This is a genomic window from Devosia sp. P3_B2 (genome assembly GCF_056402875.1).
Genome location: NZ_JBFUGO010000011.1, coordinates 1 through 55,475, shown reverse-complemented (window position 1 = coordinate 55,475; position 55,475 = coordinate 1). Strand labels below are relative to the sequence as shown.

Genomic DNA, 55,475 nt, shown 5'->3' with positions numbered 1-55,475 from the left:
AAGCCGCCCTACGCCGGCAAGCCGTCCGGTGGCCGTCCGTCCGGCGGGCGCCCGTCAGGCGGTGCTGGTCGCCCCCAAGGCGGCGCTGGCCGTCCTTCGGGTGACCGTCCCCGTGGACCCAAGAAGCCGCGCGAGTAGGCGATGCGCATCGTCGCCGGCAAGTTTCGCGGCAAGGCGCTGCTGTCGCCGTCTGACGACAGCATCCGCCCCACTTCGGACCGGGCCCGCGAATCGGTGTTCAACATCCTCGCGAGCCGCATCGGCGTGCACCTCGACGGCCTTAAGGTCCTCGACCTCTTCGCCGGCACCGGCGCGCTGGGCCTCGAAGCCCTCTCCCGCGGCGCCTCGGGCGCGGTATTCGTCGACACCGGTGCCGAGTCGCGCGGCCTGATCCGCGACCACATCGAAGCCTTCGGCATCGCCGGCATCGCCAAGCTCCTCCGCCGCGACGCCACCGCGCTTGGCCCCGCTGGCACCATGGGCCCCTTCGACCTGGTCTTCCTGGACCCGCCCTACGCCAAGGGGCTGGGCGAGCAGGCGCTGATTTCACTGCGCGACGGCAACTGGCTCGCCAAGGACGTGACGATCGTGCTGGAGGAGAGCTCCGAGGTCGAACTCGCGCTGCCCGAGGGCTTCACCATCGAGGATCGCCGCGAGTATGGTGCGGCCGCGGTGCATTTCATCCGCGCGCACTGAGGCGAGCCATGCAGTTCCGCGCCGTCGTCATCCCCTCTGGCAACGCCACCGCCGTCGAAATCCCCGACGCGGTGATGCAGTCGCTCGGCCCCGAGGCGCGCCCGCCGGTGGTGATCACCATCAACGGCTACAGCTGGCGCAGCCGGGTGGCGATCAAGAACGGCCAGCGCCTCGTCGGCATCAGCGCCGCCCACCGCGAGGCCGCCGGCATCGCCGAGGGCCAGGCGATCGACCTCGACATCAGCCTCGATACCGCCCCGCGCGAAGTCGAGGAGCCCGACGACCTCAAGTCCGCCCTCGACGCCAACCCATCCGCCCGCGCCGCCTTCGACAAGCTGCCGTTCGGCCTCAAGGCCAAGCATGTCCGCGATATCGAAGCGGCGACGAAGCCGGAAGTCCGTGCCCGCCGCGTCGCCAAGCTGGTCGAAACGCTGGGTGCCTGACGCTACCGCGTCCGCCCGAACAACCGCTCGATATCCGCCTTCTTCAGCTCAACATAAGTCGGCCGCCCGTGGATGCACTGGCCCGAATGCGGCGTCGCCTCCATCTCGCGCAGCAGAGCGTTCATTTCCTCGACCCTGAGCCGCCGCCCCGACCGCACCGAGCCGTGGCAGGCCATCCGCCCGATGATCGCTTCCAGCCGGTCCGCCAGCGCCGCCGAGCTGTCCCATTCCGCGAGGCCATCCGCGAGATCCCGCACCAGCCCGTCGGTATCGGCCTGCCCGAGCAGCGCCGGCGTCTCGCGCACCGCCACCGCCCGCGGGCCGAACCGCTCGAGGTACAGGCCCAGCCGCTCCAGCGTCGGCGCCGCTTCCTCGAGCCGCCCGCAATCGTCCTCGCTGAGCTCGATCACCACCGGGATCAGCTGCATCTGGCTCGCCACCGGCCCGGCCGCCATCTGCGCCTTGAACCGCTCGTAGACCAGCCGCTCATGCGCCGCATGCTGGTCCACCAGCAGCAGGCCGTCGCCGTTCTGCGCCACGATGAAATTGTCAAACATCTGCGCCCGCGCCGACCCCAGCGGATACTCCACCGGCTCCGCAACAGGTGCGGGTTCATCGTACCGCGCACTCGGCTCCGCAAAATCCGCAAACCGCACCGACGGCGCGGTCAGTGATCCTCCCCCGCGTGGCGGGGGAGGGGGACCGCCATAGGCGGTGGCGGGGGCGGCCCAACGCTCCGTCGGGCGGACTGTCTCATACTCCGGCACCCGGAACGCCCCCGCGACGTCGTCCGCTACCGTGCTCGCCGCCCGATGCCCCGCCGCCTCCAGCGCTTCACTGATCGCCCGGATCACCGCCCCGCGCACCGCGCCCGGATCCCGGAACCGCAGCTCCGCCTTGGTCGGATGCACGTTTACATCCACATCTGCCGGATCGACCGCGAGAAAGATCGCCACCACCGGAAACCGGTCGCGGAACACGAAGTCCGCGTAAGCGGCGCGGATCGCCCCCACCAGCACCTTGTCGCGCACCGAGCGGCCGTTGACGAAGAAATACTGGCTCAGCGAATTGGCCCGCGTGTAGGTCGGCAGCCCGGCTAGCCCGGTCACCACCATGCCGTGCCGCATCGTCGCCAGCGTCACCGCGTTGTCGCCGAAATCCCCTCCCATCACGTCGCCGAGCCGCGCCCTGAGCGCCCCGTCGCCCTCGCGCCCCGGCCAGTTCGACGTGGTCCTATCAACCCCCTCGAGCACGAACTGCACATGCGGGTTGGCCATCGCCAGCCGCTTCACCATGTCGGTGATCGCCCCGGCCTCGGCCCGCTCTGACTTCAGGAATTTCCGCCGCGCCGGCACATTGCCGAACAGCTCGCGCACCTCGACGACAGTGCCCCGGTTCATCGCCACCGGCACCGGTCGCGACTTCACCCCGTGCCTGACCGCGATCCGCAACCCGCTCGCATCCTCGGCCCGCCGCGACGCGATACCCAGCTCCGCCACCGCCCCGATCGACGCCAGTGCCTCCCCGCGAAACCCCAGCGTCCGGATATCCTCGAGCCCATCATCGGCCAGCTTCGAGGTCGCGTGCCGCTCCACCGAGAGCACCAGGTCTGCCTCGTCCATGCCGACGCCGTCATCCTCGATCCGGATCAGGCTCTGCCCACCGCCCGCCGTGGTGATGCTGACGCGGCTGGCGCCCGCATCGATGGCGTTCTCCACCAGCTCCTTCACCACGCTCGCCGGCCGCTCCACCACCTCGCCCGCGGCGATGCGGTTGATCAGATCCTCGGGCAGCTGACGAATGGGCAAAGGCGATTCTCCTGAGCGGAGAATGTAGCGGTCCAGCCCCGATGGTGCCACCACGCCTCTCCCCCTTGGCGGGGGAGAAAGCGAAACTTGGGCTTAGCGCAGCTAAGTCCTTAGTTTTCGCAAGAGAGGGGGCAATGGAGGGCACTGTGGCTCCGCACCCCTCTCTTGGAATTTCTAAGGCTTAGCGAAGGGCTAAGCCCAAGAAGTTTCATTCTCCCCCGCCAGGGGAGATGGCGCGTGTGGCACGGTCTGTGTCCCAATGCTAAACACCGCCCATGCCCACCCCCATGGATCAAGCTCTCGCCCTCGCCGAAGCCGCCGCTGCCGCCGGCGAGGCCCCGGTCGGCGCCGTCATCGTCGAGGGTGATCGCGTCCTCGCCGCCGAGCGCAACCGCATGCGCGAGCTGAACGACCCCACCGCCCACGCCGAATTCCTCGCCATCCGCACGGCGCTCGCCGCGCGCGGTACCGGCCGCCTCGATGGCTGCGATCTCTATGTGACGCTCGAACCGTGCGCCATGTGCGCCGGCGCCGTCGCCCACACCCGCCTGCGCCGCGTCTACTACGGCGCCGAGGACCTGAAAGCCGGCGCGGTCGACAACGGCGTCCGCCTGTTCGAAAGCCCCAACTGCCACCATAGGCCGGAGGTTATCGGTGGGCTGGGCGCGAAGCGATCAGCGGAGCTGATGCGGGCGTTCTTCCAAGGTTTGCGGTAGCAACGTTCGGGCACCGGACTAGCGTTGACCTACCGCGCCTCGGCCCGCATCGATTCCTGCTGTTTGGTCAGGAACGACTCGATCCGCCCGTCCAGCGCGCGCTTGAAGTTGTCCTTGTCCTTCTCGACATGGGCAACGATCTCGCGCACCCGCCAGAACTCCAGCGCGCCGAAGCTGCTGAGGTGCGGGCGCACATAGACGTCGGGCGGATAGGCGGCCATCATGTGCGCGGTCAGCGAGTGCATCATGATCTGCGCCGCGCCGAACCACACGTCGAGCGCCTTGTGGTTGATCTTGTTGAGCTGCTCCGACGGGTCGCCATTGACGTCGATGCCGACGAGGATGTCGGTGTCGGCCGCTGCCTGATCGAGCGGCAGCGGGTTCACCACGCCCCCATCGACAAGCAGGTGATTGGCGAACGGCACCGGCTTGAACAGGCTCGGGATGGCGATCGAACCGGCAATCGCCTCGCGCACCGGCCCTTCCGAGAACACCGCCTGGTGCCACGACTGGAAGTCCGTTGCCACGACGTAGAACTTGGTCCGCAAGTCCTTGAACTCGAGCGGGAAGTTGTCGGGCAGGAAGGCGTCCACCACTTGCACCGCGTCGAGTTGCACGTTGAAGCCGGATTGAAAGAAGTTGCCGAGGTTGCGCACCTGCGCGCCCCATAGCCGCCCGGCGATGATCCGCATCGTGCCCAGCACCGAGAACGAATGCTCGCGCAGCTCCGCGCCGCTCATGCCGCTGGCCCAGCCCGCGCCGATCAGCGCACCGATCGAGGTGCCCGAGATCACATGGGGCCGTAAGCCCATCTCGTCCATCGCTTCGATATAGGGGATGTGGGTCAGCCCACGTGCCGAACCGCCACCCAGCGCCACGCCGATGCGGGGCTCGATTGTCGAGAGGGCGTGGCCATGGGCGTTTTCGCGGAACTCACCGCGCAGGCGGTCGACAATTTCCTGCCCCCGCCGCTGCAGCGGCGTCGGATCGACCGGCGCTGTCATCTCATGGGTCACGATAAGGACGTAGGATACGCTCTGCCGGTTTATAAGATGTTCAGGCCGGTTTGAGTTCCCTTTCGACGGCACGCCAGCCGATGTCGCGCCGGCAGAAGCCTTCCGGCCAGTCGATCAGGTCCACCGCGGCGTAGGCGCGGTCGCGCGCTTCGCCCACCGTCCGCCCGAGCGCCGTCACGTTCAGTACCCGTCCGCCATTGGCTAGCAGCTTGCCATCGCGGCGGAGCGTGCCGGCGTGGAACACCATCAGCCCGTCACCTTCGAGGCCGTCGACGCCCCTGATCTCGCTGCCCTTTTCGGGGTTCACCGGGTAGCCCTTTGCGGCCAGCACCACGGTCAGCGCCACGTCATCGCTGAACAGCGGCTTCGCCGTCTTCAACGTGCCGCGCGCCGTCGCTTCCAACAGGTCCAGCACGTCCGACTGCAGCCGCAGCATCAGCACCTGGCACTCGGGGTCGCCGAACCGCACGTTGTACTCGATCAGCTTGGGCCCCTTGGCCGTCACCATGATCCCGGCAAACAGCACCCCGCAGAACGGCGTGCCGCGCTCCGCCATACGGCGCACCGATGGCAGGATGATCTCGTTCTCCACCCGTGCGGTCATTTCCGGCGTCATCACCGGGGCAGGGGAGTAGGCGCCCATTCCGCCGGTGTTCGGGCCGCGATCGCCGTCCCATACCCGTTTGTGGTCCTGCGCGCTGGGCAGCATCACCACGCTCTCGCCGTCGCAGAGGGCGAAGATGCTTGCCTCCTCTCCCTCGAGATATTCCTCGATCACCACGGTAGAGCCGGATTCCCCGAACGCGCCCGAGAAGCAGTCGCGCACCGCGTCCACCGCCTCTTCCATGGTCATCGCCACGGTCACGCCCTTGCCCGCCGCCAGTCCGTCCGCCTTGATCACGATCGGCGCGCCTTGGTCATGCACATAGGCCAGCGCATCGCTCTCGTTGTCGAACCGGCCGTAAGCCGCCGTCGGCACGCCCGCTTCATCGCAGATCAGCTTGGTGAAAGCCTTTGACCCCTCGAGCTGCGCCGCGGCCTTCGATGGCCCGAAGCACAGCAGCCCCGCCGCCCGCACATCGTCGCCCAGCCCCGCCACCGCCGGCGCGTCCGGCCCGATAACCACGAAGTCCACCTTGCTGCCGAGCGCGAACCCAACCACCGCCGCATGGTCGGTAATGTCGATGGCGACGTTCTCGGCGATTTCGCCGGTCCCGCCATTGCCCGGCATCACGAACAGCTTCTCGCACCGCGGCGACTTGGCGATCGCCCACGCCAACGCATGCTCACGCCCACCCGACCCAATCACCAGAATGCGCATCAGCCGTAAGCTCCCGATGTTGCCGTTGATCCTCCCCCGCGTGGCGGGGAAGGGGGACCACCCGCAGGGTGGTGGAGGGGGCAGCCAAGCGCGCGGCGCGTGGCCATTCGGCGCCCATCTAGCATCTGCTCGATTATGCCGCCACCCTTGACGGACTCGTCCCTTTCCCGCACCTCTCACCCATGTCCGCCCCGCTAACCAACGCTGCCGAGTTCACCGTCTCCGAAATCGCCCAGGCGGTGAAGCGCACCGTCGAAGACGAGTTCGGCCACGTCCGCGTGCGCGGCGAGATTTCCGGCTTCCGCGGCGTCCACTCCTCCGGCCATGCCTATTTCACGCTGAAGGACGAGAACGCCTCGATCGACGCGGTGGTGTGGAAGACCAACTACCCGCGCCTCCAGTTCAAGCCTGCCGAAGGCATGGAGGTGATCGTCACAGGACGGCTCACCACCTTCCCGCGTTCGTCGAAGTACCAGATCGTCATCGAGCAGATGGAACCGGCCGGCGCCGGCGCGCTGATGGCGCTGCTCGAGGATCGCCGCAGGAAGCTCGCCGCCGAGGGCCTTTTCGCCTCCGAGCGCAAGCGCGAACTGCCTTACCTGCCGCGCGTCATCGGCGTCATCACCTCGCCCACCGGCGCGGTGATCCGCGATATCCTGCACCGCATCTCCGACCGCTTCCCCAGCCACGTCGTCGTCTGGCCGGTGCGCGTCCAGGGCGAAACCGCCGCAGCCGAAGTCACCGCCGCCATCGAAGGCTTCAACCGCTTCGCCGCCGACGGCCCGATCCCGCGCCCGGACGTGCTGATCGTCGCTCGCGGCGGCGGCTCCATCGAGGACCTCTGGGGCTTCAACGAGGAGATCGTCGTCCGCGCGGTCGCCGCGAGCCGCATCCCTGTCATCACCGCCGTCGGCCACGAGACCGACACCACGCTCGTCGACTACGCCTCTGACCACCGCGCCCCCACCCCCACCGCCGCCGCCGAAGCCGCCGTGCCGGTGCGCGCCGACCTCATCGGCTACATCGACGAAATCGGTGGCCGCCAGCGCCATGCGATGCGCCGCGCCGCCTCGAACTACCGCGATCGCCTGCGCGCCGCCGCTGCCGGCCTGCCGCGCCCGCTCGATCTCGTCGCGAGCGCCCGCCAGCGCCTCGATCATGCCGCCTCGAACCTTGTCGCCGCGCTCCGCCACACCGGGCAGCGCAAGCGCATCGCGTTCGAGCGGCTGTCCGGCAAGCTGTCGCCCAACACGCTGCGCGGCGAGGTCAGGAACCTCGCGAGCCGTCTCACCACGGCGTCGATTCGCCTGCCGCCCACGGTCCTCCGGATCGTTGCCCAGCGACGCCAGGAGCTCGATGCGGTGAGCAAGCTCATCGATGCGGTCAGCTACCGCAACATCCTCGACCGCGGTTTTGCGATCGTCACGGATTCGGAGGACCGGATCGTCAAGCGCGCCGATCAGGTGCGACCCGGCGAGGAGCTCACTATCGAGGTTTCAGTCGGCAAGATCGGTGTCGCCGTGGGCGGCGCGCCCCGCACCCAACGGCGCGTCAAACCGCCGCCGGGCGAGGGCAACCAGGGCAGCCTGTTCTAGCAGCGGGCACCAAGGCGGAGCCGGTGCAAACCGACCCCATCCTTGATCCCTCCCCCTCAACCGGGGGAGGGAGACGATGGCCTCGATTGCAGTGGGAGCGTCTCCCTCCCCATTCTTTGGGGGAGGGGACAGGGGTGGGGGTCGGCTTGCACCAGCGGGCGGCTACATCTCAGCTTCGCTCACCAGCACCATCTTCACCTTGCCGTCGTCCTGCACGCTGGCGCACCACGCATCGCCACCCGTCTTGCGGATGGCGCAGCCGGGGGCGGAGTGGATGGTGACGGGCAGCTGCGACCACTCGTTCCACTGTCCGTCCCATTTCTTGAACCACAGCCGGTGCCCCGGCCCGTTGACGAACACCCGCAGCGTGTCGCCGTTCATGCCGCTGGCGACAGCCGAGACCTTGCCCTCGATGGCGCCGCCGAGATGATCGACGAAGATGTCGCTGCCGGAGGTACGGGTGAGATCGGAAAGCTGCTCGGCACTGCCCGAACTGGTGTCGTAGCAATGCGCGCCGACGACGAGGATGTCGGAGCAGGCAACCGCCCCGCCGACCTTGACGTCGAGGCTCTGCCAGTCGCTCCAGCCCTTGCCGTCGAACGTATCGATGAACAGCAGGTTGTCGGGTCCCGACACGAACGCGTTGAGCGTGGTCTTGCCATCCTCGCTGGTGCGGGCAAGCCCCGGCGCCCCAGTGGCAAAACCGCCCAGGTTCTCCCAGTCCGTCCACTGGTGCTTCTTGGCGTCGTAGCGGACGTGGAACACGTTGTTGTTCTTGCCCACCGCGACGCAGTCGATGAGGCTGGTGCTGGTCGCGACGCAGGCCGGGTCGGACTTGAGGATCTCGGCCCCGATCGGCGCCCAGCCGGTCCAGCCGCCGCCCTCGCCGTCGCCGACCTGGGCGTACATCAGGCCGTCCTTGCCGCGCACGAACACGGCGATCGCGTCCTTGCCGGCGAACTTGTACCACACCGTGCTCGGACTGCCGGCCGCGGCGCCGCCGAGATCGAACATGTCGATGGCCGAAGCAGTCCCGGTCATGGAGAGGATCGCGCCGAGCGCGAGGAGAGTTGATTTCATCTGAGCCCCCTGGTTGCGCGAGGGCGTGCTTTCGCCCCAGCATTGCCACTCTGGGGCCGTATCGATGAACTTGTGCGGACGGCGCCGTTCAGACTCCGGTCAGAAAGCGGCGGTTTGCAACGGTTTGCAAGTCAGCCAATCTGACCTATATTTCGCTAATGCGAGCGACACGATGAACATCTTCGACAAGAGCTTCAGCCCCTCCGAGGCGCAGGTCCGGTACCTCGATGCCGACTATGTCGTTCTGCGGCCCGGCAGTTTCGTCCGCTGCGCCGTCACCGGCGTCCCCATCGCGCTCGACGAGCTGACCTACTGGAACGTCGACCGGCAAGAGCCCTACGCCAACGCCGAAGCCGCCCATGAAGCCTACAAGCGCTACGGCCTCTCCAGCCGCTAAGGCTTGAATCCAGTAGCGATTCTGAGCTGCAGCGGCACCACCACGCGCCCTGCCTTGCTGAGGCTCACCTCCTCCACCGGCCCCAGCGTCTCGAACCGCGGGCCCAGCGCAGCATCGTTGCCGACATTCTCCGGAAGCCCGATCAGGATCGCCGTCCACCCAGCGAGCGCTGCCGGCGGCGTGAGATAGGCGAAGTGCCGCGCGTCGTCGCAGAGGCAAATCACCGGCACATCGCGGCCGAACAGCGCATTGATCTCGCCGGCGCGAATCCAGTTGAACGTCCCGATGAAGGTCCGGTCGTCCGCCGGCAACCCGCGATCCGCCAGCGCCGGCTTCAGAGCCTCCCAGGACAGCAGCGCGTCGGTCGGATCGGTGCCGCCAAACAGCGCTCGCGTCGGCTCGTCGAAACTCCCCCATCGCGCCTGCATCGTCACCACGGTCCCCAGCCCCGCGAGCAGCACTGCCGTCACTACGGCGGTGCCAATCGCAATTCGCCGCATGGTCCGCCCAGCCGTGGCCAGCGCTTCGCCGAGCAGGGGAATCGTGAATAGCCACCCCGGCATCTGCCAATGCGGCAGACCGCGGCTCAGCAGCGTCAGCCCGGTGAAAATGACGATCGGCAGCACCGCAAGGCAAACCAGCAGCCAGCGGCGGGCATTGCCCGGCCCGCCCGCGACGGCGCGTACCAGAACCAGCGCCAACGGCACGGCAATCCACGGCAGCAGGTACCCCGCCTGGAACAGCAGCGATTCAAGCGGCCCCAGCGCCCGGAGATTGCCGCTGCCGAACCGCCCGCGCGCCGATTGAAATGCAAACGACACCCAGTCGTGCTGCGCGTTCCAGATGATCACCGGCACGAAGCACACCGCCGCAATCGCTACTGCCAGGCACGGCCCCGGCCGCAGCAGCCAGCGCCGCCCTTCGCGCGTACTGAGCAGGAACAGCCCTACGCCGCCGATCAGCAGCACACCGTGATATTTCGACAGCAGCGCCAGTCCGCCCATCAGTCCGGCCAGCGCCCAAAGCCCCAGTCGTTGCCCTTCTGCCGGCGCCAGCACGATCCGCGCGACGACCAGCGCCATCGCCAGCCCTGCTGCGAGTAGAGGCCCATCGGGGAAGATCAGTCCCGCATGCGCCAGCCCGAATACTGGAGCGAGGTTGAAGATCACCGCCGACCATAACCCGGCGGTCGTCCCGAACAGCCGTGCGCCCAGCGCGTAGATCAGCCACGACGACAGCGCCCCGAGCAGCACGAACGGCAACCGCATCAGCACCAGGTTCTCGCTGCCCCAGAGCTTGGCCCACGATCCCAATAGCCACAGATGCAGCGGCGGGTGATCGAAATAGCTCAGCGAAAACTGCCGCGAGATGCCGATGCTGTACGCCTCGTCCACCCCGACCGGCAGCACGGCGGCGATCCCCAGCCGCACGATGGTCGCCACGGCGATGAGGGCAAACACCCACCGGTGCGCACTACGTGCCTCGAGGCCCGTCGCGGACTCACTGTAGGGAAGGGCGGAAGTGTGCATGGACGGATGGGTCCCTGACCTGCCGCTTGCGTCGTCTGCGGTTTGGCTAGCGACTATCTAGCCCCAAGTCAAATTACGGTTCGCCTAAGAAAGTCGAACGCATCGGTAGCTGGCGCCGATATCCACGATATACAGAATATCCACTTCCGCGACGCGACCGATGACCCAGCAAATGCGGGTCGGCGGAGCCGTTTCGATCCACCCCACGGATGGGTCATGCTGCCGCGGCAACCGTCAAGATCGTTCCGAAGCGAGCCGATCCGTGGTTTAGCTGCGTCCTCAATTCCGACCCAGCGTCCTCCGGTTACCTCCATGGCCTCGACCACCGAAACCAACATCCCCTTCGAGACGCCCGTTCGCGCCGGGCTGACCGGTGTCGAGGTCTTTGCGCTCCTGGTGGTCGTGGTCACCTTCGCGGCAAAGCTGTTCGTCTCCGTCACCGTTGGTCTCGACGGCGACGAAGCTTACTACGCCATGTGGTCGGCCTACCTCGCCCCGGGCTATTTCGATCATCCTCCCGGCGTCGCCTTGATGACCGCCCTGGGGCGCCTCGTCGCTGGTGACACCCTGCTCGGCGTGCGCCTCATGCCGCTGCTCGCAAATCTCGCGCTGCTTGCCGCCCTTTATCGCACCGGCCGCCTGCTGGTGCCCGGACGCACCGCAGCCGCGGTCGCCGTCGCCTGGTACTGCCTCAGCCTGCAGGGCGGCGTGAACTTCGTCGCCACCCCCGACGTGCCATCGACACTGTTCTGGACGCTGTCGCTCTGGGCCGCCGCCGAGGCCGTTATGCGCTCACGCCCCAACTGGTGGCTGCTTGTCGGGCTCGCCGCCGGCGCCGGTCTTGCCTCGAAATACACCAATGCCTGGTTCGGGGTCGGCCTGGTGCTCTTCCTCGTCGGCACGGCTGATGGCCGCGCCCAGTTCAGGCATTGGCAGTTGTGGGCCGGCGGGCTGTTGGCGATCGCGGTATTCTCGCCGGTGCTGTGGTGGAACTACCAGCACGAGTGGCAGTCTTTCCTGTTCCAGGGGGCCCGAGTCGTCACCGTTGACGCCGAACTCAAAAATCTTGTGGTCGAATTCATCGTCGGCCAAGCCGCTGCCATGGGGCCGGCGCTGCTGCTTTGCGCGCTGCTCGGCATCGGCGGGTTCTTCCTTGGGCAAGGTCGACGGAGCGGTGCGCGGTTGGCCCTGCCGGTGCTGACCACGCTGCCGGTTCTGCTCTACTTCCTGTTTCACTCCCTGCATGCCCGCGTCGAGGTGAACTGGCTGCAGCCGGTGACGCCGGTCCTGGCCCTGGTCGGCGCAGCCTTCGTCTGCCTGCTGCCGCCGCGACCGTTCGGGCGCTGGGCCGCGGTCCTCGCCACCGGCCTGCAGACGGCGTTCGGTCTGCTGGTGATCGGGTTCGCCTACATCCAGGCCGTCTACTATCCGCTGGACCTCGGTTTCGCCGATCGCACGCGCATGCTGCGCGGCTGGGACAAGCTCGCCTCGGACGTCCGCCAGATCGCTGACCGGACCGGAGCGCAGGTGATCTGGACTGAGAATAGCTACCGTTTGACCGGGGAGTTGTTCTTTCACGGCCGCGGCGCCGGCGACATGCGCCCGGTCCGCGACATCGCTCCGCACCCGCGCTACGACTTCCTGCCGTCCGATCAGCGCTATCCGGCGCTCTCGCCGGCCCTCTTGGTCAAGGCCGTCGCGTCGCCGGCCGCCGCCGACGCGTTGCCGGCACGGTCGGAGTTCGTCGAAACCCGCCTCGTCACCGTGCTGAAGCGCGACGAGGGGGGCGGGCGCGGCAGCGAGTATTATGCCGTTCTGGCGGTCTCGGGCCCCACTGCGGCCTGGCCGCGCGCCGACTGAGCGACCGTCGCCACCCGCTGCGGCACCACGACGAAGCCGAGGATGACCATGGTCATGAAGGCGTATTGCACGGTGTGGAACTCGAAGCCGATCATGATGATGGTCAGCTGGAACACCGCATAGCCGGCGCACAGCGTCACCGCGAGGTACAGCCGCGAGGCGAAAAGCTCGTCCCGCGGCGTGCGGAACACCGCGATCAGCGGCGCCACTGACAGCAGCAGGAAGCTGATGACGCCTGGTATCCCCGCTCCCACCGCAAAGCTCAGCAGCCCGTTGTGCAACTGCCTGAAGCTCAGCATCCGCTCCGCCTCGGACGCCGGGATGTACGGCAATATCGCCCGCACCATTTCCGGCCAGCCATAGCCGAACAGCGGCTTGTGCATGAACGCCTGATACCCGCCCGAGAACATCATCAGTCGTTCCTGCGTCGAGCGGTCCGCCACGCCGCCGGCGAGCACGTCCTGCGTCGCCGCGAACCCACCGATGGCGCGGTCCAGTCCGTATTGCATCGCGATCAGCAGCACGATGCCGGAAGCAACCACCACGGCAGCAGCGGCAATCAGGGTGACCACCCGGTGGCGGGCAGGGGCCAGTGCCAGGGCGAACACCAGCGCGATGAAGCCGAGTACCGGCGTCGCGATCAGCGCGCCACGCGTGCCGCTGAGCAGCGCCACCATGATGCCGAAAATCGGCCCCAGCAGGAACGGCAGCCGGCGATGCTTGCCCGGCGCGAACAGCCCCACCAATGCGAGAAAGCCCAGCAGCATGGCACTGTCGGCGTAATGGAACGCGCTCATCAGTGGCTGGCCGGCCCGGTCGTAGCCGAGGAACATCACCTGGACCACGCCCACGATCACGGCAATGCCGGCGCCGGTCAGCGACAGCCAGCCGATCAGCACGGCACCATCGGCCCGCGCGAAGCGCTCGACCTGCCAGCGGAACGGCACAGCCACCAGCAACGGTGCGAAGTTGAACGCGAACATCAGGTCATCCGGGCTGTCCGCGGTGATCACGAACGAGAGCGAGGGCAGCGCCGCAGCCGCGACGAACATCAGGTCGATCGGGTTTTGGCTCCGGTCCCGAAAGGCCACCAGGATCGACGGCGTGATCAGCGCGAAGATCGCGAACAGCAGCACGAAATACGTGGTGAGCCGCCCCGCGATGCAAGGCAGTGCAAACAGGAAGACGATCGCGGCAAAACAAGCCCAGCGGATATACGACGGCGTGCCATACTTGGCCGCAGCGCTCATCGCCTGGGGCCTCGGCTCTTGGCAATGGCGTCGAGCGCCTTCAGTTCCGCCACCAGGCTCTCGATCTCGGTCAGGGGGATCATGTTGGCGCCGTCCGACGGGGCGTTGTCGGGGTCTTCGTGCGTTTCGATGAACACGCCGGCGACGCCCACCGCCACCGCCGCCCGCGCCAGCACCGGCGCATATTGCCGCTCGCCGCCCGACGATTCGCCACGTCCGCCTGGCTGCTGCACCGAGTGGGTGGCATCGAAGATCACCGGCTTGCCGGTCTCCGCCATGATCGGCAGGCCGCGCATGTCGACCACCAGCGTGTTGTAGCCGAAGCTCGTGCCCCGCTCGGTCAGCAACACGCCCGAGGCGCCGGCGCTGTCGAGTTTCTTGGCGACATTCTTCATGTCCCAGGGCGCGAGAAACTGCCCCTTCTTGACGTTGACGATGCGCCCCGTCGCGGCCGCAGCGACCAGTAGGTCGGTCTGCCGGCTGAGGAACGCCGGGATCTGCAGGATATCCACCACCTCAGCCACGGCAGCGCATTGCTCGCGCTCATGCACGTCCGTGGTCACGGCCAGCCCGGTTTCGGCTTTGACCGCTTCGAAGATCCGCAGCGCTTCCTCGATGCCGATGCCGCGGAAGCTCGCTCCGCTGGTGCGGTTCGCCTTGTCGAACGACGACTTGTAAATCAGTGGAATGCCCTGCCGCTCGCCGAGTTCGGCAAGAAAGCCCGCGGTCTTCAATGCGTGATCACGGCTTTCGATCACGCAAGGACCGAGAATGAAGGCAAGCGGAAGATCAGTACCAAACCCGACGCGCTTCCCGTTGGGCGCATCGACAAAAACCTGCTGCATCAAAACAAATCCAAATCGCCGGGCGATTCGCCCGGACGTATGTCCCACCCCAGTAGACGGAAATCGGCCCCGTCGTCGGCCTCGATCACACCATAGCTTCCCGTACGGAATTTGACGCCGGCACGGTTTTCCCCAGGCTTCAGGCCCAGCGCCGCCAAGGCGAACCGCGCTGCTCCATTGCTGGTCACCAGGAGTATCGTTCCGCGAGGCAGCTCCTCCGCTGTCCGCTCCACGAACTCCCGCCAGGCGAGCAGGCGCCATTGCGCCCCCACCTCCCAACCTTCGGGCGCCACCCACTCTGTCTCCCACAGCGTGATGGCCTCGTTACCCAATCTTGCGACAACGGCGGCCTCGGGCTGCCCCTCATCCGGCCCATGGTCGATCTCGGTGAGGAATGGCGCCGCCTCGATCTTCAGCGGTTGCGACCCGACAATCGCCTCGGCCGTCGCGCGCGTCCGCTTGAGCTCGCCGCTCAACACCCGGTCGAAACGCACGCCCTTGTTGGCGAAATGCCGTCCCAGCGCCTCCGCCTGTTGGAGCCCCGTCGCGGTCAGCGGCAGATCCGTGCGGGCGCCAATCCGGCGCGGCGGCTCGCCGGCCTCGAAGGTGTTGCCATGCCTGACAATCACCAGCCGCGTCATGATCGCCAGTCGACGAACGGATCGCCGAACTCGCCGATCAGCCGCTCCGCCCGCTCCACGTCCGCCGGGCTATCCACCCCGCTCATGGTGATCTTGGCCGGCGGCACGATCACCGCGCGGATGTCGAGCCCCAGCTCGATCAGCCGCAACTGTTCCAGCCCCTCGAGCTGCTCGTACTGCGAAGGCGGCGCGGCCTCGAACGCCTCGAGTGCCGGTGTCCGGTAGCAATAGAGCCCGATATGCTGCAGCACCGGCGACAGCGGGCCCTGCTTTCGCAGCTCCGCTTCCTTGCGCATGAACGGCAGCACGGTCTTCGAGAACCACACCGCCCGGCCCGCGCCGTCGCGAAGGCACGTCGTGCCGCTCGCCGGCGTCGAGCGCTTGTGCGCCACCAGCGCGTCGAGCCGCGCCCAGTCCAACTGCACCACCGGCGTCGTCACATCCGCCGCCGACCCGCGCGCCGTCCGCACGATCTCGACGATATGCTGCGGCGCCGTGAACGGCGCATCGCCCTGCAAATTCACCACCAAACCTGCCGTCCGCCCGGTCGCCCGCAAAGCCGCCAGCGCCCGCCCGGACCCCGAAGTGATCTCGCTCGCCGTCATCACCGCTTCGAGCCCAAGTCCCTGTGCTGCCGTCAGGATGCGCTCGTCATCGGTGGCGACCAGCACCTCCGCATCGCCAAGCTGCCGTGCCGCCGCGATGGCGATCGCCGCCACCCGCTCCAGCAGCGCGCGCCCAGCAATCATGTGCAGCGGCTTGCCGGGCAGCCGGGTCGAACCGTAACGAGCGGGAATGACGATGAGGTCGGACACGCTCAGACGAGGCCGACGCGCAGGCAATCGTGGACATGCACGATGCCCACCGGCCGGTTTCCGTCCATGGCGAAAATCGCAGTGATCCGCGGCGTCAGCACCGTCATCTGCCGCAGCGCCTCGCTCAACAGCGCCTCGGCGCCGATGGTCCGCGGGTTCACCGTCATCACCGCTGCCGCCGTCTGCGCCAGCAGCCCGTCCGCCATATGCCGACGCAAATCGCCATCGGTGATGATCCCGAGCAGTTCGCCCGCCTCGTCCACCACGCCGGTGCAACCGAAACCCTTGGAGGTCATCTCGAGGATCGCCTCCGCTACGCTCGCCTCGGCCCCCACCAGCGGCAGCTTCTCGTCCCGATGCATCACCTCGCCAACCGTGAGCAGCGCGCTGCCGAGCGTGCCGCCCGGGTGGAACACATGGAAATCCGCCGCCTGGAAGCCGCGCCGCCTGAGCAGCACCACTGCCAGCGCATCGCCCAGCGCCGCCATCATCGTCGTCGAAGTCGTCGGCGCCGCCGTGATCTCGCACGCCTCGCGCGCGTCGGGCAGCGTCACCACGATGTTCGCCGCCCGCCCCAACCGAGAGTCGGGCCGCGCCGTCACCAGCGCCAGCGGAATATCGAACCGCACGCAATAGTTGGCGAGGTCCGCCAGCTCCGCCGTGTCGCCCGATTTCGAGAACATCACCACTACATCGGCGGTGGTGATCATCCCGAGGTCGCCGTGGCTGGCGTCGCCACCATGGACGAACTGTGCCGGCGTACCGGTCGAAGCCAGCGTCGCCGCCACCTTCCGCGCGATATGCGCGCTCTTGCCGACGCCCGAGAGAATGACCCGCCCCGGCGCCCGCTGGATCAGCTCCACCAGCGCCACGAACGCGCCATCGAGCCCTGCGGCGAGTGCCTCGAGCCCCTCGGTTTCAAGCCGGATCGCCGCGCGCGCCTCATCGAGGGCGAGCTGCTGCAGACGCGCATCATTGGCAATCGGATAGCGCACGTTAGGACCCGGTCCGCGCCTCGCTGAAGACATGGCGTGGCTTAGCAGCAATCGCCAAGAACCCGCAAGCAAGCGCCGCAAGGTTGTGCCTCGTCGTTGGACCGGCTAGGTCACACCTGCAGCCAGTTGGAGTCACCGCGTGTCCGAAGCCGTGCCGTTTCGCTGGAAGGCCTATGGCGGGCTCGTCACGGCGGCGTCCTGGCTGCACTATGCGGTGCTGTCCCGCTTCTCCAAAAGCGACGAGGGCGGCACCGCCTGGTTCGAAAAGCGCCTGAACCCGGTCCTGCCGCAACCCGCCCACGGCAAGCGCATCTGGATCCACGCCGTTTCTGCCGGTGAATCGAAGGTCGCCGAACTCCTCCGCCAGCGCCTGCTCGAGCGCGACCCGGGCCTCTCGGTCGTCCTCTCCGCCACCACCTATTCGGGCTACGCCCGCGTCCGCGCCATCGCCGGCGACAATTCCAGCTTCGTCATGCCGCTCGACACCCTCGAAGCGCAGCGCCGCATCTTCACCAAGGTGCGCCCGGACCTGCTGGTGCTGGTCGAGTCCGAGTTCTGGCCCGCCCAGTTCGCCGCCGCCGAGGCCGCCGGCGTACCCGTCGTGGTCGTCAACGCCACGATGTCGCCCCGCAGCTTCGCCCGCCACCAGCGCAACTCGCTGGTCGCCAACCGCACCATCGCCAAGGCGCAGCGCATCTACGCCCAGGACGAAGCGATAGCCGCCCGCTACGCCGAACTAGGCGTCCCCGGCGAGCGCATCGACGTGCTGGGCAACCTCAAGCTGGTGCCGCTGAAGAGCTCCAGCGCGACTCCCAAGGACGCTCCCCCGCTCATCGCCTTCGGCAACGTCCACCGCGACGAGATCGACCTGCTCGCCCCCGCCATCGCCGAACTCCGAGCCAAACGCCCCGACGCAAAACTCGTCCTCGTCCCGCGCTATCCCGGCAAAACCCCGGGCGAAGTCCTCAGCGCCCGCCTCGGCGCCGAACTCGCCATGGTCGACAGCGAAGCGGCCATCACCGACTCCGGCGGCCTCGTATGGCTCGATGAAATGGGCACGCTGTCGAAGGTCTACGCACGGGCCACCATCGGCATCGTCTGCGGCACCTTCTCCGATATCGGCGGCCACGACCTGAGCGAACCGCTGCACCTGGGCGCAGCCAGCCTCTACGGCCCCCACATCGAACGCCAGAAGCCACTGCACGAGGCGTTGTCAGCGCTAGGTTGTGCTGTTCAGGTCGGCTCGGCGGACGAGCTGCCTCAGGTAGTGCTGGGTCTGCTGGACGACGCCCCACGCCGCCAGCAAATGGTCGACGCCTTCCGCGGAGTGGCGGGCAAGGCGACCGAAAGACTCGACGCTTTGGCTGCGAGCCTTATCGCGCAGGTCGAGAACCCGGTGCGAGCCGACCCCCACCCTTGATCCCTCCCCGCAAGGGGGAGGGAGACGACAATCTCGATGTCAGTGTGAGGGTCCCCTTGCGGGGAGGGGACAGGGGTGGGGGGTCCCCACGCTCCGGCTGCGGTGTTGTCGCCGACCTTACTCGTCGTCTTCCGGGTTCAGCAGCCGGTGCAAATGCACCACGAAATACCGCATTTCGGCATTGTCCACCGTCAGCTGCGCCTTCTGCTTCCACACCGCGTGGGCCGCGGCATAGTTCGGATAGACCCCGACCAGGTCCACGGCATCGAGGTCCTTGAAGACGATGTCCTCGGCCTTCTCCACTTCACCACCGATGACGAGGTGCAAGAGCTGCTGCTTGGTCTCGGGTTTCTTTGTCTTGCTCACGGCTTCAGACGCTCCAGATCGACTTCCTGTGGCTGCGGGCAGCCATAGACCTTGACCAGCGCCGCATGTAACGGCGCTTTTAGCGAAGGCTCGGCCAGCGCTGCAAGCGCTCCGTGCCGGGTTTCCGGGCGATTGAAGCGCAGGGCACCTATGCACACGTCTTCGAACCCGACCCCGGCCTCGGCAAGGATGCACGCCGCGCCCGCCACGTCCCAGTCCTGCGCCCCACGCCGCACCACCACCGCATCGAGCTTCCCCGACGCCACCAGCGCCAGCCGATAGGCCAGCGAGGGGTAGAACGGCCCGCGCGTGTACTCGAGCCCCGCCGCCTGCAACTCCTGGTGCACCGCCCCCGGCGCCGGGATCAGCGGCGCGGTCCGGCCCGGATGGCGCTGCCGCACCAGCGGCTTGCCGTTGAGCCGCGCGCCATCGCCGATCGCCGCGTCATACATCTCGTCGCGCACCGGTGCGTACACCACCCCGGCAATCGCCACTCCGTCCTCGACCACCGCCAGCGACACGGTCCAGCTGTCCTCGCCGCGGATGAAGCCGCGCGTCCCATCGATCGGGTCGACCACGAACACCCGGCGATGGCTAAGCCGCGCGGGGTTGTCGACGCTCTCCTCGCTCAGCCAGCCATAGTCGGGGCGCGCCGTGAGCAGGGCCGAGTTGAGGAACTTGTCGAGGACGATGTCCGCCTCGCTGACCGGCGAGGCGTTCTCCTTGGTCCAGGTCTTCAGGTCCTTGCGGAAGTAGCCGGCCGCGATGATCCCGGCGGTGACGGCGGCCGAGCGCAGCAATTCGCGATCGTCGGCAGCTGTAGTCGGGGCGGCATTGAGCATCAGTCTTCCGGGGTATTTGGCTGGCCGTGCTTCTAGGCGCATCCCTGTGCAGGAACAAGGCCCGCACAAAGGCCACAGGTCGCCTCAGTGGCTGCGCGGCCACTACTTAGCCCAGTTGCGGGCTGGCGCCGGAGCGAGTGGTTAAAGCCAAGCAAGCACACGCACTTAAGACTGCGTTACACCCGGTGACACCCCGCTAACCCTTCGCAAAACAACCTAAACTTAACCCAGTTTCTTAAGCGGGGTGGCAAGGGGCGCGGGTACATTGGGCCCATCAAAGAGGGCGGCACTAACAGCTCTCGAAAGTTGACAGGAAGGCATATTATGCAGGGTCGTATTGGGATCGACGGTTCGTCGGTTGTCATGTTGTTCGGCGAGGGCAGAGCCCCCCGGACGCGTTCGCTGACTGCCAGATATTTCGGTCCGGCCAACGATAATGGCCCCAAGGATCCGGTGAAGACCGTGACGGTGCGCAAGACGCTCGAAAAGAGCGGCGTCGCCATCAAGATCAAGGTGCCGGTCGATGAGTTCATCGGCGTTGCCGTCTCGACCTCGATCACCGAAGAGGGTGTGCTGTCGAGCGCTATCGAGTTGGTGCACGGCGACCCGGACCTCAACTACCGCGTGTTCGAAGAGATCGGCAATTCCAACGTCGTCGCCGAGTGGCAGAACTGGGGCAAGAAGCTCCGCCTGCCGCTGTTCATCAAGGCCGGCGACGGCAACCTCCTCCCCTATTCGCAGCAGGTCGATGGTGTCGCACTCGGCATCAAGCACGACCGCCGCCGCCTCGCCGCCGACGCCGAGCGCCGTCCCCGCTTCCTCAACCGCCGCAAGCCGGGCGAAGCGTCCTGATGCAACTTTTCCGGCGCTAAGCCGTTAGTAATCAACAAGCCGACAGCGATCCCATGCACGTTTGAACTGTCGGAAAGACTCGTAGCGACCTCCAAAACTAGCTCGAGCCGGGGCCGATCCAGAAATGGACCGGCCCCGCTTCTATTCTGCGTCCCCGTTCATCGCTGCTTCAGCCGGCTTGCGGCAGATGCCAGTCGTGATCCCCAGGGGTGAGAAGATGTTGAAGTCATTGGCTTTTGCGGCGCTGATCCTGGCGCTTACCGGCACGGCGGCCGGAGCGGTCGACGTGAAGCTGGCGGACCCGGTTCCCGGGCACCCGCAATCCACGGTGCTCGATCTCATGCGCCAGGTCGTCACCGACCTCACCATCGATTCCAATGGCTACGGCAGCGGCAGCGCCATGAAGCCGCTGCGCCCGATCGACGAGGCCGCGAGCGGCGAAACGCCCGCTGCGATAAAAGTCCTTGGACCCGAGGTTGTCACGCTGCGCGTCGAAGGTCGCCCGCTCACCCTGCTGCACTCGGTTCTCGGCCACTCCAATGACAGCGTCGCGGAGGTGGTCCTGCTGGCGCTCTACGACGAGAACCTCAAGCTGCTCGATGCGGTGGATGTCGGCATCTACGAGAACAACTGGTTCGGCGAAGTCTTCCCGATCGGCGCCGCCAACGACGCGGTCCGCGTGAACTCCGAACACTTCAATTCGAGCCAGGGCTACGACGCCGCACAACTGGTCTTCGTCAAGGACAAGCAACTCACTCTCATCGACTCGATTTACTTCTTCTCGGTGGAGGGCGGCAGCTACGAGGAGCACCAGTCGCTCGCCGTCACCACAACTGCCGGCGGCCCCGGCTACTGGCCGATCACCGCCGCGGTCCACGCCACCCGCACCGTCGAGCCGCCTGAGCCGCCTGAGCCGGTGGAGGAGGGCGAGGATCCGCTCGAGCCGCTGGCCCCGGCCTACGACCGAATGATCGCCCAGACCTACAACTGGAGTGCCTCACTTGGCGGCTACGTGGCGGATTCCGACGCGTTCGAAAAACTCAACGCCGAGAACGAGTTGAAGTACTAGGCCGGCGGGCACGGTGGCGTCCGTCCTGCATCGCTTCTAGCGCCAGGTAAGCCGCAGCCTCCCAGCCGATCTGGGCTTCGTCGGCGAGCGGGCGGCAACAGCGCTCCGCGGCAATGACCTTCAGTTTCGGCATGTCCATCTCCGGGTTTCGTTGCCCGAAGAAATACCCGCTCAAGGCTTTATGCAGAAGTCGGCGACATCAGGAAAGATTGTGCAGCAATCTGCACAATCAGATCGCGAGATCGAGCAGCAGCGCCAGGGTGAAGGCCAGTCCCACCCAGTGGTTGGCCCGGAACCGCACCAGCGCATTCGCCGGGTTCCGCGGCTCGAGCGTCCTAATCTGCCAGCCCAGTATGCCGATCACCACCAGCATGCCCACGAGGAACGGCCATCCCGCACCCACCAGCAGCGCCGCCGCCACCCACAGCACCACCGCCGCCGCATAGAACAGCGCCACCAATATTCGCGCCCGCCGCCCGAACAATCGCGCGGTGGATTTCACCCCCACCAGCGCATCGTCCTCGATGTCCTGCAGCGCGTAGATCGTGTCATAGCCGATCGTCCACAGGATCCCGCCGACATAAAGCAGCAGCGGGGGCAGGGCGAGGGAACCGGTCTGTGACGTCCAGCCCACCAGCGCGCCCCAGTTGAACGCCAACCCCAGGAACAACTGCGGCCACCACGTCACCCGCTTCATGAACGGATAGATCGCCACCAGCACCAGTGACGATACACCGAGCAGCACGGTTGTGCCGTTGAACTGCAGCAGCACCACCAGCCCGACCAGCGACTGCAGGACGAGAAACAGCGCCGCCTGCCGCTTCGTCACTTGGCCCGACGGGATCGGCCGTGAGCGCGTCCGCGCCACCTTCATGTCGATGTCGGTATCGACGATATCGTTGAACGTGCAGCCCGCCCCGCGCATCGCCACCGAGCCGATGTAGAACAGCACCAGCGCCCACCAGTCGAACCCGCGTGCTGGGTTCGCCAGCGCTGCCAGCGCCAGCGCAAATCCGCACGGCCAGAACAGCAGCAGCAACGGGATCGGCCGGTCCCAGCGCGCCAGCCGCCCGTAAGGCTTCAGCCACTCCGGCGCGTAGCGATCGAGCCAGTTGCCGCGGCTCGCGTCCGCTACCGTACCTGCTGCTTTGTCAGGGGTTTGCATCGTCTGTCTTGTGTGTCGTAATGGCCCTGCGGCCAGTTTCATATCACGCGTACCACGATGCCCAGATCGCACAAGACCCTGCCTCGCCTGTTCATCGAGGCGCCGCTCGCCGCAGGCGCGAAGCTGGAGCTCGGTCGCGAGCACACCAACTACCTCTTGACCGTGCTGCGCATGAAACAAGCCGATGCGCTGGTGGTCTTCAACGGCACCGACGGCGCCTGGATGGCGCGTATCGCCGACGATCACCGCAAGGGCGCCACCCTCGAACTCGTGGTGCAAACCCAGCACCAGACCGAAAAATCCGATCTCTGGTTCGGCTTCGCACCGCTGAAAACTGGCCGCCTCGACTACCTCGTGCAGAAGGCCACCGAGATGGGTGCCGGCATCATCCAGCCCGTGATCACCCGCTTCACCCAGGTCTCGCGCCTCAAGTCCGACAAGCTCCACGCCAATGTCATCGAAGCCGCCGAGCAGTGCGAAGTCCTCAGCGTCCCGAAGCTGGCGGACGAGGTGGCGCTCACCGACCTCATCTCCACCTGGCAGCAGAAACACGGCCTTCGTCGCCTGATCTTCGCCGACGAAAGCGCCCCCAACCACGCCCCGAACACCCAGCTGATGGATCTCGACGGCCTCCCCATCGGCATCCTGGTCGGCCCCGAGGGCGGCTTCTCCGACGATGAGCGGCAGCTCCTCCTCGCCCAAACCTTTGTAATCCCGATCAGTCTCGGCCCCAGGATCCTCCGCGCCGACACCGCTGCGGTGGCTGCTCTCGCCGTCGTTCAATCGACCATCGGCGATTGGCGATAAAGCCCATTGCATTCGGAGCGCGGCTGGCTATTGTCCGCCGCGCCCGGCCCGGAGCCCGGCAGTCTTGCCTGTTGGAGTGCCTATGGCCGGCGAAGAAAACGCACCGCTGATTGAAACGCGGGACGACCTGCTCGAGGTCATGGCGGTCGGCGGCAAGCCCAAATCCGAGTGGCGCGTCGGCACCGAGCACGAAAAGCATGTCTATCGCAAAGCCCCGCTCCGTCCCGTCCCCTATGCCGGCGACGACGGCATCCATGCCCTGCTCAAGGGCATCGAGGCTCGCACCGGCTGGCACCCGTTCTTCGATCGCGGCAACCCGATCGGGCTGCGCAACCTCGGCGCCGTCGGCGGCATCTCGCTCGAGCCCGGTGGCCAGTTCGAACTGAGCGGCGCCCCGCAGCTCACCATCCACGATGCCGCGGCCGAGCTCGACGCGCATCTCGAGGATTGCCGCATCATCGGCGGCCCGCTCAACATCCATTTCCTCAGCCTCGGCGTCACCCCGCTCTGGTCCGTCGCCGAAATCGCCGCCATGCCGAAGTCGCGCTACGGCATCATGACCAAATACATGCAGGAGGTCGGCAGCCTCGGCACCTCGATGATGTACCGCTCGGCCACCGTGCAGGCGAACCTCGATTTCTCCGACGAAGCCGACATGGTCAAGAAGCTCCGCGTCTCCGTGGCGCTGCAGCCCATCGTCACCGCGCTCTTCGCCAACTCGCCCTTCGTCGACGGCAAGCCCTCGGGCTACCTGAGCTTCCGCTCGCACATCTGGCTCAACACCGATCGCGCCCGCACCGGCATGCTGCCCTTCGCGTTCGAAGACGGCTTCGGCTTCGATCGTTACGCCGAATACGCGCTCGATGTGCCGATGTACTTCGTCATCCGCAAGGGTGAATACATCAACGTCGCGGGCGAGAGTTTTCGCGCCTTCATGCAGGGCAAGCTCCCCCAGCTTCCCGCCGAGCGCCCGACCATCAAGGATTGGGAAAACCACCTCTCGACCCTGTTCCCCGAGGTCCGCCTCAAGCAGTTCCTCGAGCAGCGCGGCGCCGACATGGGCGATCGCGGCCACGTCCTCGCGCTCGCCGCCATCTGGACCGGCCTCCTTTACGACTCCGAAGCGCTGGACGCCGCCTGGGACCTGGTCAGCGACTGGACCAATGCCGAGCGTCAGACGCTCCGCAACGAAGTCCCCCGCACCGCCATCCACACCAAGTTCCGCGGCGGCACCGTCGCCGATATCGCCCGCCTCGTGGTCGACCTCGCCGGCGACGGCCTCCGCCGCCGCAAGCACCTCGCCGCCGGCAAGGACGAGACGATCTTCCTCGATCCGCTCAACGAAACCCTCGATCTCGGTAAAACCCAGGCCGAACGCTGGCTCGACAAATACAACGGTGAATGGGCCGGCGACCTCACCCGCATCTTCGACGAAGCCGAAATCTAGTTTCTCTTGATCCTCCCCCGCGGGGCGGGGGAGGCGGACCACCCGAAGGGTGGTGGACGGGGCGCCCGGCCCGCAGCTTAATCCGCCAGCGAAATCCGGTACTTCGGCATCGGCCGCTTGCGTTGCCGCCACTTCATGTAAGCCTCGTTCAGCCGATCGCGCTTTGGCTTGAGGAAACCAGGCCAGTCAAGCCCCGCCAGCTCGTAGTAGCTCTCGAGAAGGTCCGTCTGCAGCAGCCGGCGCTCCTGCGTGTAGAAGCTGAAATGCGACACCAGCAGGTCGCCGAGCACCTTGCCCGGCCGATTCAACTTGGCCGGCAGCACGGCCGAAAGCCACTCTTCCTCGTTCTGGTCGGGCGGATGAAACAGTTCGCCCAGCGCGATCACTTCAGCGCCGAAGAAGCCGATCGCATTGATCGAGAACCGCCCCAGCCGCACTTCCCGATCCGGCACGCGGAAATCGTCGAGCCGTCCCTTCCGGGCCGCTTCGATCAGCACCGGATGCATCGCTTCGGGAAAACTCGGATGCGCCCAGCTGTACGGACACATCGCCTGGCTGGTGATCGTTCCTTCGATCCGCACCTTCGAGAGGCTCTGGATCAACGAACTGCACACCGCATTGTTGATGATCAGCGGCGCAAACCACAGCGCCTCGCCGCGGCTGGCGAGTGCCCTCGCCTTGAAGCGTTCGAAGAACCCCGGCTCGGTGAACACGATGTCGTCGTCGAGCCGCAGGTAGAGCGCTTCCGGATCGTCGCAGAAACGGAAGAAGTCGCCGATGTTCTGGCTCGTGCCGTCTGCCGATGCGAGTCGCTTGATCGTGCAGCGTGGGTCGCTGGCCGCCAGCCGCTGGAGGTAGGCCCGGTCCGCGTCGTTGCGGCAATTGTCCCACAGCTGCCATTCGACCACCTCGGCGCTGCCGAGAACGTAGTGGCTGAGCAAACGCATATAGCGCTCCCGCCCAGCGGGAGTGACAACGATCAGCTTCAAGTCAGACCCTCAGCGAACAGCCTCGCGCCCTGTTCTCAAACGCCACGCCGGAGTCGTCAACACGTCCGTCTATCTACTTCGACGAAGCCGAGGTCCGGACCGCGGTCATCTCGACCCGTCGAAGTGGCGCAGCGGACCGTCTCAAACGGCCTGCAATGCAACCGCGGCGACCGCCAGTTGGGCTCGCTTGTATGCGGGGCGGGCTTGTCCGCGCGCGACATAGGCGTCGATGTTCGGATACTCCGCGAGCAGGCCCGACGGCCCGAGCCGCGACAGGGCGTGCACCATCATCAGGTCACCCGCGCTGAAGGCCCCATCGAGCCACTCGCTGTTGCCAAGGCGTTCGGACAGCTCGGCCAGCCGCACGCGGATGCGGTCCTTGACCAGCGGCAAGCGTTCCGCCGCCCAGCTCTCGTTGCCCTCGGCGAACCTCGCCGTCTGGAGCTCGAGGATCGGCGGCTCCACGGTGCTGAGCGCCGCAAACATCCACATGATCGCCCGCGCCCGGCCATTGGCATCGCCCGGCAGCAGCCCGGCATGCCGCTCCGCGATATGGAAGACGATGGCGCCTGACTCGAACAGCACCAGGTCGCCCTCCTCATAGGTGGGAATTTGCCCGAAAGGATGGAGCGCCCGATGCGCTGGCTGCTTCATCGCAGCAAAGGAAACCAGCCGCACCTCGTAGGGCTGGCCGACTTCCTCGAGCGCCCAGCGCACGCGCATGTCGCGCGACAGTCCCTTGCCGCCGTCGGGCGACCGTTCAAAGGCGGTGATAGTGGGCTTCATCGCAAGGCTCCGTGCGTTCCGTGATCATCGCGAAGGCCTGCAAGCCTTCATTGATAATCGAACGGTCGAAGCGAGATTCGACAGGCCAGCATAAATAATTCGCGTCACGGCGCCGGGAACAGCTCTCTCCGTGATCCTCCCCCGCGCGGCGGGGGAGGGGGACCGCCATGGGCGGTGGAGGGGGCGACCAAAGCCCCTGCCAGCCTATTTCGTCTGCGCCGCCAGCACCCGGCTGCCCACCCAGGCCCCGATCACCACCAGCACAACGGCCAGCACCAACCCGATCCACACGATCGGCTCGCCGAAGTTCCCCAGGAACACCGATCGCAGCGCTTCGACGATGTGCTTGAACGGGTTGAAGTTGGCGACCACCTGCAGCCAGGCCGGCGCCAGCGTCATCGGCAGCAATATCCCCGACAGCAGCAGGATCGGCAGCGCCAGCGTGTTGACCATCGGCGCCAGGGCGTCCTCGCTCTTGGTCGCGATGCCAATGGCGTTCGAGATGAACGAGAACGCCGCCCCGAGCAGCGCCACCAGCACCAGCCCGATCAGCAACGCCCCTACCGGCACCCGCAGCCCCATGAAGAACGCCGCGCCCACCAGGACGATCGCCTGCACGGTGATCACCACCACGTCGCGCAGCGTCCGCCCGGCGATGATCGCAGTCCGCGCCGCCGGGGACACCAGCTGCCGGTCGATCACCCCCGAGCGCCACTCGGCGATGATCCCGAAGCCGACGAACAGCCCGCCGAAAATCCCGAGCTGCACCAGCAGCCCCGGCACGAACACCTGCCAGGCATCCCCCTGGAACCCCGAGGTCGCCGCCACCGTCTGCAGCAGCGGCCCGAACAGCGTCAAATAGAGGATCGGCTGCAGCAGCCCGATCACCACCCACAGCGGCTGCCGCAGCGACAGGCTCATAGCCCGGGCAAAGATGATCCAGGTATCGCGAATGAAGGACATTTCCCAAACCTTCCAAGTTTCAGGCGCGCCGCCCCCTCAGTCGTCACCCTCCCCCTTGCGGGGAGGGATCAAGGGTGGGGGAGCCACACGCTCAGTCAGTTCAATCCCGCAGCGACCGTCCGGTCAGCGTCAGGAACACATCGTCCAGCGTCGGCCGGTTCACATCGACGCCGATCGCGTCGATCCCCGCCTTGGTGAGGTCGCCGAGCAGCACCGGCAGCGCCGTCGCTCCATCGGGCACATGGAAACGCACGACGTTGGCTTCGGTCACCGGCACATCCGCGCCGACCAGACGGCCCGCAATGCTGGCCGACGCGGTCGCGTCCGCCTCCGTGCGCAGCGTCAATGTGATCGTGTCACCCGACACCCGCTTCTTCAGCTCTGCCGGCGTGCCTTCGGCAACGATCGTCCCATGGTCGATGATCAGGATGCGATCCGACAGCGAGTCGGCCTCGTCCATGTAGTGTGTGGTGAGAAACACCGTGGTCCCCAGCTCGTCGCGAAGCTTGCGGATGTGATTCCACAGGTTCGCCCGGCTCTGCGGGTCGAGCCCGGTCGAGGGCTCGTCGAGGAATACCAGCCGCGGCTGGTGGATCAGCCCCATCACGATATCGAGCCGCCGCCGCTGCCCGCCCGAGAGCGATCCGCAGGTGCGGTCCCAGATCTCGGCCAGGTCGAGCGCCGAGAGCAACTCCTTGCCCCGCTGGATCGCCACCGGCTTGTCGATGCCATAGAGCCGCGCATGGCTGACGATCTCCTCGCCCACCTTTGCCTCGGGCGAGGTGGAGCCCGCCTGGCTGACATAGCCGATACGCCGGCGTACCTCGACCGGATCGCGGCGCAGGTCCGCGCCCACCACCGTCGCCGAGCCGTCGGTCGGCGTCAGCAGCGTGCAGAGCATCTTCAGCGTCGTGGTCTTGCCGGCGCCGTTCGGCCCCAGAAAGCCGACGATCTCGCCTTCGCGAACGGAAAGGTCGATGCCGCGCACCGCCTCGATGGTCTTGCCCTTGGCGCCCCGCGCCTTGAAGCTTCGTTTGAGGCCCTTTGCCTCGATGATCGTGTTGGTCACTTGCGCCTCATTGTTATTGCGCGGCACGGCGAACAGCTCCACCGGCATGCGCCGGATCGGCTGGAATGGATGCGATTGCGGTTTCATGCGCCGGCCCTCCGGCCGTCGGTTGCGTCGTCTTCATGATCGTTTTGCAGGCCACCCGGCTTGATCGCGGTTGCGATTACGAGATCGCATCCGCGTATCTCGCATCGCATTCGCGTATCGTCGTGGGCGGTCCATGCGACATCCAGGAATCTTGCATTCCTCGATGTCTCATCGTATAATTATCTTATGGATCAAGATATCAACGCGTCAAGAGAAAAATCGGAGCAGGAATTCGGCCTGCGTTTCAAGGAAGCCGTTCGCGCCAGCCAGACCGCAACGGACCTCTTCGACGAAACGCTGACCCAGTTCCTCGGTATCAACCGTACCGACGGCCGCTGCCTCGATCTGATCGACCGGCGGGGCAGGGTGAGCGCCGGCCAGCTCGCCAATGACAGCGGCCTGACTACGGGCGCCGTCACTGCAGTGATCGATCGCCTCGAGGCCGCCGGCTATGTCCGCCGCATCCGCGACACTCTCGACCGGCGGAAGATCTGGGTCGAACTGACCGAGGACACCCGCAACATCACCGCACGCATCTTCGGTCACTACGAAAAGACCGGCCCGATGATGATGGCCCGCTTCACCCCCGACCAGGTCCGCGCCATCCTCGAGTATCTGGAGATCGGCACCTTCGTAGAGAACGAAATGGCCGCTGCTCTCAAGGAGCACCTCGACCCCCGAGCCACCACCCCCACCGCCCGCCTCATCCAGGCCCGCGCCTTCGAACGCGCCGTGGAAGCGGGCCGCCCCAGGCTGCAGACAGAGCTGAACGAGCTGCTGAAGGAGAAGTAGGGGATACGGCTGGCAGACCGGTGGGCACTTTTCATCCTCCCCACCAGCCGTCATCCCGGCGAAAGCCGGGACCCACTGCTCAGACAGTCGGTCTGGGCACCGGCCGTGCCGGTCCATCACGGCAAGGTCGGAGGGCTAAGAGCGAGTGCATGACCCAGTGCACTGGGTCCCGGCTTTCGCCGGGATGACGGTTGGTGGCGGCGGAAGAAAAATCGTCACCGACTTATCCCCCCACTCCGAACCCGTGCGATCCTGCCCTCGTCACCCACGCGGGCGCGGTCGCGTACGGACGGTCGGTGGGGCGAYTTCGGTGCTGGGGGAGCCGTCCYCYGGCGGCCGCGGCTATGGGCACCCGTCCACCGTTTCCGTGCCTGGCACGGCGTGCGAACGCTTCCTCATGGTCCCCGCAAAAACCCCGAACAGTTCCGGCGTGGCGACGGCCTTCATACTGCGGACTACCCGCGTGGTCGAAGCCACGCCGGAACCGCCTGCTCTTTGAATCTACCGAAGCCCACGGGCTGTCGGGCGCTTCGTCGCGCCTATTCCGCCGCCATCGGCAGGCTGTCCTTGCCGTCGAGGTTGCCCATGCTGGCAACGATGTGGCTCGAAAGCGCATCATAAATCCCGCCATAGGCGTGGCTCGCGCGCATGATGGCGATCTCGGCGTCGCGCAGCCGCGGCAAATCCTTGTCCTCGGCAATCACACGCATGCCGGGCTGCAGCGCGCTCTCGGGCAGGAAGCCGACCGCGAGGTCGGTCAGCACGGCGCTGGCGATCGCCATAGCGTTCGACGAGGTATAGGCGATGCGATAGTCGCGACCGATGCGGTTCAGCACCTCGACCGCGTTCTCCTTCCAGCAGCAGTGCAACCCGCCGGCGATCGGCAGCGGCTCGGTGGCCAGCGCCTGGCCGCCATGCGAGGCAACCCAGAACATCCGCTCGGTGCGGAACATCTCGCCATATTCGTGGTTCGTGCCCTGCGTGAAGACGATGAGGTCGTAGCGCCCCTTCTTCATCCCATCGAGCAGCTCTTCCGACGGCTGGCAGCGCACATCGACCACGATCTTGGGATGCGTGCGCTGGAAGCTCGAGAGGATCACCGGCAGCAATCGCACCGCATAGTCGTCCGGCACACCGAAGCGGATCGAGCCCTTGAGGTCGCCATCCGAAAACACGTCCATGATCTCGGCATTGATCCGCAGCATGCGCCGCGCACGCGCATAGAGCGCATCGCCATACTCGGTCAGCGCCACCGTGCGCCCGTCGCGACTGAGCAGCGCTTGTCCGAGCCGCTCCTCGAGCCGCTTGATCTGCATGGAAACCGCGGACTGCGTCTTGTTCACCCGGCGCGCCGCCTCGGTAAAACTGCCGCAATCGGCGATGGCACAGAAGCTCTGCAACTGGTCGAGATCGAGGGGAGTGGTCATCCCGCTTCTCCATCACGAAATTTGATGACGAGGATGAAATCTATTTGTTGGACGAATGGAAGGCAAGGGCTCATATCACCACCCATCGGTGATCCCGAGGTCGCCACCGGCGATCCTCCGATCGCTTTCCCCGCCCCGGCACTCCCGCCCAGGCAAAGATGAAATTGGAGAAGGACCATGGTCCACTTGCTTTCGAGCGAGCGGCCGTCGATGGCTGCCGCGTCGTCCAACCCGCTGAGCGCACTGGTGAATTGGTTCGCCAAAGCCCGGGCTGCGCGAACCCAGCGCATCGCCCTTGCGTCGCTTCTCGACTACGACGTTGCTCGCCTCGAGGACCTCGGCATCAACCGCCAGGACCTGTTCGAAGCGCTCGACAGCCCCAGCCAGCGCCCCGGCTACAAGCTGTCGCAGAAGCGCGCCGAGAGCGCCCGGAATTGGCTCAACCCCTGAGGTGAGTCTCCTCGTTGGCTCAATCCCAGATTGTGCCATCTTCGGGTCGGTTCACCCACCGGCCTTGTTTCCTGATGAACTGCCGGGCTCCAGGGCCCGGCTTTTTTGTCTGATCCTCCCCGGCGCAGCGGGGGAGGGGGACCAAGCAAAGCTTGGTGGAGGGGGCGCCTAGCCCATCGCGTCCAGCCGCTCAGCCACCAGCTCCTGCAGCCGCCACAGATGCGGGTCGTGGATACCCAACTGTTCGAGATGGGAGACCGTATTGAACAGGTACTCGACCATCGAGCCGCGCGACCCCACGGCCTTCGCCAGCACATCGGCGACCTGCGCCTCGCTCAGCCCCGAGACATAGCGCCCGCTGTTGCGATCGATGCAGAAGGTGAACGCCCGCACCGGCCCATGCTCGGTGGCAACTGTCACCCAGCGCGGCGGAAACGAGGACGGCTTCTGGCTCATCTCGCGCCGGCAGAGTTTTTCGATGTTGTCTTCGGCCTGGCCCGGCGGCAGCCGATACAGCGCGCCTTTGCAGGCGCCGCCCCGGTCCAGCGCAAGCATCAGCCCGGGATTACTCTTCGAGCCCCGGAACCAGGTGTTCCAGCCGAGGCAGAAGGCGCGATGCCAGCCCCGCAGCAGCCCGGTGCGGATCTCGACGAAGTCGCAGGCCGGCTTCCAGATCAGCGAGCCATAGGCGAACACCCAGATCTGATCCGAGCCATCGCTGCCGCTGAGGATGTCCTGCACGAACTGCTTGTAGTCCTCGTCGGTGGCAGCCTCGCTTGGCGGGACCGCCCCATCCGGCTGCACCAGTAGCGCCATCCGGGCCACATGGGCCTCGTTCAAGCGCATCTGCCGCACCGGCTGGCCCATCGGCGCTGATCCTACGGGAGTTGCGCGAAGCCGTCGCCGAAGCCGTTGAGCGAAACCGGGATGCCGATGCCTTCCTCGGGCGTCTTGAACACGAAGAAAATGGCGCTCTTGCCGGTGGTGAGCTTGGCGATCAGCTCGTCGTCTAGCACCACCTCGGCGACGCACCCGTTGGGCAGGCAGCGCACGAAGGCCACGCGCCCGATATTGGCGCCGTCGATATTGAGCCCGAGCCCGTTCGGCAGCAGCACCCCCAGCGGCGCCAGCACCCGCAGCAGCCGCGCCTGCTTGTCGGCGGTCTTGAGCACGATCACCGACAGCCCGACATTGGGCTGGTCCTCGGCCGAGACGTTCTGGATTAGCGCGCATTGCTCGAAGCTGGCGCCCGGAGGCGTGTCGCAGCTCATCTGCCAGTCGCCGTACTGCGCCTTGACCACGCCCTGCGACAGGGCAGGGGACGTCAGACCCGCCGCAATCGCGGCCACCGCGCCAACAACCGCGAACGTCCGAACAACTAGCCCGAGGATTGGCTGCACCGATCCACTCTCTCTATATGTGACATAACGAATCCCGCGTTTCCGCAGGCTCAGCAACTTAGTCGGTTAGCCCCGCGCGGCTGTCAACAAGCCGTCCCGCATGGCGCCGCGGATAAACGCCTGCCAATCAAGGCGAGCATGAGGCGGGGCCCCTTCCACCCGAACGGTGCGTTTTGACGCACGGTGTGGCGAGAGGCATGAATTGCCTTGGGTCTGCCGATGTGGTTTAGACACGTTCCAAGTTTCAAGCGCTCCGAGGTTGAGTCGGGGCGGCGTTTCGCTATGCCGCATTTGACACCTCAACCCGCGCTAGAATACCGGACCAGACGGGATCTCAAGGGGGTTTTAGGTGACCGGCAAACTACTGAGTTCGATTGGCTCGCTCGGAGCCGCAGCCCTTGCGCTTCTGCCGATGGTGGCAACTGCGCAGGAGCAAGGCCATCCGGTGCCCGGTCAGATCGGGCTGCAGCCCTCCGTGACCCCGATCATGGATTCCATCCACGCCTTCCACGATGGCCCGCTGCTGTGGACTGCCGTGCTGATCGCAGTGCTCGTTCTGGTGCTGCTGATCGTCGTGATCGTACGGTTCAATGCCAGGTCGAACCCCAAGCCGTCCTCCACCACGCACAACACGCTGGTCGAGATCGTCTGGACCGTCGTGCCGATCCTGATCCTCGTGATCATCGCAATCCCGTCCTTCGCGGTGCTGACCGATCAGCTCACCGTCCCCGATGGGCAGCGCAAGTATCTCGGCTCGAACATCTTCTCGTTCGGCGACGTCGAGGTTCCGGCCCCCGAGCTGACGGTCAAGGCGACCGGCCAGCAGTGGTACTGGGACTTTGAATATGTCGACCAGGGCAAGTCGCTCTCGTCCAACATCCTCCAGGAAGTCGACAAGGACGGTAAGGACCGCCCGCACCTGAAGCCCAATCAGCCGCGCCTGCTCGCGGTGGATTACGAGCTGGTAGTTCCCGTCGACACCACCGTGCGCGTTCAGGTGACCGCCGATCCGTCGGGCGTGATTCACGCCTTCGCCGTGCCCTCGTTCGGCATCAAGATCGACGCCGTTCCCGGCAAGCTCAACGAGACGTGGTTTAATGCCCGCAAGACCGGCATCTACTATGGTCAGTGCTCGGAACTGTGCGGCAAGGACCATGCCTTTATGCCGATCGCTGTGCGCGTCGTGACGAAGGAAGAATTTGCGGCCTGGATGGCAGCGTTCGAGGCGGGTACCGTCGACGACGCCAACGCCACCCTGCCTGCACTCAGCTAAGGACCCGTGCGCGGGTCCTCGACCCGGCGCCCCAGGTGATACGAAAAGGGATCGCTCAGAATGGCCGATACTCACGCTTTGGAAGCCCATGATGACCACGGCCACGCCGCGGCGCATGATCATGGCCATCCGACCGGCTGGCGGCGCTACGTCTATTCGACCAATCACAAGGACATCGGCACGATGTACCTTATCTTCGCGATCGTCGCGGGGGTGATTGGTGGTCTGCTTTCGGGCGCCATGCGCCTCGAGCTGCAGGAACCCGGTATCCAGATCTTCCACGGCCTTGCCGCGATGGTCTACGGCACGTCGGGCGATGCCGCGCTCGATGCCGGCAAGCACATGTACAACGTGTTCACCACCGCTCACGCGCTGATCATGATCTTCTTCATGGTGATGCCGGCGATGATCGGCGGGTTCGGCAACTGGTTCGTGCCGCTGATGATCGGCGCGCCGGACATGGCCTTCCCGCGCATGAACAACATCTCGTTCTGGCTGCTCCCGCCGGCTTTCCTGCTGCTGGTCCTCTCGATGTTCTTCGAGGGCCCCGCGGGCGCCTACGGCACCGGCGGCGGCTGGACCATCTACCCGCCGCTGTCGACATCCGGGCAGCCCGGCCCAGCGATGGACTTTGCCATCCTGGCCCTGCACATCGCCGGCGCCTCCTCGATCCTGGGCGCCGTCAACTTCATCACCACCATCTTCAACATGCGCGCGCCGGGCATGACCCTGCATCGCATGCCGCTGTTCCCGTGGTCGGTGCTGGTGACCGCCTTCCTGCTGCTGCTGTCGCTCCCGGTTCTCGCCGGGGCGATCACCATGCTGCTGACCGACCGCAACTTCGGCACCCACTTCTTTGCGCCTGAGGGCGGCGGCGATCCGATCCTGTTCCAGCACCTGTTCTGGTTCTTCGGTCACCCCGAGGTGTACATCCTGATCCTGCCGGGCTTCGGCATCGTCAGCCACATCGTCTCGACCTTCTCGCGCAAGCCCGTCTTCGGCTACCTCGCGATGGTCTACGCCATGATCGCCATCGGCGGCGTCGGCTTCATCGTGTGGGCGCACCACATGTATACCGTCGGCATGTCGCTCGACGTGCAGCGCTACTTCGTGGCCGCCACCATGGTCATCGCGGTGCCCACGGGCGTGAAGATCTTCTCGTGGATCGCCACCATGTGGGGCGGCTCCATCAGCTTCCGTACGCCAATGCTCTGGGCGATCGGCTTCATCTTCCTGTTCACCGTCGGCGGTGTGACCGGTGTGGTGCTCGCCAATGCCGGTGCCGACCGTGCGCTACACGACACCTATTATGTAGTGGCACATTTCCACTACGTGCTGTCGCTGGGCGCCGTGTTCGCCATCTTCGCCGCCTGGTACTACTGGTACCCCAAGATGTTCGGCATCATGTACAACGAGACGCTGGCCAACATCCATTTCTGGATCACCTTCGTCGGCGTGAACGTGATCTTCTTCCCGCAGCATTTCCTCGGCCTCGCCGGCATGCCGCGTCGCTACATCGACTATCCCGATGCTTTCGCGCTGTGGAACCGCGTCTCCTCGGTCGGCTACTACATCACCTTCGCCGGCTTGGTGCTGTTCCTCTACATCCTGTTCGAGGCCGCTCGTAAGAAGCGTCCGGCTCCGGCCAATCCCTGGGGTGATGGTGCGACCACTCTCGAGTGGACGCTGTCGTCGCCGCCGCCGTTCCACCAGTTCGAGACGCTGCCGCGTATCGGCGCCGACACGAACCACTGATCCAAGAACCTGTGGCGGGGCTTCCGGGCCCCGCTGCCACAAGGGCGAGAGACATTGGCCTACGTGCACCACAGCAATGAGATCTCGACCCACGCCCACGAGGCGCGGGTTGAAGACTATCTCGCGCTGTTGAAGCCGCGGGTGATGTCGCTGGTGGTGTTCACCGCCCTCGTCGGCATGCTGCTCGCCCCCGTCGGCATCAATCCCTTCGTCGGCGCGGTCGCCATTCTCTGCATCGCCATCGGGGCAGGGGCCTCGGGCGCGCTGAACATGTGGTACGACGCCGACATCGACGCGCTGATGAGCCGTACCGCCAACCGGCCCATCCCGGCCGGCCGCATGGAACGCGATCACGCCCTGGCTTTCGGCCTCGTGCTGTCGGTCTTTTCGGTGTGCCTGCTCGGCCTCGCCACCAACTGGGTTGCCGCGGGTCTCCTAGCTTTCACCATCTTCTTTTACGCCGTGATCTACACGATGTGGCTGAAGCGCTCGACGCCGCAGAACATCGTCATCGGCGGCGCCGCCGGCGCCTTCCCGCCAATGGTCGGCTGGGCCGCTGTCACCGGCACCATCAGCATCGAATCCGTCGTGCTGTTCCTCATCATCTTCCTGTGGACGCCGCCGCATTTCTGGGCGCTGGCGCTCTACAAGCAGTCGGACTACGGCGCCGCCGGCATCCCGATGATGCCCAACGTGGCGGGCGAGGCCTCCACCAAGCTGCAGATCCTCGCCTACTCGGTGGTGCTGGTTGCCTCGACGCTGGTGCCTGGCTGGCTCGGCTTCATGGGCGTGATCTACACCGCTACCGCCGTCGCGACCGGCATTGGCTTCCTCTGGTTCGCCTGGGTCCTCTTCCGCACCACCGAGACGGTGGCGATGAAGAAGGCCGGCCGCGCCCTGTTCACTTACTCGCTGAGCTATCTCTTCGTGATCTTCCTGGCGCTGATCACCGATCACGTAGCCACCACCTTGGGATGGCTCTGATGGCTGAACCAGTCAAACGCGACGAAGAGGCCGAGCTGGCTGCCCGCCGCCGCCGGCGCTCGATTGCGCTCGGCCTCGCCCTCGGCGCCTTCGTCATCATCGTCTACGTGCTGACCATCGTGAAGATGGGTCCCGCCGTGCTCGACCGGCCGCTTTGACATGACCGACGCTTCGCTCCCGAACAGTCACCGCAACCGCCACGTCGCCCTGACGCTGCTGGTTGTGGTTGCCCTGATGGTAGGCGCGGCTTATGCGGCCGTGCCGCTCTACGCACTGTTCTGTCAGGTCACCGGGCTGGGCGGCACCACGCAGGTTTCCGCCGGCAACCCCAAGGGCGCCATCGCCCGCGAGATGACCGTGCGCTTCGACTCCAATGTCGAGGGTGGCCTGCCCTGGACCGTCACACCCGCCAAGCCCGTCACCGACAAGATCGGCAACGTCGAGACGGTGACGTTCACAGCCCACAATTCTTCGAACAAGCCGATCACCGGCCAGGCGATCTTCAACGTCACGCCGGAGCAGACCGGTATCTACTTCAACAAGATCGAGTGCTTCTGCTTCACCGAGCAGACGCTGCAGCCCGGCGAAACCGTCGAGATGCCGATCGTCTTCTTCGTCGACCCCGATATTGCCGAGAATGGCGATCTCGATACCGTTCGCGATATCACCCTGTCCTATACATTCTACGCCGTTAAGAGCGAGGGAAGCTGACCATGGCTGCGCACGCCAAGCCCAACCACGACTATCACCTGGTAAACCCCAGTCCCTGGCCCTTCGTCGGCTCGGTGTCCGCCTTCGTCATGGCGCTCGGCGCCATCCTGTGGTTCCACGAGATCCTGCCGCCATACCTGCTGATCGTGGGTTTCATCGGCGTGCTCTACACCATGTATGCGTGGTGGAGCGACGTCATCAAGGAAGGCAAGGCCGGCGACCATACCCCGGTGGTGATGATGCATCACCGCTATGGCATGATGCTGTTCATCGCTTCCGAAGTGATGTTCTTCGTCGCCTGGTTCTGGGCCTACTTCGACGGTTTCTTCAACCAGGAGGCCCACGAGCAGTACGCCCGCATTGCGGCCCTGGGCACCACCTGGCCGCCGACCGGCGTCGAGCTGTTCAACCCCTGGCACCTACCGCTGTTCAACACGCTGATCCTCCTGACCTCGGGCACTGCGGTGACCTGGGCCCACCATGCGCTGCTTCACAAGGACAAGCGCGGCCTCGTCTGGGGCCTGGTGATCACCATCGCGCTCGGCGCGCTGTTCACCTGCGTGCAGGCGCTCGAGTATTCCGAGGCCGGGTTCCTGTTTGGCGGCGAGGGTGCGAACATCTACGGCGCCACCTTCTTCATGGCCACCGGCTTCCACGGTTTCCACGTGCTGATCGGTACGATCTTCCTGATCGTCTGCCTGATCCGCGCCATGCGCGACAGCTTTACCCCCGAGCATCACCTCGGCTTCGAGTTCGCCGCCTGGTACTGGCACTTCGTTGACGTGGTCTGGCTGTTCCTGTTTGCCTCGATCTACGTCTGGGGCAGCTGGGGCGTGACGCTCAACCACTGAGGTGGACCTGCTAGGATCTTCAAAGGGCGCGGCTCCAGCCGCGCCCTTTGCCTTTTGGCCTGCGCGACAATGACGCGTCCCGCGCTTTCCGGATGTGATAGAAACCCGCCATGACCGAGCCCACCTCCGAACGCCTCCCATCTCCCTTCGCCACCGGCCTTGCCTGCCGCTGCCCGCGCTGCGGTGAGGGACCACTATTCTCGGGCTTCCTAAAGCCCATGAAGCGTTGCGAGAGCTGCGGCCTCGACCTCAGCTTTGCCGAGGGCACTGAGGGGCCGGCGGTGTTCATCATCCTGATCGTCGGCTTCGTCATCGTCGGAGCGGCTGCCGCCGTCGAAGGGCTGTTCCACCCGCCGCCGTTCGTTCACCTGCTGCTCTGGCTCCCTGGCACGGTGATTCTGTCGCTGCTGCTGCTTCGGCCGTTCAAGGCGACGATGATCGCGCTGCAATACCACAACAAGGCCGGTGAAGGTCGTCTCGATGGCTGACGACATCACGGCCGAGCGGCGGCCCTCGCGCCTGCTGTTCTGGGGCTTCATCGCCTTCATGCTGGTGCTGATGGTGCTGTTCACCGTCCTCGGCATCTGGCAGGTCGAGCGCCTCGGCGAGAAGGAACGGCTGATCACCAACGTGGCGTCGCGCATGGACCAGCCGCCCGAGCAGCTGCCGCCGCTCGCCGAGTGGGGCGCCTTCGACGCGGAAGCCTGGGACTATCGCCCGGTCATCGCCTCCGGCACCTTCCTGCCGTCCGAAACCGTGCTGGTCTTCACCAGCCTTGCCGATCAGCACGGTAAGCTCTCCGGTCCCGGCTACTGGGTGATGACACCCCTGGCGCTCGCTGCCGGCGGCACTGTCTTCATCAACCGTGGCTTCGTCCCGCAGGAGTCGGCCGAGGCGTTCGCCGCCGGTGGTGTGGTTGAACCCGGCCTTGTCAGCCTTACCGGCATCGCCCGAGCCACCGAGGCCATCACCAGCTTCACGCCGGCTCCCGACACGGCCAAGCGTGTCGAATGGGTGCGCAACACCGACCGGCTGGCCTCGCTCGCGGGGGCGGTGCCCCAGCCTGTCGCGCCGATCTACATCGACCTTCCGGCCAGCCCCGGCGGGGCCTTGCCGCAGGGCGGGGAGACCACCGTTAGCTTCCCCAACAACCATCTCGGCTATGCCATCACCTGGTTCGGCTTCGCCACGCTGGTGCCGTTCCTGCTCTGGTTCTGGGCCCGCCGGCAACGGCCGCCACAGCCACCCAAGCGATGATACAAGCCATGAAACTTGCGGCGCAGCCCCAGTTTCAATAGGGTGCGGCGCAATCCCAAACCGCGTGCTGCAGCAGGCACGTGTGAGAACAAGGCGGGGCGCTTTCCCTACATGCAGTTCGTTTCTACGCGCGGCGGGGCGGTCGTGCCCGGCTTTTCAGACGCTGTTCTCGCGGGTCTAGCGAGCGACGGCGGCCTCTTCGTCCCCCAAACCTGGCCCCAGATCACCCCCAGCGAGATCGCGGCCTACGCCAACCGCCCCTATGCCGAAGTCGCCTTCGACATCATCCGCCGCTTCGTCGATGGCGAGATTCCCGATCTCGAGCTGAAGCGCATCATCGACGATGCCTACGCCACGTTCCGCCATCCCTCGGTCGCGCCGCTGGTCGAGATCGAGCCGGGGCACTTCGTCCTCGAGCTGTTCCACGGCCCGACGTTGGCGTTCAAGGACGTCGCGATGCAGTTCCTCGGGCGGGTGATGGACCACATCCTCGCCAAGCGCGGCAGCCGCGCCACCATCGTCGGCGCCACCTCCGGCGACACCGGCTCCGCCGCCATCGAGGCCTTCCGCGGCCGCGACGCCACCGACATCTTCATCCTCCACCCCGAAGGCCGCACCTCCGAAGTGCAGCGTCGGCAGATGACCACGGTGCTCGACGCCAACGTCCACAACATCGCGCTACGCGGCACGTTCGACGACTGCCAGGACATCGTCAAAGGCCTGTTCAACAACCGCCGCTTCCGCGACGCGACACAGCTGAGCGGCGTCAACTCCATCAACTGGGGCCGCATCGTCGCCCAGATCGTTTACTACTTCACTGCTGCTGCCTCGCTCGGCGCGCCGCAGCGCGAGGTGATCTTCACCGTCCCCACCGGCAATTTCGGCGACATCTTCGCGGGCTATTGCGCCGCACGCATGGGCCTGCCGATCAAGACGCTGGCCATCGCTACCAACTCCAACGACATCCTCGCCCGTACGCTCGAAACCGGGCGCTACGAGGTCACCGGTGTCCACCCTACCATCAGCCCCTCGATGGACATCCAGGTCAGCTCGAACTTCGAGCGCCTGCTGTTCGAGTCGGTCGATCGCGACGCTGACGCCGTAAAGTCCATGATGAGCGGACTGAAGCAATCCGGCGGCTTCTCCATCCCCGACAAGGGCATGGCGGCGATCCGCCGGCAGTTCGTCGCGGGCCGCACTGACGAGGCTGCGACCGCCGCGACGATCAAGGCCGTACAGACCGCCTCCGGCTACCTGCTCGACCCGCACAGCGCCGTCGGCGTTGCCGTCGCGCGCACTCTGGTAGGCGGGCCGTCGCCGGTCGTGACGCTCTCCACCGCACATCCCGCGAAATTCCCGGCGGCCGTCAAGGCAGCGGCGGGCATTGAACCGGCTTTGCCGGCGTGGTTGTCTGATCTTTATGAACGAGAAGAACGCTACACGGTGCTGGACAACGACCAGTCCGAGGTTGAGCAGTTCATTGCGGCACGGACCCGTGCTGGAGGAGCATAAGTGACTGTCAGGAGTACGACGCTTCCGAACGGTATGACCGTTTTGACCGACGACATGCCGCATCTCGAAAGCGCCTCCCTGGGCATCTGGGTCAAGGCCGGATCGCGCAGCGAAACCGAAGCCGAGCACGGCATCTCGCACATGCTCGAGCACATGGCCTTCAAGGGCACCAAGACCCGCGATGCGTTGGAAATCGCGTCAACGATCGAGAACGTCGGCGGCGACCTCAACGCCGCGACCTCGGTGGAGCACACCGGCTACTTTGCCCGCGTGCTGAAGGAAGATGTGGCGCTCTCCGCCGACATCCTCTCGGACATCCTCCAGAATTCGCAGTTCGAGCAGCACGAGCTCGATCGCGAGCAGCAGGTGATCGTCCAGGAGATCGGTGCCGCCCGCGACAACCCTGACGACCACGTCTTCGACCTGTTCCAGCAGGCGGCCTATCCGGATCAGGCCATCGGCCGCACCATCCTCGGCACCGTCGAGTCGGTGAACAGCTTCGGGCCGGACTCCATCCGCGCCTACATGGAGCGCAACTATGTGGGCGACCACATGGTGCTCTGCGCCGCCGGCAACGTCGATCACGATGCGCTGGTCGACATCGCCAACAACCGCTTCCACGACCTGAAGACCACCGGTGCTCCCGCACCGGAGAAGGCCGCCTATGTCGGGGGCGAGCAGCGTCTCATCTCGGACCACGAGCAGGCTCACATCGTGCTCGGCATGGAAGGCCGCGCCTACAATTCCGACGGCTTCTATGCGGTGCAGATCCTCGCCTCGATTCTCGGCGGCGGCATGAGCTCGCGGCTGTTCCAGGAAGTGCGCGAGAAGCGCGGCCTCTGCTACTCTGTCTACGCCTTCCACTGGGCCTTCGCCGACAGCGGCATCTTCGGCGTCGCCGCTTCGACCGGCGAGGACGAGGTCACGGACCTGCTGCCTGTCGTGCTCGATGAACTGCGCAAGGCGACCGAGACGATCTCCGACGAGGAGGTGATCCGTGTCCGCAACCAGATCCGTGCTGGCCTGCTGATGTCGCTCGAAAGCCCATCGTCCCGCGCCGGGCAACTGGCGCGCCAGCAAATCCTGTGGGGCCGCACGATTCCGCTGCAGGAGACTGTCGACCGGATCAACCGCATCACCGCGGACCGCGTGAAGCAGATCGCGCGGCAGATATTCGATGCCGGCAAGGTGTCGCTGGCGGGCATTGGCCCGGTCGCCAAGCTCCCCGACTATCGCGACATTGCGGCACAGCTCAAGAACTGAACGCGTGGCGACGGCGTCATGATGCTCACCTGGTTTGCTCGCGACGATACCCCGGTGCTGACGGGTCAGCGGGTGATCCTGCGCGCGCCGCGTACGAGTGACTACATCGCCTGGCGGGACCTGCGCCGTGCCAGCCGCGATTTCCTCAGGCCCTACGAACCCCGCTGGACCGACTCGGACCTCGGCCAGCGCGTCTATGCGTCGCGGCTGAAGCGCGGCCGCGACGAGGCCAAGGCCGGCACCGACTACGCCTTCTTCATTTTCACCCGCGAGGGCGAACTGGTCGGCGGCATCACCCTCTCCAACGTGCGGCGGCGTGCCGCGCAGTTCGTCAACCTCGGCTACTGGATGGGCCACAAGTTCGCCGGCAAGGGCTACATGACCGAGGCAGTGGGTCTCGTCGTGCCGTTCTGCTTTGAAACACTTGGACTTCACCGCATCCACGCGGCCTTCCTGCCCGACAATCAGGCCAGCCGCCGCGTCCTTGAAAAAAACGGATTCACGGAAGAGGGCTACGCCGAGAACTACCTCCAGATCGACGGCAGATGGGCCGATCATGTGCTATTCGGCCTTACCCGAGAGCGCTACGACGCGGCCGTTAGGCACTCCAGCCGGTGAATGCTTGTCCCAAGGGGGAAACCCCGCTACCTAAGTTCCCCAACCATGACGGCGGCAGGGCCATTTTTCATCTAATGCGTCACATCCTCTTCCTCGCGATGTGCATTGCGTTGGCTTTGGCCGGGAACCTTCCTGCCTCCGCTTTCGACGTCATCACCGCCCCCGAGAACGTCAACGCCGTGAACCTCACCGGCGTGGTCGATATCGTTCCCGGCGACGCAGGCAAGGTGCAGCTCTCCACCGCCGCCGGTGAAGACGGGATCATCCGCCGCATCGAAGTGCTGGCTTCCGTAGGCGGCAGCAACCCGAACTGGGCGCTGTTCGCGCTGCGCAACGATTCCGACGTGCAGCTCGAGCGCTTGCTGGTGGCGCCATTCTTCCGCCTGCCCGGCTCGGGCGTGTTCCGCCCCGATCTCGGTGCCGAGCGCATCAAGGTGCTGACCCCGAGCGCCGGCCTCAGGCCGACCCGCCTCACCGACCGCGAAGCGGACGTCTTCGAGGTGGTGCTCGACCCGGGCGCCACCGTGACCTTCGTCGCAGAGCTGTCGAACGGCTCGCTGCCGGAACTCTACTTGTGGAAACCCGACGCCTATCGCGACTACGTCAACTCGTTCACGCTGTTCCGCGGCGTGGTACTGGGTGTTGCGGCGCTGGCGGCGGTGTTCCTCACCATCATGTTCGTGGTGAAGGGGCGCGGGATCTTCCCGGCGACGGCGGCGTTCTCATGGGCCGTGCTGATCTACCTGCTGGTCGATTTCGGCGTGCTCGGACCTTTGCTGGGCATCTCCAACGGGGCCATGCAACCGTTCCGGGCGGCGGCGGAGGCAGGCATCGCCACGACGCTGTTCGGCTTCCTGTTCATCTATTTGAACCTCCACCGCTGGCACCTGCGCTTCATCCACTTGGCGCTGGCGCTCGTGGTGGTGTTCCTCGCGCTCTTCGGCTTCGCCTTCTTCCAGCCCTCGATCGCCGCGACCGTGGCGCGGCTGGTGCTGGCGCTGCTCGGGGTCACCGGCTTCTTCCTGATTCTCTTGCTGGCGCTGCGCGGCTACGACCGGGCGGTGCTGCTGGTGCCGACCTGGGTCATCTACATCGCCTGGCTGTTCTACGCCTGGCTGGTGGTCACCGGTCAGGTGTCGAACGACGTGGCGCAGCCGGCGGTGGCGGGCGGCCTCGTGCTCATCGTCATGCTGCTCGGCTTCACCTCGGTGCAGCACGCCTTCTCCGAGGGGCAGGTGTCGATCGGCACGCTGTCCGAAGTGGAACGACGGGCACTGGCGCTCACCGGCTCGGGCGACTTCGTTTTCGACTGGAACATCGAGCGCGACCGCGTCTCGGTCTCCGATGAACTCGGCACCCGTCTCGGCGAGCGGCGTGGTGCGCTGCGCGGCTCGATCAAGCGCTGGCTCGACCGAGTGCATCCGGAGGATCGCGACCGCTTCCGCACCGCCTTCGACACGCTGGTGGAACTGCGCCGCGGCAAGGTCTCGGCCGACGTGCGCCTCACTGCCCACGACGGCAGTTTCCGCACCATGCGCATGCGCGTGAAGCCGGTGCTCGGCGGCGACGGCCAGGTCAACCGCATCGTCGGCACCCTGCAGGACGTCAACGAGGACCGCGCCAGCCGCGAGCGCCTGCTGCACGACGCCGTGCATGACAGCCTGACGGGTCTGCCCAACAAGCACTTGTTCCTCGACCGGCTGGAGCGCGCCCTGGTCCGTGCCCGCCTGCCCAACGGCACCAAGCCCGCGGTGTTCCTCATTGATATCGATCGCTTCACCGAGCTCGAGGAGCGGGTTGGGCACTCCGCCGCCGACTCCGTGCTGTTGGCGATCTCCCGCCGCGTCGCCCGCGTCATGCGCCCGCTCGATACGGTCGCGCGCCTCGGCGGCGACCAGTTCGGCGTGATTCTCGCCTCCGAGCAGGCCGCCGGCAAGATCGCCGAGACCGCCGAGCAGATCCGCAAGGCCCTGAAGTCGCCCTTCAACTTCGGCGAGCGCGACCTGAGCCTCACCGCCTCGATCGGCGTCACCATCTATGACGGCAACCCGGTCGCCGCGCCCGACGTGCTGCGCGATGCCGAGCTCGCCATGTACTACGCCAAGCGCCTGGGCGGCGACCGCATCGAAGCCTTCCGCGCCTCCGCCCGTTCCATCGCCGCCTATTCCAAGGCCGGCGAAGAGGACCTCGACCGCGGGCTGCGCCATGGCGAGCTGGCGGTGCAGTTCCAGCCGATCATGGACATCCATTCTGGCACGATCGCTGGATGTGAGGCGCTGATGCGCTGGAATCATCCGCAGCGTGGCGTGGTTCCGCCCGAGGAGTTCGTGCCGCTGGCCGAGCGCACCGGGCTGATCGAGCGCCTCGGCCGCGTCGCGTTCGAGCAGGCCGCCGGGCAGGCCCGCGAATGGGCGGCATCGCTGCCGCTGCCCGAGGATTTCTTCGTCTCGGTGAACCTGTCGCCGGCGCAGCTTGCGACGGAATCGCTGCTCAACGACATGCGCGCGCTGGTCTCCGACCACCGCCAGATCGCCCGCCACCTGAAGCTGGAGATCACCGAGAGCCAGGTGATGAGCAACCCCGAGCACTCGGCCTATGTGCTGAACGCGCTGCGCGCCCTCGGCCTCCGCCTCGCGCTCGACGATTTCGGCACAGGACACTCATCGCTCAGCTACCTGCACCGCTTCCCATTCGACACCATCAAGATCCCCGCTGCCTTCGTGCAACTGGGCGACGACAGCGGCATGAGCCACACCCAGGTGCCGATCATCCGCGCCATCATTACGCTGGCGACGGAACTCGACCTCAGCGTCATCGCTGAGGGTGTCGAGACCATCGAGGAAATCGAGCGGCTGCAGCAGCTCAACTGCCAGTACGCCCAGGGCTACGCCTTCGGCGCCGCCATGAGCGGCGCGGAACTCGGCAAGCGCCTGCAGAGCCAGTTCAGCGGCAAGTAGGGCGCGGCGCTACCCGCGGTCTCTCCACCATCACCGGCCGTCACCCCGGCGAAAGCCGGGACCCCGTTCAACCATGCCCCGCCGTCGCGCTCAGCGTCGCCCGCGTGATCCCCAAGCTCGCCAGCGCTGCGTCGTAACGGTTCTCGATCGGCAGCCCGAACAGCAGTTCGCGTGAGAATGGCACCGTCAGCCAGCCATTGCCCTGTATTTCGGTCTCGAGCTGCCCCGGGCTCCAGCCGCAATAGCCGAGCGCGAACAGCGCCTCGCTCGGCGAGTTCTTGAAGGCCATGGCCTTGAGGATGTCGAGCGTCGCCGTGAGGCAGATGTCGTCGGTGACTTCGTAGGAGTTGCCGACGCGGAAATAGTCGGACGAGTGCAGCACGAAACCGCGGCTCTTCTGCACCGGGCCGCCGCGCAGCACCTTGCGGTTGCGCACTTCGTCGGGCAGCTGGATGAGTTCGTCTTTCTCGCCGAGCTGCAGCTCTTCGAGGATATCGGCGAACTTCATGTCCTCGAGGCTCTGGTTGATCACCAGCCCCATGGCTCCTTCTTCGCCGTGCCCGACCAGATAGACGACGGTATCGCGGAAACGGTCATCGCCCATGTCCGGCATGGCGACGAGAAACTGGCCCCTGAGCGACTCCATGACGACATCTCCTGGCACCGGCTTGGCCGGATGCCTCTAATCTAGACCCGGCCCGGGCACTCTGCCTAGCTTCACGAAGACCTGATCCGCCTTTCTATTTAGGGTGCGCTCGGCTATCCGGAAACCCATGCGCACCCCGGCAGTTCTGCTTATCGCCGCCCTCAGCCTCCCCGCCACGGCGGCCGAAACGCCGTGGCAGGATGTTGCCCCCGATGCGAGGGTCCGGCTGATCTCGTCCGATGTGCTGAAGTCCGACGGCACCACCACGGTGGCGCTCGAGATTGACATGCCGATGGCCACCAACACCTATTGGCGGGTGCCCGGTGAAACCGGCATTCCGACCACCTTCGATTTCAGCGGCTCCACCGGCGTGCTCAGCCACGAAGTGCTGTGGCCGTTCCCGTTGCGCGAGACCAAGACCGGCTATGTTGATTTCGTCTATCGCGGCCCGACGGTGCTGCCGGTGGACCTGAAGCTCGATGGTGCGGCCACCAACCTCAAATTGCAGGTGGTGATGGGCGTCTGCTCCGACATCTGCGTGCCGGTGACGGCAAGCTTCGACCTGCCGTTGTCCTTTGCTACCCCCGACCGGGTGCAGGGGCTGCGCATCGCGCAGGCGCTAGCGCTTACACCGATGCCCTGGGAAGACCCGCGCGACCCGATCGCCTGGGTGGGGCTGGACACCGCGAGCGGCGCGCTGGCGGTGCAGGTCAGCGACCCTGAGGTCGACCCGCAATCGCTCATCGCCGATGCCGGAGAAGGTGGGCAACTCTTTGGTGCGCCGCAAAAAAGCCCGGATGGAAAACTAGTCCTCCTGCCACTGCTCGGGGGAGAAAGTAGCCGCGACGTGGAGGGCATGCCCGTCCGGCTCACATTCATGACCGAAATGGGTCCGTTCTCGGTCGAGCGGCGGATTTCGTCCGCCGGGTCGACGGCAGCGGACGACTGATCTAAGGTCCCTCGCGCCCGGGTTCCGGGTGTTCGAGTTTTGGTCATGGGGAGCTAGCACAGAGATGACGATCCAGCCCGGCGACAGGATTCCGTCCGTTCCCGTCAAGCTCGTGACCAGCGGCGACACTGTCGATACCACCGCCGACGCCGTGCTCGGCACCGGCAAGATCGTGTTCTTCGGCGTGCCGGGCGCCTTCACCCCGACCTGCGACACCTCGCACCTGCCTGGCTTTGTCGCCAACACCGCGAAATTCAAGGCGCTCGGCGTCGACCGCGTCGTCTGCGGCACTGTCAACGACCACCATGTGACTAAGGCCTGGGGACAGCGTTCCGAGGCCCTGGGCAAGGTCGATTTCATCGCCGATGCCCACGCCCAGTTGGCCGATGCGCTTGGGCTGGACAAGACATCCAACGATCTTGGCAAGCGCTTCGCGCGTTTCGCCATGATCATCGAGAACGGCGTCGTTAAGGACCTCTTCGTGCAGGATGTGGCAGGAGTGACCGTCAGCGGCGCGCCGGCTGTGCTGCTGGCCCTCGAAGCGTCGCGAGTAAGTGCGTAAGGAGCAGTCGCATGGGGTTTGTTGAAGTGGCGGCGACGCAGGGCGCACGGCTGGTTTCGATTGGCGCAGTGGCGCTTGCGCTCTCGGCCTGCTCGATGGGCAATATGTTCGCGCCCGCCGCGAGCGGTCCGTCTCCCATGCAGACCGCCAACCCCACGCAGCAGGAACTGGCAACCGCCAGCACCAATGCGCTGCCCGCCATCGCCACCGAATGCCCGCCGATCAAGGTGCGGCTGGGCGGCGAAGCGCTGTTCTACTACGGCAAGGGCAAGGTGGGTGACGCGCGCGCGCTGAACTACCAGGCGGTGATCGAGAAGCAGTCGCGCAACTGCGTGGTGTCCAACGGGCTGATCACCGTGAAGATGGGTATCGTCGGCCGCCTGTTGCTCGGGCCCGCCGGCAACCAGACCAATGTCAACGTGCCGGTGCGTTTCGCGGTGGAACGCGACGAAGTTCCGCTGTTCTCCGAGCGCTACGAAATCCCCGTCACCATCACGCCGCCGAACCAGTCGGAAGAGTTCGTGAAGGTGGTCGAGAACGTCGCTATCCCCTACACCGGCGGCGAGCAGATCGTGATCTGGGTCGGCTTCGACAGCTGACGTGACTGTATAGCCGGCGAGGGGCGGATTGACTCCGCCCCGTAAACCCGGCTTAGCATACCTCGACTGCGGGAGAGTCCGGCTTCGCGCCGGCGCCGAAGGAGCAACCGCCCCGGAAACTCTCAGGCAACCGGACCGTAGTCAGACTGAACTCTGGAAAGCGGGTGACCACACCCCACCGAAGGAGCAACTCGCCCATAGGCGGCGAGGAAATCTCTCAGGTTAGCGGACAGAGGGGGCACGAACGCGGGGGCGGTTGCTCACGCGTTGCTGTGCAGTCAACCCCTGGTGTCCCAATGGCCGAACAACCTGCAGACGACCTCAAGACCGTAGTCCTCAACGACAAGCACGTTGCGCTTGGCGGGCGAATGGTGCCGTTCTCCGGCTATTCGCTGCCGGTGCAATACCCCGCCGGCATCATCGCCGAGCACAAATGGACCCGCGAGCATGCGGGGCTGTTCGATGTCTCGCATATGGGCCCGAGCTTCCTCGTGCTCGATCACAAGTCGGGCGACGGCGAAGCCGACCACGCGGCGGTGGCCGAAGTGGTGGAGCCGCTGATCTGCGGCGACATCAAGGGGCTGAAACCCGGGCAAATCCGCTACACGCTGCTGCTCAACGAGGCGGGTGGCACCTATGACGACCTGATGGTCGCCCGACCAGCAGCCGAGGGCTGGGGCGGGGCGCTCTACATCGTGGTCAATGCCGGCACCAAAGAAGCCGATTTCCAGCGCATCGCCACAGCGGCGCTGGGGCGGGCGACGCTCAACCGCTCGGACCACGCGGCGCTGCTGGCGTTGCAGGGGCCGGAGGCGGCGGCGGTGATCGACGCGATCGTGCCCGCAGCCGCCGAACTGGGCTTCATGCACTACGGCTCGTTCGACTGGCGGGACACCAAGCTGGTGATCTCGCGCTCCGGCTATACCGGCGAGGACGGCTTTGAAATCCTCGTCGATCCGGAGCACGCCGCCGCCTTCTGGGATACGCTGCTCGCCGATAACAGGGTGAAGCCGATCGGCCTCGGCGCCCGCGACAGCCTGCGGCTCGAGGCCGGGCTGCCGCTTTATGGCCACGACCTCGATGAGACCATTTCGCCTGTCGAGGCCGGCCTAAACTTCGCCATCTCGAAACGCCGCCGCGAGGCTGCGGATTTCCCCGGCGCGCAGCGCATCCTCGCCGAACTTGGCGGGGTGCTGGAGCGCGTCCGGGTCGGGCTGACGGTGGAGGGCGCGCCGGCCCGTGAAGGCGCTGCGATCCTCGACCAGTACGGCGCCGAGATCGGCGTCGTCACCTCGGGCGGCTTCGCCCCGAGCCTCAGCCGCGCCATCGCCATCGGCTTCGTGCCGCCAGACCACGCCGCCCCCGGCACCAAACTGCAGGTGATGGTGCGCGGCAAGACCCAGGCGGCGGAAGCCGTCGCCACCCCATTCGTTCCCCATCGCTATGTCCGGAAGGCCAGCAAATGACCAAGTTCACCAAGGACCACGAGTACATCACCCAAGAGGGCTCCATCGGCACCGTGGGGATCACGCCCTACGCCCAGGAACAGCTGGGCGACATCGTCTATGTCGAGCTGCCCAAGGTGGGCCAGAAGCTGAAGGCCGGCGACGAGGCCGCGGTAGTGGAATCGGTGAAAGCCGCCTCCGAGATCTACTCCCCAGTCTCCGGCACCGTCACCGCCGTCAATGAGGCGCTCTCGGGCGAACCCGGCCTCATCAACTCGTCGCCAGAAGCCGATGGCTGGATCTTCAAGCTCCAGCTCGACAACCCCGCTGAGCTCGACGGGCTGATGGACGCCGACGCCTACGCCAAGCTGACTGCCTGAGGATTTCGATGCGCTACCTTCCCCATTCCGAGCACGAGCGGGCCGATATGCTCGCCGTCATCGGCGCCAAGACCGCCGCTGACCTCTTCGCCCGCGTGCCGCGCTCAGCCCTGCTGACCGAGTCGGTGAACCTGCCCGCACACTCGCCCGAGTTCCTCGTCGAAGCGCACATGAAGGCGCTGGCCGGCCGGAACCACGCGGCTGGCGATGGCCCGTTCTTCATCGGCGCCGGCGCCTACCGGCACCACGTGCCGGCGAGCGTCGATCACCTGATCCAGCGTTCGGAATGGCTCACGGCCTATACGCCGTACCAGCCGGAGGTCTCGCAGGGGACGCTCCAGATGCTGTTCGAGTTCCAGACCCAGGTGGCGCATCTCACCGGCATGGAGGTCGCCAACGCCTCGATGTATGACGGCTCGACCGCTACAGCCGAGGCCGTGCTGATGGCGCGCCGGCTGACCCGCCGCAACCGCATTGTGCTGTCGGGCGGATTGCACCCGCACTATCGCGACGTGGTGCGGACCTATCTCGGCGACGGCCCAGATTTGATCTGTCTGCCGGCTTCCCCGGAAGGGCAGGGCGACATCCTCAACCGCATCGATGGCGAGACCGCCGCGATCGTGGTGCAGACGCCGGACTTCTACGGCCACCTGCGCGATCTGCGCGCCGCCGCCGACGCGGCGCATGCCGCTGGAGCGCTGTTGATCGTCGTGGTGACCGAAGTGGTGTCGCTGGGCCTCATCGAGGCCCCGGGTGCACTGGGTGCCGATATCGTCGTCGCCGAGGGCCAGTCGATCGGCAACAGCCTAAACTTCGGCGGCCCCTATGTCGGGCTGATGGCGACGAAGAAGGAGTTCATCCGGCAGATGCCCGGTCGGCTCTGCGGCGAGACCGTCGATGCCGACGGCAATCGCGGCTTCGTGCTGACGCTCTCGACCCGCGAACAGCATATCCGGCGCGAGAAGGCGACGAGCAACATCTGCACCAACTCGGGGCTCTGCGCGCTGGCTTTCTCGATCCACATGTCGCTCTTGGGCGAGGCCGGACTGGTGAAACTGGCCCGCCTCAATCACCACAATGCGGTGAAGCTGGCGCGCATGCTCGGCACGGTGCCGGGCGTCGAACTGCTCAACAAGAGCTTCTTCAACGAGATGACCATCCGCCTCCCGGTCCCCGCAGCGCCGATCGTCGAACTGCTAGCCAGAGCCGACGTCCTCGCTGGCCTCCCGGTCAGCCGGCTGGAGCCGGACAATCCGGATTGCGCCAACCTCATCGTCCTCGCGGCCACCGAACTGACCACCGACGACGATATCGCGATGCTGGCCGAGTGCCTCCACGCCGCCCTCTCGGAGCAAGCCCAATGAGCATGAACAACCAGGGCCGCCCGACCGGCGTCGGCACGTCCGATTTCACCTCCGTCTCAGGCTCGTCGCTGCTCCCTAACGAGCCGCTGCTGTTCGAGATCGGCGACCGCGAGCACTCCGGCGTCGACCTGCCGGACGTGAAGATCGACGGCGCGTTCCTCGGCGGCTTCGAGCGGAAATCCGAGATCGATCTGGCAGGACTCACCGAGCCCGAGACGCTGCGCCACTATGTGCGGCTCAGCCGGCTCAACTACTCGATCGACAGCGGCATGTACCCGCTCGGCTCGTGCACCATGAAGCATAACCCGCGCCTCAACGAGAAGATGGCCCGGCTGCCAGGCTTCGCCGACATCCACCCGCTGCAGCCCGTTTCGACCGTCCAGGGCGCGCTGGCACTGATGGATGAGCTGGCGCATTGGCTGCTGACGCTGACCAACACCGCTGCCGTATGCCTGACCCCCAAGGCCGGCGCCCATGGCGAGATGGCCGGCATGATGGCAATCCGCGCCGCGCAGGAAGCGGCGGCGCAGGGGCACCGCAAGGTCGTGCTGGTGCCCGAGAGCGCCCACGGCACCAACCCGGCGACGGCGGCCTTCCTCGGCTACAGCGTGCGCTCGATCCCGGCGCGCGATGACGGCACGGTGGATGTCGAGGCTGTGAAGGCGGCGCTGAGCCCCGACGTCGCGGCGATCATGCTGACCAACCCTAATACCTGCGGGCTGTTCGAGCCGGAGGTGATTGAGATCGCCGCCGCCGTGCACGAGGCGGGCGCCTTCTTCTACTGCGATGGTGCCAACTTCAACGCCATCATGGGCGTGGTGCGGCCGGGCGATCTCGGCATCGACGCCATGCACATCAACCTGCACAAGACCTTCTCCACCCCGCATGGCGGTGGCGGGCCGGGCGCCGGCCCGGTGGTGCTGTCGGCAGCGCTGGCGCCGTTCGCGCCGGTGCCATTCGTCCGGAAAGGCGAACTGGTGGAGCACGCTGAAGGCCAGCACCTCGGCCGCATCACCGCGTTCAACGGCCAGATGGGCATGTACGTGCGCGCGCTGACCTACATGCTGAGCCATGGCGGCGACGGGCTGGCGCAGGCTGCCAAGGATGCCGTGCTCAATGCCAACTACATCAAGGCGCGGCTCGAGCGCGCCTTCTCGGTGCCGTTCCCCGGCCAGCCCTGCATGCACGAGGCGCTGTTCGACGACAGCTTCCTCGAGGGCACCGGCGTCTCGACGCTCGATTTCGCCAAAGCGATGATCGACGAGGGTTTCCACCCGATGACCATGTACTTCCCCCTGGTGGTGCATGGCGCGATGCTGGTGGAGCCGACCGAGAGCGAGAGCAAGCAGACGCTCGACCACTTCTGCGACGTGATGTTGGAACTGGCGGCGGATGCGAAATCCGGCAACAGCGCTCGCTTCACCAGCGCCCCGATGAGCGCACCGCGGCGCCGTCTCGACGAGACGCGTGCAGCGCGCTCGCCGGTGCTGAAGTGGGAACGGGCCGAGCCGCTGCCGCAGGCGGCCGAATAAGGCTCAGGCCGAACGGGCGAGCGGCAGTTCTCTGGGCGTGGTGGCGGGCTTCGCCACCACATCGGCCGCGAACCGGCCGAGCAGATCGTTGAAGACGGCGGGCTGGTCCCAGAACGGCGCGTGTCCCGCCTCGGGGATGATGTGGCAGACATTGCCCCACAGCGTGCGGTAGCGCAGGCCCGCCAGGTAGCTGAGCCGCGCGACCGGCTCATTGGCGCCGTTGACGATGGCGATCGGGATCGTGGCCTCTTCCACCGCCTGCTTCTGGTCGGCCACGTCGCCCCTGAGAAGGCTCCGCGACACCGCCGGCCTGACGCGGCCATCGGCACGCCGGATCGACTGCAGGAAGGTCGGGTCGCCGGCGCCGTGGTAGCACATCTCGTAGAAGCGCTGCGCCTCGCGCTCGCTGAAATGCTCCTTGGCTGCGAGCAGCAGGTCGAGATTGGTCTGGAACGCCTTCAGCATGGCAATGGGGCCGCGGCTGACCGGCGGCGCGCCGACCAGCATCAGACCGGTAACGCCCGGGTGTCGCGCCATCAACTCGATGCCGACATGGCCGCCAAGCGACCAGCCGAACACCACTGCGTGGTCGATCCCCTTGTGTGCGAGAACTTCGGCCACAGTGCTGGCGAGCGCGTCGACACCGTAGTCGGCCGGTGACTCGGCATCGCTCGATGCCCCATGTCCCGGCAAATCAAGCGCGATCAGGCGGTGCCGCTCGGCCAGGGGGCTGTCGAACTGCTTGCCGAACACCTTTCGCGAAGCGCCCGACCCGTGCAGCAGCACGAGCGGCTCGCCCCGGCCATCGCTTTCGCTGAGGCGGATCGAGGCAGAGCGGGTCTGCACTGTGCTGTGGTAGACGGTCATGCGGGCGTCCTTCGAGAACGACCGGACTCTGCCAGACACTCACTACGTGCCGGTCAACCGGCACGGTGAAGCAACGACGAAGCTGAAAGCTTGTATTTTACCGATATCGCTGGCGCCGCCATGCAACTGCGACTTGTTTAGCTCCCAAACACTACGTAGCGTGATTTTGAAATCGACTGGCGTCACAGGGAGAATGCGAATGGACCTGATCCTCGATCTGATCGTCAGTGCCGTCAGCCTGTCGGTGATCGCCCAGTACAGCTGGTCGCTGAAAGCGCATTTCAACTCGCCCAAAATGCCCACCGGCACCGTGGTGATCTCGGTGGTGGTGCTCGCCACCGCTGCCATCTATGTGGCCCTGCTGTGGATCGAGAGCCAGCCGCTGCTGGCAACCCTTGTCGCCCTCATGCTCGAGGGCCTCGCCATCTGGATGTTCTGGTCCGCCATCAAGGCCTCGCGGGCGGCGCGGCTGAAGATGGCCTTTGACGTGCGGAACCCGCACGGCCTCGTCACCGGCGGCCCCTACCGCTACCTGCGGCACCCGTTCTACACGTCCTATCTGATCTTCTGGATCGGTTGGGCAGTGGCGACCTGGTCGCCGTGGTCTGTCGTGCCGCTGGTCGTGATCACGGTGATCTACGTGCTCGCGGCCCTGGGTGAGGAACGGAAGTTCTCACGCACCGAAATGGCGGCGGACTATGCTGACTATCGCCGGCGCACCGGGTTCTTCTGGCCGCGGCTTGGCGGCAACCCGCAGAGTAGGTGAGCGGAGTCACCACGCCCAGGCGGCCTCGCGATGCCGCGGCGCAATTGTGAGGCCGGGCAAGGCGTTGCGAGAATCTTGCACGATTCTATCCCCCTCACTCCCCACCCATGCGATTCTCCCCCCATCCGCTGCACCGAAGCGAGATCATGACGAGTGGTTGGTGCGGGGGAGACCGGGTGGGCTGCGGGTCGCTGCAGTTCAGGCGGAAACCATCACGGCAAGGACCGGTTCGCCGGTCAAGCCGCT

General features: G+C 66.1%; 56 protein-coding genes and 1 riboswitch (1 of these 57 running past the window's edge). Of the genes, 34 read left to right on the top strand and 22 right to left on the bottom strand.

The window, feature by feature from the left end; genetic code table 11:
- The 3 genes in view from AC1DV8_RS17165 to AC1DV8_RS17155 are tightly spaced (at most 8 nt apart) and all read left to right on the top strand, a layout consistent with a single transcriptional unit that may run on beyond the window.
- Positions 1-138 carry the end of a pseudouridine synthase gene (locus AC1DV8_RS17165; protein ID WP_477158282.1) on the top strand. The gene continues 1,875 nt to the left of window position 1, outside the view, so the window shows 138 of its 2,013 coding nt (coding positions 1,876-2,013); the start codon falls outside the window, past its left edge; the stop codon is at positions 136-138.
- A gap of 3 nt (positions 139-141) precedes the next feature.
- Positions 142-696 (top strand): 16S rRNA (guanine(966)-N(2))-methyltransferase RsmD, encoded by a 555-nt coding sequence (rsmD, locus tag AC1DV8_RS17160; RefSeq protein ID WP_477158281.1) that lies wholly within the window; start codon positions 142-144, stop codon positions 694-696.
- 8 nt (positions 697-704) lie between these two features.
- Entirely contained in the window at positions 705-1,139 is a 435-nt protein-coding gene (locus AC1DV8_RS17155; protein WP_477158280.1) for a YdeI/OmpD-associated family protein, read from the top strand.
- A gap of 2 nt (positions 1,140-1,141) precedes the next feature.
- Here AC1DV8_RS17155 and mutL read toward each other — a convergent pair whose 3' ends face one another.
- On the bottom strand, positions 1,142-2,947 hold the full coding sequence (gene mutL, locus AC1DV8_RS17150) for a DNA mismatch repair endonuclease MutL (protein WP_477158279.1): 1,806 nt from the start codon (positions 2,945-2,947) through the stop codon (positions 1,142-1,144).
- A 287-nt stretch (positions 2,948-3,234) separates the two neighbouring features.
- Between mutL and AC1DV8_RS17145 the strand changes: the two genes are divergently transcribed.
- A complete protein-coding gene (locus AC1DV8_RS17145) occupies positions 3,235-3,663 on the top strand; it encodes a nucleoside deaminase (RefSeq protein ID WP_477158278.1) in 429 nt (142 codons plus the stop codon).
- Between the two features lie 29 nt (positions 3,664-3,692).
- Here AC1DV8_RS17145 and AC1DV8_RS17140 read toward each other — a convergent pair whose 3' ends face one another.
- Entirely contained in the window at positions 3,693-4,667 is a 975-nt protein-coding gene (locus AC1DV8_RS17140; RefSeq protein WP_477158277.1) for a patatin-like phospholipase family protein, read from the bottom strand.
- Positions 4,668-4,719: 52 nt separating this feature from the next.
- A complete protein-coding gene (purD, locus tag AC1DV8_RS17135; protein ID WP_477158276.1) occupies positions 4,720-6,000 on the bottom strand; it encodes a phosphoribosylamine--glycine ligase in 1,281 nt (426 codons plus the stop codon).
- A gap of 182 nt (positions 6,001-6,182) precedes the next feature.
- Here purD and xseA point away from each other — a divergent pair, with 182 nt between their 5' ends.
- The gene (gene xseA / locus AC1DV8_RS17130; protein WP_477158275.1) at positions 6,183-7,595 is read left to right on the top strand and encodes an exodeoxyribonuclease VII large subunit; all 1,413 of its coding nucleotides are present in this window, start codon (positions 6,183-6,185) and stop codon (positions 7,593-7,595) included.
- Between the two features lie 162 nt (positions 7,596-7,757).
- Here the strand turns inward: xseA and AC1DV8_RS17125 are convergent, their stop codons facing one another.
- The gene (locus tag AC1DV8_RS17125; protein ID WP_477158274.1) at positions 7,758-8,675 is read right to left on the bottom strand and encodes a DUF8189 domain-containing protein; all 918 of its coding nucleotides are present in this window, start codon (positions 8,673-8,675) and stop codon (positions 7,758-7,760) included.
- 172 nt (positions 8,676-8,847) lie between these two features.
- Here AC1DV8_RS17125 and AC1DV8_RS17120 point away from each other — a divergent pair, with 172 nt between their 5' ends.
- The gene (locus AC1DV8_RS17120; protein ID WP_477158273.1) at positions 8,848-9,072 is read left to right on the top strand and encodes a DUF2093 domain-containing protein; all 225 of its coding nucleotides are present in this window, start codon (positions 8,848-8,850) and stop codon (positions 9,070-9,072) included.
- Here AC1DV8_RS17120 and AC1DV8_RS17115 read toward each other — a convergent pair.
- Entirely contained in the window at positions 9,069-10,532 is a 1,464-nt protein-coding gene (locus AC1DV8_RS17115) for a glycosyltransferase family 39 protein (protein WP_477158272.1), read from the bottom strand. The genes AC1DV8_RS17120 and AC1DV8_RS17115 overlap by 4 nt on opposite strands.
- Before the next feature lie 381 nt (positions 10,533-10,913).
- Here AC1DV8_RS17115 and AC1DV8_RS17110 point away from each other — a divergent pair, with 381 nt between their 5' ends.
- Entirely contained in the window at positions 10,914-12,461 is a 1,548-nt protein-coding gene (locus AC1DV8_RS17110; protein ID WP_477158271.1) for an ArnT family glycosyltransferase, read from the top strand.
- On the opposite strand, the gene AC1DV8_RS17105 is transcribed toward AC1DV8_RS17110, so the two are convergent.
- Genes AC1DV8_RS17105 through AC1DV8_RS17085 form a run of 5 tightly spaced genes read right to left on the bottom strand, consistent with a single transcriptional unit; the run spans position 12,407 to position 17,007 of the window.
- Positions 12,407-13,711, bottom strand: a complete 1,305-nt coding sequence (locus AC1DV8_RS17105) for an O-antigen ligase family protein (protein ID WP_477158270.1) — start codon at positions 13,709-13,711, stop codon at positions 12,407-12,409. The genes AC1DV8_RS17110 and AC1DV8_RS17105 overlap by 55 nt on opposite strands.
- On the bottom strand, positions 13,708-14,556 hold the full coding sequence (kdsA, locus tag AC1DV8_RS17100) for a 3-deoxy-8-phosphooctulonate synthase (protein ID WP_477150558.1): 849 nt from the start codon (positions 14,554-14,556) through the stop codon (positions 13,708-13,710). The genes AC1DV8_RS17105 and kdsA overlap by 4 nt, the downstream gene beginning before the upstream one ends.
- A complete protein-coding gene (locus AC1DV8_RS17095) occupies positions 14,556-15,197 on the bottom strand; it encodes a histidine phosphatase family protein (protein ID WP_477158269.1) in 642 nt (213 codons plus the stop codon). The genes kdsA and AC1DV8_RS17095 overlap by 1 nt, the downstream gene beginning before the upstream one ends.
- The gene (locus AC1DV8_RS17090) at positions 15,194-16,012 is read right to left on the bottom strand and encodes a 3-deoxy-manno-octulosonate cytidylyltransferase (RefSeq protein WP_477158268.1); all 819 of its coding nucleotides are present in this window, start codon (positions 16,010-16,012) and stop codon (positions 15,194-15,196) included. Before AC1DV8_RS17090 ends, AC1DV8_RS17095 begins: the two co-directional genes overlap by 4 nt.
- Before the next feature lie 2 nt (positions 16,013-16,014).
- Positions 16,015-17,007, bottom strand: coding sequence for a KpsF/GutQ family sugar-phosphate isomerase (locus tag AC1DV8_RS17085; protein ID WP_477158267.1), 993 nt, complete (start codon positions 17,005-17,007; stop codon positions 16,015-16,017).
- A gap of 139 nt (positions 17,008-17,146) precedes the next feature.
- On the opposite strand from AC1DV8_RS17085, the gene AC1DV8_RS17080 reads away from it, so the two are divergent.
- Complete coding sequence (locus AC1DV8_RS17080; protein WP_477158266.1) at positions 17,147-18,427, top strand: 3-deoxy-D-manno-octulosonic acid transferase; 1,281 nt, start codon at positions 17,147-17,149, stop codon at positions 18,425-18,427.
- 117 nt (positions 18,428-18,544) lie between these two features.
- Here the strand turns inward: AC1DV8_RS17080 and AC1DV8_RS17075 are convergent, their stop codons facing one another.
- Both AC1DV8_RS17075 and AC1DV8_RS17070 read right to left on the bottom strand, forming a co-directional pair.
- Positions 18,545-18,793 carry a DUF4170 domain-containing protein gene (locus tag AC1DV8_RS17075; protein WP_477150563.1) on the bottom strand — a complete coding sequence of 83 codons (249 nt, stop codon included), beginning with the start codon at positions 18,791-18,793 and terminating at the stop codon, positions 18,545-18,547.
- Complete coding sequence (locus AC1DV8_RS17070) at positions 18,790-19,635, bottom strand: 3'(2'),5'-bisphosphate nucleotidase CysQ (protein ID WP_477150564.1); 846 nt, start codon at positions 19,633-19,635, stop codon at positions 18,790-18,792. The genes AC1DV8_RS17075 and AC1DV8_RS17070 overlap by 4 nt, the downstream gene beginning before the upstream one ends.
- 324 nt (positions 19,636-19,959) lie before the next feature.
- Between AC1DV8_RS17070 and AC1DV8_RS17065 the strand changes: the two genes are divergently transcribed.
- Both AC1DV8_RS17065 and AC1DV8_RS17060 read left to right on the top strand, forming a co-directional pair.
- Positions 19,960-20,487 carry a DUF6101 family protein gene (locus tag AC1DV8_RS17065; RefSeq protein ID WP_477150565.1) on the top strand — a complete coding sequence of 176 codons (528 nt, stop codon included), beginning with the start codon at positions 19,960-19,962 and terminating at the stop codon, positions 20,485-20,487.
- Between the two features lie 217 nt (positions 20,488-20,704).
- The gene (locus AC1DV8_RS17060) at positions 20,705-21,556 is read left to right on the top strand and encodes a hypothetical protein (protein ID WP_477158265.1); all 852 of its coding nucleotides are present in this window, start codon (positions 20,705-20,707) and stop codon (positions 21,554-21,556) included.
- 229 nt (positions 21,557-21,785) lie between these two features.
- On the opposite strand, the gene ubiA is transcribed toward AC1DV8_RS17060, so the two are convergent.
- Positions 21,786-22,721, bottom strand: coding sequence for a 4-hydroxybenzoate octaprenyltransferase (ubiA, locus tag AC1DV8_RS17055; protein WP_477158264.1), 936 nt, complete (start codon positions 22,719-22,721; stop codon positions 21,786-21,788).
- A gap of 57 nt (positions 22,722-22,778) precedes the next feature.
- Between ubiA and AC1DV8_RS17050 the strand changes: the two genes are divergently transcribed.
- Positions 22,779-23,528: a 16S rRNA (uracil(1498)-N(3))-methyltransferase gene (locus AC1DV8_RS17050; RefSeq protein ID WP_477158263.1), complete on the top strand. Its 750-nt coding sequence runs from the start codon at positions 22,779-22,781 to the stop codon at positions 23,526-23,528.
- An 82-nt stretch (positions 23,529-23,610) separates the two neighbouring features.
- Positions 23,611-24,975, top strand: a complete 1,365-nt coding sequence (locus AC1DV8_RS17045) for a glutamate--cysteine ligase (RefSeq protein ID WP_477158262.1) — start codon at positions 23,611-23,613, stop codon at positions 24,973-24,975.
- 77 nt (positions 24,976-25,052) lie between these two features.
- On the opposite strand, the gene AC1DV8_RS17040 is transcribed toward AC1DV8_RS17045, so the two are convergent.
- From AC1DV8_RS17040 to AC1DV8_RS17025, 4 genes are all read right to left on the bottom strand, one after another.
- Complete coding sequence (locus AC1DV8_RS17040) at positions 25,053-25,922, bottom strand: hypothetical protein (RefSeq protein ID WP_477158261.1); 870 nt, start codon at positions 25,920-25,922, stop codon at positions 25,053-25,055.
- 183 nt (positions 25,923-26,105) lie between these two features.
- A complete protein-coding gene (locus AC1DV8_RS17035; protein ID WP_477158260.1) occupies positions 26,106-26,750 on the bottom strand; it encodes a glutathione S-transferase family protein in 645 nt (214 codons plus the stop codon).
- Positions 26,751-26,954: 204 nt separating this feature from the next.
- Positions 26,955-27,713, bottom strand: coding sequence for an ABC transporter permease (locus AC1DV8_RS17030; RefSeq protein ID WP_477150572.1), 759 nt, complete (start codon positions 27,711-27,713; stop codon positions 26,955-26,957).
- A gap of 100 nt (positions 27,714-27,813) precedes the next feature.
- The gene (locus tag AC1DV8_RS17025) at positions 27,814-28,869 is read right to left on the bottom strand and encodes an ATP-binding cassette domain-containing protein (protein ID WP_477158259.1); all 1,056 of its coding nucleotides are present in this window, start codon (positions 28,867-28,869) and stop codon (positions 27,814-27,816) included.
- Positions 28,870-29,055: 186 nt separating this feature from the next.
- Here AC1DV8_RS17025 and AC1DV8_RS17020 point away from each other — a divergent pair, with 186 nt between their 5' ends.
- A complete protein-coding gene (locus AC1DV8_RS17020) occupies positions 29,056-29,661 on the top strand; it encodes a MarR family winged helix-turn-helix transcriptional regulator (RefSeq protein ID WP_477158258.1) in 606 nt (201 codons plus the stop codon).
- Between the two features lie 539 nt (positions 29,662-30,200).
- On the opposite strand, the gene AC1DV8_RS17015 is transcribed toward AC1DV8_RS17020, so the two are convergent.
- Complete coding sequence (locus AC1DV8_RS17015; protein WP_477150575.1) at positions 30,201-31,088, bottom strand: LysR family transcriptional regulator; 888 nt, start codon at positions 31,086-31,088, stop codon at positions 30,201-30,203.
- 177 nt (positions 31,089-31,265) lie between these two features.
- On the opposite strand from AC1DV8_RS17015, the gene AC1DV8_RS17010 reads away from it, so the two are divergent.
- Positions 31,266-31,538, top strand: coding sequence for a hypothetical protein (locus AC1DV8_RS17010; RefSeq protein ID WP_477158257.1), 273 nt, complete (start codon positions 31,266-31,268; stop codon positions 31,536-31,538).
- Between the two features lie 168 nt (positions 31,539-31,706).
- Here the strand turns inward: AC1DV8_RS17010 and AC1DV8_RS17005 are convergent, their stop codons facing one another.
- Positions 31,707-32,405: a gamma-glutamylcyclotransferase gene (locus tag AC1DV8_RS17005; RefSeq protein WP_477158256.1), complete on the bottom strand. Its 699-nt coding sequence runs from the start codon at positions 32,403-32,405 to the stop codon at positions 31,707-31,709.
- Between the two features lie 11 nt (positions 32,406-32,416).
- Complete coding sequence (locus AC1DV8_RS17000; RefSeq protein ID WP_477158350.1) at positions 32,417-32,929, bottom strand: invasion associated locus B family protein; 513 nt, start codon at positions 32,927-32,929, stop codon at positions 32,417-32,419.
- 421 nt (positions 32,930-33,350) lie between these two features.
- Here AC1DV8_RS17000 and coxB point away from each other — a divergent pair, with 421 nt between their 5' ends.
- The 12 genes from coxB (at position 33,351) to AC1DV8_RS16940 (ending at position 46,119) form a co-directional block, all read left to right on the top strand.
- On the top strand, positions 33,351-34,211 hold the full coding sequence (coxB, locus tag AC1DV8_RS16995; RefSeq protein ID WP_477158349.1) for a cytochrome c oxidase subunit II: 861 nt from the start codon (positions 33,351-33,353) through the stop codon (positions 34,209-34,211).
- 60 nt (positions 34,212-34,271) lie between these two features.
- On the top strand, positions 34,272-35,966 hold the full coding sequence (gene ctaD, locus AC1DV8_RS16990; RefSeq protein ID WP_477158255.1) for a cytochrome c oxidase subunit I: 1,695 nt from the start codon (positions 34,272-34,274) through the stop codon (positions 35,964-35,966).
- Positions 35,967-36,020: 54 nt separating this feature from the next.
- Positions 36,021-36,950, top strand: a complete 930-nt coding sequence (locus tag AC1DV8_RS16985) for a heme o synthase (protein WP_477158254.1) — start codon at positions 36,021-36,023, stop codon at positions 36,948-36,950.
- Positions 36,950-37,108 carry a hypothetical protein gene (locus tag AC1DV8_RS16980; RefSeq protein WP_477150582.1) on the top strand — a complete coding sequence of 53 codons (159 nt, stop codon included), beginning with the start codon at positions 36,950-36,952 and terminating at the stop codon, positions 37,106-37,108. Before AC1DV8_RS16985 ends, AC1DV8_RS16980 begins: the two co-directional genes overlap by 1 nt.
- 1 nt (position 37,109) lies before the next feature.
- Entirely contained in the window at positions 37,110-37,661 is a 552-nt protein-coding gene (locus tag AC1DV8_RS16975; RefSeq protein ID WP_477158253.1) for a cytochrome c oxidase assembly protein, read from the top strand.
- A gap of 2 nt (positions 37,662-37,663) precedes the next feature.
- Positions 37,664-38,512, top strand: a complete 849-nt coding sequence (locus tag AC1DV8_RS16970; protein WP_477150584.1) for a cytochrome c oxidase subunit 3 — start codon at positions 37,664-37,666, stop codon at positions 38,510-38,512.
- A 110-nt stretch (positions 38,513-38,622) separates the two neighbouring features.
- Positions 38,623-39,000, top strand: a complete 378-nt coding sequence (locus tag AC1DV8_RS16965; RefSeq protein WP_477150585.1) for a DUF983 domain-containing protein — start codon at positions 38,623-38,625, stop codon at positions 38,998-39,000.
- A complete protein-coding gene (locus AC1DV8_RS16960) occupies positions 38,993-39,769 on the top strand; it encodes an SURF1 family protein (protein WP_477158252.1) in 777 nt (258 codons plus the stop codon). Before AC1DV8_RS16965 ends, AC1DV8_RS16960 begins: the two co-directional genes overlap by 8 nt.
- Positions 39,770-39,880: 111 nt before the next feature.
- A complete protein-coding gene (gene thrC / locus AC1DV8_RS16955) occupies positions 39,881-41,281 on the top strand; it encodes a threonine synthase (protein WP_477158251.1) in 1,401 nt (466 codons plus the stop codon).
- Positions 41,282-42,544, top strand: a complete 1,263-nt coding sequence (locus AC1DV8_RS16950; RefSeq protein WP_477150588.1) for a M16 family metallopeptidase — start codon at positions 41,282-41,284, stop codon at positions 42,542-42,544.
- Positions 42,545-42,562: 18 nt separating this feature from the next.
- On the top strand, positions 42,563-43,162 hold the full coding sequence (locus tag AC1DV8_RS16945) for a GNAT family N-acetyltransferase (RefSeq protein WP_477150589.1): 600 nt from the start codon (positions 42,563-42,565) through the stop codon (positions 43,160-43,162).
- 74 nt (positions 43,163-43,236) lie between these two features.
- Positions 43,237-46,119: an EAL domain-containing protein gene (locus tag AC1DV8_RS16940; RefSeq protein ID WP_477150590.1), complete on the top strand. Its 2,883-nt coding sequence runs from the start codon at positions 43,237-43,239 to the stop codon at positions 46,117-46,119.
- 67 nt (positions 46,120-46,186) lie between these two features.
- Here the strand turns inward: AC1DV8_RS16940 and AC1DV8_RS16935 are convergent, their stop codons facing one another.
- A complete protein-coding gene (locus AC1DV8_RS16935; RefSeq protein WP_477150591.1) occupies positions 46,187-46,765 on the bottom strand; it encodes a YqgE/AlgH family protein in 579 nt (192 codons plus the stop codon).
- A gap of 127 nt (positions 46,766-46,892) precedes the next feature.
- On the opposite strand from AC1DV8_RS16935, the gene AC1DV8_RS16930 reads away from it, so the two are divergent.
- The 7 genes from AC1DV8_RS16930 (at position 46,893) to gcvPB (ending at position 53,596) form a co-directional block, all read left to right on the top strand.
- The gene (locus AC1DV8_RS16930; RefSeq protein ID WP_477158250.1) at positions 46,893-47,714 is read left to right on the top strand and encodes a protein-disulfide reductase DsbD domain-containing protein; all 822 of its coding nucleotides are present in this window, start codon (positions 46,893-46,895) and stop codon (positions 47,712-47,714) included.
- A gap of 64 nt (positions 47,715-47,778) precedes the next feature.
- On the top strand, positions 47,779-48,276 hold the full coding sequence (locus AC1DV8_RS16925) for a redoxin family protein (RefSeq protein WP_477150593.1): 498 nt from the start codon (positions 47,779-47,781) through the stop codon (positions 48,274-48,276).
- 11 nt (positions 48,277-48,287) lie between these two features.
- A complete protein-coding gene (locus AC1DV8_RS16920) occupies positions 48,288-48,875 on the top strand; it encodes a hypothetical protein (protein ID WP_477150594.1) in 588 nt (195 codons plus the stop codon).
- A gap of 59 nt (positions 48,876-48,934) precedes the next feature.
- A riboswitch (glycine riboswitch) is annotated at positions 48,935-49,023 on the top strand.
- A 148-nt stretch (positions 49,024-49,171) separates the two neighbouring features.
- Entirely contained in the window at positions 49,172-50,341 is a 1,170-nt protein-coding gene (gene gcvT, locus AC1DV8_RS16915; RefSeq protein WP_477150595.1) for a glycine cleavage system aminomethyltransferase GcvT, read from the top strand.
- Positions 50,338-50,700 carry a glycine cleavage system protein GcvH gene (gene gcvH / locus AC1DV8_RS16910; RefSeq protein WP_477158249.1) on the top strand — a complete coding sequence of 121 codons (363 nt, stop codon included), beginning with the start codon at positions 50,338-50,340 and terminating at the stop codon, positions 50,698-50,700. The genes gcvT and gcvH overlap by 4 nt, the downstream gene beginning before the upstream one ends.
- Positions 50,701-50,708: 8 nt before the next feature.
- Positions 50,709-52,064, top strand: coding sequence for an aminomethyl-transferring glycine dehydrogenase subunit GcvPA (gcvPA, locus tag AC1DV8_RS16905; protein WP_477158248.1), 1,356 nt, complete (start codon positions 50,709-50,711; stop codon positions 52,062-52,064).
- Positions 52,061-53,596, top strand: a complete 1,536-nt coding sequence (gene gcvPB, locus AC1DV8_RS16900; RefSeq protein WP_477158247.1) for an aminomethyl-transferring glycine dehydrogenase subunit GcvPB — start codon at positions 52,061-52,063, stop codon at positions 53,594-53,596. Before gcvPA ends, gcvPB begins: the two co-directional genes overlap by 4 nt.
- Before the next feature lie 3 nt (positions 53,597-53,599).
- On the opposite strand, the gene AC1DV8_RS16895 is transcribed toward gcvPB, so the two are convergent.
- Complete coding sequence (locus AC1DV8_RS16895) at positions 53,600-54,463, bottom strand: alpha/beta fold hydrolase (RefSeq protein WP_477158246.1); 864 nt, start codon at positions 54,461-54,463, stop codon at positions 53,600-53,602.
- Between the two features lie 199 nt (positions 54,464-54,662).
- Here AC1DV8_RS16895 and AC1DV8_RS16890 point away from each other — a divergent pair, with 199 nt between their 5' ends.
- Entirely contained in the window at positions 54,663-55,229 is a 567-nt protein-coding gene (locus tag AC1DV8_RS16890; protein WP_477150600.1) for a methyltransferase family protein, read from the top strand.
- Positions 55,230-55,475: the final 246 nt, after the last annotated feature.

What these genes read in the sequence shown, in the direction of transcription:
- gcvPA (WP_477158248.1), top strand. Translation starts at nt 50,709, where the DNA reads ATGCGCTACCTTCCCCATTCCGAGCACGAGCGGGCCGATATGCTCGCC.
- AC1DV8_RS16970 (WP_477150584.1), top strand. Translation starts at nt 37,664, where the DNA reads ATGGCTGCGCACGCCAAGCCCAACCACGACTATCACCTGGTAAACCCC.
- AC1DV8_RS16890 (WP_477150600.1), top strand. Translation starts at nt 54,663, where the DNA reads ATGGACCTGATCCTCGATCTGATCGTCAGTGCCGTCAGCCTGTCGGTG.
- AC1DV8_RS16925 (WP_477150593.1), top strand. Translation starts at nt 47,779, where the DNA reads ATGACGATCCAGCCCGGCGACAGGATTCCGTCCGTTCCCGTCAAGCTC.
- AC1DV8_RS17105 (WP_477158270.1), bottom strand. Translation starts at nt 13,711, where the DNA reads ATGAGCGCTGCGGCCAAGTATGGCACGCCGTCGTATATCCGCTGGGCT.
- AC1DV8_RS17145 (WP_477158278.1), top strand. Translation starts at nt 3,235, where the DNA reads ATGGATCAAGCTCTCGCCCTCGCCGAAGCCGCCGCTGCCGCCGGCGAG.
- AC1DV8_RS17030 (WP_477150572.1), bottom strand. Translation starts at nt 27,713, where the DNA reads ATGTCCTTCATTCGCGATACCTGGATCATCTTTGCCCGGGCTATGAGC.
- AC1DV8_RS17125 (WP_477158274.1), bottom strand. Translation starts at nt 8,675, where the DNA reads ATGAAATCAACTCTCCTCGCGCTCGGCGCGATCCTCTCCATGACCGGG.
- purD (WP_477158276.1), bottom strand. Translation starts at nt 6,000, where the DNA reads ATGCGCATTCTGGTGATTGGGTCGGGTGGGCGTGAGCATGCGTTGGCG.
- AC1DV8_RS17155 (WP_477158280.1), top strand. Translation starts at nt 705, where the DNA reads ATGCAGTTCCGCGCCGTCGTCATCCCCTCTGGCAACGCCACCGCCGTC.
- AC1DV8_RS17010 (WP_477158257.1), top strand. Translation starts at nt 31,266, where the DNA reads ATGGTCCACTTGCTTTCGAGCGAGCGGCCGTCGATGGCTGCCGCGTCG.
- gcvPB (WP_477158247.1), top strand. Translation starts at nt 52,061, where the DNA reads ATGAGCATGAACAACCAGGGCCGCCCGACCGGCGTCGGCACGTCCGAT.
- AC1DV8_RS16895 (WP_477158246.1), bottom strand. Translation starts at nt 54,463, where the DNA reads ATGACCGTCTACCACAGCACAGTGCAGACCCGCTCTGCCTCGATCCGC.
- AC1DV8_RS16975 (WP_477158253.1), top strand. Translation starts at nt 37,110, where the DNA reads ATGACCGACGCTTCGCTCCCGAACAGTCACCGCAACCGCCACGTCGCC.
- AC1DV8_RS16945 (WP_477150589.1), top strand. Translation starts at nt 42,563, where the DNA reads ATGATGCTCACCTGGTTTGCTCGCGACGATACCCCGGTGCTGACGGGT.
- ubiA (WP_477158264.1), bottom strand. Translation starts at nt 22,721, where the DNA reads ATGCAAACCCCTGACAAAGCAGCAGGTACGGTAGCGGACGCGAGCCGC.
- AC1DV8_RS17035 (WP_477158260.1), bottom strand. Translation starts at nt 26,750, where the DNA reads ATGAAGCCCACTATCACCGCCTTTGAACGGTCGCCCGACGGCGGCAAG.
- rsmD (WP_477158281.1), top strand. Translation starts at nt 142, where the DNA reads ATGCGCATCGTCGCCGGCAAGTTTCGCGGCAAGGCGCTGCTGTCGCCG.
- AC1DV8_RS17025 (WP_477158259.1), bottom strand. Translation starts at nt 28,869, where the DNA reads ATGAAACCGCAATCGCATCCATTCCAGCCGATCCGGCGCATGCCGGTG.
- xseA (WP_477158275.1), top strand. Translation starts at nt 6,183, where the DNA reads ATGTCCGCCCCGCTAACCAACGCTGCCGAGTTCACCGTCTCCGAAATC.
- AC1DV8_RS17060 (WP_477158265.1), top strand. Translation starts at nt 20,705, where the DNA reads ATGTTGAAGTCATTGGCTTTTGCGGCGCTGATCCTGGCGCTTACCGGC.
- AC1DV8_RS16980 (WP_477150582.1), top strand. Translation starts at nt 36,950, where the DNA reads ATGGCTGAACCAGTCAAACGCGACGAAGAGGCCGAGCTGGCTGCCCGC.
- gcvT (WP_477150595.1), top strand. Translation starts at nt 49,172, where the DNA reads ATGGCCGAACAACCTGCAGACGACCTCAAGACCGTAGTCCTCAACGAC.
- AC1DV8_RS17050 (WP_477158263.1), top strand. Translation starts at nt 22,779, where the DNA reads ATGCCCAGATCGCACAAGACCCTGCCTCGCCTGTTCATCGAGGCGCCG.
- gcvH (WP_477158249.1), top strand. Translation starts at nt 50,338, where the DNA reads ATGACCAAGTTCACCAAGGACCACGAGTACATCACCCAAGAGGGCTCC.
- AC1DV8_RS17020 (WP_477158258.1), top strand. Translation starts at nt 29,056, where the DNA reads ATGGATCAAGATATCAACGCGTCAAGAGAAAAATCGGAGCAGGAATTC.
- AC1DV8_RS17140 (WP_477158277.1), bottom strand. Translation starts at nt 4,667, where the DNA reads ATGACAGCGCCGGTCGATCCGACGCCGCTGCAGCGGCGGGGGCAGGAA.
- AC1DV8_RS17110 (WP_477158271.1), top strand. Translation starts at nt 10,914, where the DNA reads ATGGCCTCGACCACCGAAACCAACATCCCCTTCGAGACGCCCGTTCGC.
- AC1DV8_RS17005 (WP_477158256.1), bottom strand. Translation starts at nt 32,405, where the DNA reads ATGGGCCAGCCGGTGCGGCAGATGCGCTTGAACGAGGCCCATGTGGCC.
- AC1DV8_RS16930 (WP_477158250.1), top strand. Translation starts at nt 46,893, where the DNA reads ATGCGCACCCCGGCAGTTCTGCTTATCGCCGCCCTCAGCCTCCCCGCC.
- AC1DV8_RS17045 (WP_477158262.1), top strand. Translation starts at nt 23,611, where the DNA reads ATGGCCGGCGAAGAAAACGCACCGCTGATTGAAACGCGGGACGACCTG.
- thrC (WP_477158251.1), top strand. Translation starts at nt 39,881, where the DNA reads ATGCAGTTCGTTTCTACGCGCGGCGGGGCGGTCGTGCCCGGCTTTTCA.
- AC1DV8_RS17070 (WP_477150564.1), bottom strand. Translation starts at nt 19,635, where the DNA reads ATGCTCAATGCCGCCCCGACTACAGCTGCCGACGATCGCGAATTGCTG.
- kdsA (WP_477150558.1), bottom strand. Translation starts at nt 14,556, where the DNA reads ATGCAGCAGGTTTTTGTCGATGCGCCCAACGGGAAGCGCGTCGGGTTT.
- AC1DV8_RS16935 (WP_477150591.1), bottom strand. Translation starts at nt 46,765, where the DNA reads ATGGAGTCGCTCAGGGGCCAGTTTCTCGTCGCCATGCCGGACATGGGC.
- AC1DV8_RS17065 (WP_477150565.1), top strand. Translation starts at nt 19,960, where the DNA reads ATGCAGGGTCGTATTGGGATCGACGGTTCGTCGGTTGTCATGTTGTTC.
- coxB (WP_477158349.1), top strand. Translation starts at nt 33,351, where the DNA reads ATGGTGGCAACTGCGCAGGAGCAAGGCCATCCGGTGCCCGGTCAGATC.
- AC1DV8_RS17120 (WP_477158273.1), top strand. Translation starts at nt 8,848, where the DNA reads ATGAACATCTTCGACAAGAGCTTCAGCCCCTCCGAGGCGCAGGTCCGG.
- ctaD (WP_477158255.1), top strand. Translation starts at nt 34,272, where the DNA reads ATGGCCGATACTCACGCTTTGGAAGCCCATGATGACCACGGCCACGCC.
- AC1DV8_RS16965 (WP_477150585.1), top strand. Translation starts at nt 38,623, where the DNA reads ATGACCGAGCCCACCTCCGAACGCCTCCCATCTCCCTTCGCCACCGGC.
- AC1DV8_RS17095 (WP_477158269.1), bottom strand. Translation starts at nt 15,197, where the DNA reads ATGACGCGGCTGGTGATTGTCAGGCATGGCAACACCTTCGAGGCCGGC.
- AC1DV8_RS17040 (WP_477158261.1), bottom strand. Translation starts at nt 25,922, where the DNA reads ATGCGTTTGCTCAGCCACTACGTTCTCGGCAGCGCCGAGGTGGTCGAA.
- AC1DV8_RS16940 (WP_477150590.1), top strand. Translation starts at nt 43,237, where the DNA reads ATGCGTCACATCCTCTTCCTCGCGATGTGCATTGCGTTGGCTTTGGCC.
- AC1DV8_RS16960 (WP_477158252.1), top strand. Translation starts at nt 38,993, where the DNA reads ATGGCTGACGACATCACGGCCGAGCGGCGGCCCTCGCGCCTGCTGTTC.
- AC1DV8_RS17015 (WP_477150575.1), bottom strand. Translation starts at nt 31,088, where the DNA reads ATGACCACTCCCCTCGATCTCGACCAGTTGCAGAGCTTCTGTGCCATC.
- AC1DV8_RS16920 (WP_477150594.1), top strand. Translation starts at nt 48,288, where the DNA reads ATGGGGTTTGTTGAAGTGGCGGCGACGCAGGGCGCACGGCTGGTTTCG.